Origin of the sequence: Paenibacillus sp. H1-7, from assembly GCF_022354825.1 — a bacterium.
Taxonomy (GTDB): domain Bacteria; phylum Bacillota; class Bacilli; order Paenibacillales; family NBRC-103111; genus Paenibacillus_S.
Map to the genome: position 1 here is coordinate 922,844 of NZ_CP031168.1, position 57,671 is coordinate 980,514.

At 51.2% G+C, this 57,671-nt stretch carries 53 protein-coding genes (2 of these 53 running past the window's edge); 36 read left to right on the plus strand and 17 right to left on the minus strand.

Going from position 1 to position 57,671, the window contains the following annotated elements; translation table 11 throughout:
• From DVH26_RS04370 to DVH26_RS04395, 6 genes are all read left to right on the plus strand, one after another.
• Nucleotides 1-211: the 3' portion of a TetR/AcrR family transcriptional regulator gene (locus DVH26_RS04370; protein ID WP_239631502.1), read on the plus strand. 350 nt of this gene lie to the left of the window's left edge; 211 of the gene's 561 nt are visible here — the last part of the coding sequence; the start codon falls outside the window, past its left edge; it ends in the stop codon at nt 209-211.
• 848 nt (nt 212-1,059) lie between these two features.
• Nucleotides 1,060-1,491 (plus strand): helical membrane plugin domain-containing protein, encoded by a 432-nt coding sequence (locus DVH26_RS04375; RefSeq protein ID WP_239631504.1) that lies wholly within the window; start codon nt 1,060-1,062, stop codon nt 1,489-1,491.
• A gap of 31 nt (nt 1,492-1,522) precedes the next feature.
• A complete protein-coding gene (locus DVH26_RS04380; protein WP_239631506.1) occupies nt 1,523-2,701 on the plus strand; it encodes an NAD(P)/FAD-dependent oxidoreductase in 1,179 nt (392 codons plus the stop codon).
• 147 nt (nt 2,702-2,848) lie between these two features.
• On the plus strand, nt 2,849-3,274 hold the full coding sequence (locus DVH26_RS04385) for a MarR family winged helix-turn-helix transcriptional regulator (RefSeq protein ID WP_239631508.1): 426 nt from the start codon (nt 2,849-2,851) through the stop codon (nt 3,272-3,274).
• A 70-nt stretch (nt 3,275-3,344) separates the two neighbouring features.
• Nucleotides 3,345-4,619 (plus strand): MFS transporter, encoded by a 1,275-nt coding sequence (locus DVH26_RS04390; RefSeq protein WP_239631510.1) that lies wholly within the window; start codon nt 3,345-3,347, stop codon nt 4,617-4,619.
• A gap of 173 nt (nt 4,620-4,792) precedes the next feature.
• Nucleotides 4,793-5,293, plus strand: coding sequence for a GNAT family N-acetyltransferase (locus DVH26_RS04395; protein ID WP_239631512.1), 501 nt, complete (start codon nt 4,793-4,795; stop codon nt 5,291-5,293).
• A 432-nt stretch (nt 5,294-5,725) separates the two neighbouring features.
• On the opposite strand, the gene DVH26_RS04400 is transcribed toward DVH26_RS04395, so the two are convergent.
• Together DVH26_RS04400 and DVH26_RS04405 are read right to left on the minus strand one after the other, a co-directional pair.
• Nucleotides 5,726-6,319 (minus strand): AAA family ATPase, encoded by a 594-nt coding sequence (locus DVH26_RS04400; protein ID WP_239631515.1) that lies wholly within the window; start codon nt 6,317-6,319, stop codon nt 5,726-5,728.
• A gap of 288 nt (nt 6,320-6,607) precedes the next feature.
• On the minus strand, nt 6,608-6,766 hold the full coding sequence (locus tag DVH26_RS04405; RefSeq protein ID WP_239631517.1) for a hypothetical protein: 159 nt from the start codon (nt 6,764-6,766) through the stop codon (nt 6,608-6,610).
• A gap of 641 nt (nt 6,767-7,407) precedes the next feature.
• Between DVH26_RS04405 and DVH26_RS04410 the strand changes: the two genes are divergently transcribed.
• From DVH26_RS04410 to DVH26_RS04435, 6 genes are all read left to right on the plus strand, one after another.
• Nucleotides 7,408-7,863: a DUF948 domain-containing protein gene (locus DVH26_RS04410; RefSeq protein ID WP_239631519.1), complete on the plus strand. Its 456-nt coding sequence runs from the start codon at nt 7,408-7,410 to the stop codon at nt 7,861-7,863.
• 92 nt (nt 7,864-7,955) lie between these two features.
• A complete protein-coding gene (locus DVH26_RS04415) occupies nt 7,956-8,291 on the plus strand; it encodes an STAS domain-containing protein (RefSeq protein WP_239631521.1) in 336 nt (111 codons plus the stop codon).
• A 19-nt stretch (nt 8,292-8,310) separates the two neighbouring features.
• A complete protein-coding gene (gene rsbW, locus DVH26_RS04420; protein ID WP_239631523.1) occupies nt 8,311-8,760 on the plus strand; it encodes an anti-sigma B factor RsbW in 450 nt (149 codons plus the stop codon).
• Nucleotides 8,757-9,533 carry a sigma-70 family RNA polymerase sigma factor gene (locus DVH26_RS04425; RefSeq protein WP_239631526.1) on the plus strand — a complete coding sequence of 259 codons (777 nt, stop codon included), beginning with the start codon at nt 8,757-8,759 and terminating at the stop codon, nt 9,531-9,533. Before rsbW ends, DVH26_RS04425 begins: the two co-directional genes overlap by 4 nt.
• Before the next feature lie 116 nt (nt 9,534-9,649).
• Entirely contained in the window at nt 9,650-10,603 is a 954-nt protein-coding gene (locus DVH26_RS04430; protein ID WP_239631528.1) for a magnesium transporter CorA family protein, read from the plus strand.
• Nucleotides 10,604-10,790: 187 nt separating this feature from the next.
• Entirely contained in the window at nt 10,791-11,120 is a 330-nt protein-coding gene (locus tag DVH26_RS04435; RefSeq protein WP_239631531.1) for a hypothetical protein, read from the plus strand.
• 133 nt (nt 11,121-11,253) lie between these two features.
• Here DVH26_RS04435 and DVH26_RS04440 read toward each other — a convergent pair whose 3' ends face one another.
• Nucleotides 11,254-12,210, minus strand: coding sequence for a helix-turn-helix domain-containing protein (locus DVH26_RS04440; protein WP_239631533.1), 957 nt, complete (start codon nt 12,208-12,210; stop codon nt 11,254-11,256).
• A gap of 226 nt (nt 12,211-12,436) precedes the next feature.
• On the opposite strand from DVH26_RS04440, the gene kdgD reads away from it, so the two are divergent.
• The 3 genes from kdgD (at nt 12,437) to gucD (ending at nt 16,026) form a co-directional block, all read left to right on the plus strand.
• Complete coding sequence (gene kdgD, locus DVH26_RS04445) at nt 12,437-13,375, plus strand: 5-dehydro-4-deoxyglucarate dehydratase (RefSeq protein WP_239631537.1); 939 nt, start codon at nt 12,437-12,439, stop codon at nt 13,373-13,375.
• Nucleotides 13,376-13,544: 169 nt separating this feature from the next.
• The gene (locus DVH26_RS04450) at nt 13,545-14,555 is read left to right on the plus strand and encodes a mannonate dehydratase (protein WP_239631539.1); all 1,011 of its coding nucleotides are present in this window, start codon (nt 13,545-13,547) and stop codon (nt 14,553-14,555) included.
• A 16-nt stretch (nt 14,556-14,571) separates the two neighbouring features.
• Complete coding sequence (gucD, locus tag DVH26_RS04455; RefSeq protein ID WP_239631542.1) at nt 14,572-16,026, plus strand: alpha-ketoglutaric semialdehyde dehydrogenase GucD; 1,455 nt, start codon at nt 14,572-14,574, stop codon at nt 16,024-16,026.
• 103 nt (nt 16,027-16,129) lie between these two features.
• Here the strand turns inward: gucD and DVH26_RS04460 are convergent, their stop codons facing one another.
• The 3 genes from DVH26_RS04460 to DVH26_RS04470 all read right to left on the minus strand — a co-directional run bounded on the left by DVH26_RS04460 (nt 16,130) and on the right by DVH26_RS04470 (nt 17,547).
• Entirely contained in the window at nt 16,130-16,549 is a 420-nt protein-coding gene (locus DVH26_RS04460) for a YtxH domain-containing protein (RefSeq protein ID WP_239631545.1), read from the minus strand.
• A 231-nt stretch (nt 16,550-16,780) separates the two neighbouring features.
• Nucleotides 16,781-17,041, minus strand: a complete 261-nt coding sequence (locus DVH26_RS04465) for a GlsB/YeaQ/YmgE family stress response membrane protein (protein ID WP_239631547.1) — start codon at nt 17,039-17,041, stop codon at nt 16,781-16,783.
• Nucleotides 17,042-17,166: 125 nt separating this feature from the next.
• Nucleotides 17,167-17,547 (minus strand): glyoxalase superfamily protein, encoded by a 381-nt coding sequence (locus DVH26_RS04470; protein ID WP_239631549.1) that lies wholly within the window; start codon nt 17,545-17,547, stop codon nt 17,167-17,169.
• Nucleotides 17,548-17,750: 203 nt separating this feature from the next.
• Between DVH26_RS04470 and DVH26_RS04475 the strand changes: the two genes are divergently transcribed.
• The 3 genes from DVH26_RS04475 to DVH26_RS04485 all read left to right on the plus strand — a co-directional run bounded on the left by DVH26_RS04475 (nt 17,751) and on the right by DVH26_RS04485 (nt 21,109).
• Nucleotides 17,751-18,578, plus strand: coding sequence for a GNAT family N-acetyltransferase (locus DVH26_RS04475; RefSeq protein ID WP_239631551.1), 828 nt, complete (start codon nt 17,751-17,753; stop codon nt 18,576-18,578).
• Nucleotides 18,579-18,722: 144 nt separating this feature from the next.
• Entirely contained in the window at nt 18,723-19,649 is a 927-nt protein-coding gene (locus DVH26_RS04480) for an MraY family glycosyltransferase (RefSeq protein WP_239635276.1), read from the plus strand.
• Nucleotides 19,650-19,849: 200 nt separating this feature from the next.
• A complete protein-coding gene (locus tag DVH26_RS04485) occupies nt 19,850-21,109 on the plus strand; it encodes a M16 family metallopeptidase (RefSeq protein WP_239631553.1) in 1,260 nt (419 codons plus the stop codon).
• Between the two features lie 106 nt (nt 21,110-21,215).
• Here DVH26_RS04485 and DVH26_RS04490 read toward each other — a convergent pair whose 3' ends face one another.
• On the minus strand, nt 21,216-23,279 hold the full coding sequence (locus tag DVH26_RS04490) for a peptidoglycan D,D-transpeptidase FtsI family protein (protein WP_239631555.1): 2,064 nt from the start codon (nt 23,277-23,279) through the stop codon (nt 21,216-21,218).
• 21 nt (nt 23,280-23,300) lie between these two features.
• A complete protein-coding gene (locus tag DVH26_RS04495; RefSeq protein WP_239631557.1) occupies nt 23,301-23,438 on the minus strand; it encodes a hypothetical protein in 138 nt (45 codons plus the stop codon).
• A 215-nt stretch (nt 23,439-23,653) separates the two neighbouring features.
• Between DVH26_RS04495 and DVH26_RS04500 the strand changes: the two genes are divergently transcribed.
• The 4 genes from DVH26_RS04500 (at nt 23,654) to DVH26_RS04515 (ending at nt 28,110) form a co-directional block, all read left to right on the plus strand.
• On the plus strand, nt 23,654-24,196 hold the full coding sequence (locus DVH26_RS04500) for an RNA polymerase sigma factor (RefSeq protein ID WP_239631559.1): 543 nt from the start codon (nt 23,654-23,656) through the stop codon (nt 24,194-24,196).
• Nucleotides 24,193-25,740 carry an extracellular solute-binding protein gene (locus DVH26_RS04505; RefSeq protein WP_239631561.1) on the plus strand — a complete coding sequence of 516 codons (1,548 nt, stop codon included), beginning with the start codon at nt 24,193-24,195 and terminating at the stop codon, nt 25,738-25,740. The genes DVH26_RS04500 and DVH26_RS04505 overlap by 4 nt, the downstream gene beginning before the upstream one ends.
• Before the next feature lie 25 nt (nt 25,741-25,765).
• Nucleotides 25,766-27,166, plus strand: coding sequence for an ABC transporter substrate-binding protein (locus DVH26_RS04510; protein WP_239631563.1), 1,401 nt, complete (start codon nt 25,766-25,768; stop codon nt 27,164-27,166).
• Nucleotides 27,167-27,276: 110 nt separating this feature from the next.
• Nucleotides 27,277-28,110, plus strand: a complete 834-nt coding sequence (locus tag DVH26_RS04515; RefSeq protein WP_239631565.1) for a DUF6492 family protein — start codon at nt 27,277-27,279, stop codon at nt 28,108-28,110.
• A gap of 449 nt (nt 28,111-28,559) precedes the next feature.
• On the opposite strand, the gene DVH26_RS04520 is transcribed toward DVH26_RS04515, so the two are convergent.
• The 4 genes from DVH26_RS04520 to DVH26_RS04535 all read right to left on the minus strand — a co-directional run bounded on the left by DVH26_RS04520 (nt 28,560) and on the right by DVH26_RS04535 (nt 32,655).
• Nucleotides 28,560-29,165 carry a DnaJ family domain-containing protein gene (locus DVH26_RS04520; RefSeq protein WP_239631568.1) on the minus strand — a complete coding sequence of 202 codons (606 nt, stop codon included), beginning with the start codon at nt 29,163-29,165 and terminating at the stop codon, nt 28,560-28,562.
• 265 nt (nt 29,166-29,430) lie between these two features.
• The gene (locus DVH26_RS04525; RefSeq protein ID WP_239631571.1) at nt 29,431-31,416 is read right to left on the minus strand and encodes an S-layer homology domain-containing protein; all 1,986 of its coding nucleotides are present in this window, start codon (nt 31,414-31,416) and stop codon (nt 29,431-29,433) included.
• Nucleotides 31,417-31,577: 161 nt separating this feature from the next.
• Nucleotides 31,578-32,366 (minus strand): phytanoyl-CoA dioxygenase family protein, encoded by a 789-nt coding sequence (locus DVH26_RS04530; protein ID WP_239631574.1) that lies wholly within the window; start codon nt 32,364-32,366, stop codon nt 31,578-31,580.
• Entirely contained in the window at nt 32,359-32,655 is a 297-nt protein-coding gene (locus tag DVH26_RS04535; protein ID WP_239631576.1) for a hypothetical protein, read from the minus strand. The genes DVH26_RS04530 and DVH26_RS04535 overlap by 8 nt, the downstream gene beginning before the upstream one ends.
• Nucleotides 32,656-32,780: 125 nt before the next feature.
• On the opposite strand from DVH26_RS04535, the gene DVH26_RS04540 reads away from it, so the two are divergent.
• From DVH26_RS04540 to DVH26_RS04550, 3 genes are all read left to right on the plus strand, one after another.
• Entirely contained in the window at nt 32,781-33,647 is an 867-nt protein-coding gene (locus tag DVH26_RS04540; protein ID WP_239631578.1) for an AraC family transcriptional regulator, read from the plus strand.
• A 49-nt stretch (nt 33,648-33,696) separates the two neighbouring features.
• Complete coding sequence (locus tag DVH26_RS04545) at nt 33,697-34,035, plus strand: hypothetical protein (protein ID WP_239631580.1); 339 nt, start codon at nt 33,697-33,699, stop codon at nt 34,033-34,035.
• A gap of 161 nt (nt 34,036-34,196) precedes the next feature.
• Nucleotides 34,197-34,733 (plus strand): AAA family ATPase, encoded by a 537-nt coding sequence (locus DVH26_RS04550; protein ID WP_239631583.1) that lies wholly within the window; start codon nt 34,197-34,199, stop codon nt 34,731-34,733.
• Nucleotides 34,734-35,615: 882 nt separating this feature from the next.
• On the opposite strand, the gene DVH26_RS04555 is transcribed toward DVH26_RS04550, so the two are convergent.
• Nucleotides 35,616-36,473: an AraC family transcriptional regulator gene (locus DVH26_RS04555; RefSeq protein WP_239635277.1), complete on the minus strand. Its 858-nt coding sequence runs from the start codon at nt 36,471-36,473 to the stop codon at nt 35,616-35,618.
• Between the two features lie 171 nt (nt 36,474-36,644).
• Here DVH26_RS04555 and DVH26_RS04560 point away from each other — a divergent pair, with 171 nt between their 5' ends.
• Nucleotides 36,645-39,134 (plus strand): glycoside hydrolase family 2 protein, encoded by a 2,490-nt coding sequence (locus DVH26_RS04560; protein WP_239631585.1) that lies wholly within the window; start codon nt 36,645-36,647, stop codon nt 39,132-39,134.
• Nucleotides 39,135-39,291: 157 nt separating this feature from the next.
• On the plus strand, nt 39,292-40,446 hold the full coding sequence (locus DVH26_RS04565; RefSeq protein WP_239631595.1) for a glycoside hydrolase family 88 protein: 1,155 nt from the start codon (nt 39,292-39,294) through the stop codon (nt 40,444-40,446).
• Nucleotides 40,447-41,326: 880 nt separating this feature from the next.
• On the opposite strand, the gene DVH26_RS04570 is transcribed toward DVH26_RS04565, so the two are convergent.
• The 3 genes from DVH26_RS04570 to DVH26_RS04580 form a co-directional block, all read right to left on the minus strand.
• Nucleotides 41,327-43,360, minus strand: a complete 2,034-nt coding sequence (locus tag DVH26_RS04570) for a penicillin-binding transpeptidase domain-containing protein (protein WP_239631597.1) — start codon at nt 43,358-43,360, stop codon at nt 41,327-41,329.
• 191 nt (nt 43,361-43,551) lie between these two features.
• Entirely contained in the window at nt 43,552-43,734 is a 183-nt protein-coding gene (locus DVH26_RS04575; RefSeq protein ID WP_239631599.1) for a hypothetical protein, read from the minus strand.
• Nucleotides 43,735-43,979: 245 nt separating this feature from the next.
• A complete protein-coding gene (locus DVH26_RS04580) occupies nt 43,980-44,918 on the minus strand; it encodes a helix-turn-helix domain-containing protein (RefSeq protein ID WP_239631601.1) in 939 nt (312 codons plus the stop codon).
• Between the two features lie 205 nt (nt 44,919-45,123).
• On the opposite strand from DVH26_RS04580, the gene DVH26_RS04585 reads away from it, so the two are divergent.
• On the plus strand, nt 45,124-45,867 hold the full coding sequence (locus tag DVH26_RS04585) for a ThuA domain-containing protein (RefSeq protein ID WP_239631603.1): 744 nt from the start codon (nt 45,124-45,126) through the stop codon (nt 45,865-45,867).
• Nucleotides 45,868-46,146: 279 nt separating this feature from the next.
• Nucleotides 46,147-46,482 (plus strand): Uma2 family endonuclease, encoded by a 336-nt coding sequence (locus DVH26_RS04590; RefSeq protein WP_239631605.1) that lies wholly within the window; start codon nt 46,147-46,149, stop codon nt 46,480-46,482.
• Nucleotides 46,483-46,651: 169 nt separating this feature from the next.
• On the opposite strand, the gene DVH26_RS04595 is transcribed toward DVH26_RS04590, so the two are convergent.
• Nucleotides 46,652-47,164, minus strand: a complete 513-nt coding sequence (locus DVH26_RS04595) for a hypothetical protein (protein WP_239631607.1) — start codon at nt 47,162-47,164, stop codon at nt 46,652-46,654.
• 290 nt (nt 47,165-47,454) lie between these two features.
• Between DVH26_RS04595 and DVH26_RS04600 the strand changes: the two genes are divergently transcribed.
• The 7 genes from DVH26_RS04600 to DVH26_RS04630 all read left to right on the plus strand — a co-directional run.
• Nucleotides 47,455-47,745 carry a YerC/YecD family TrpR-related protein gene (locus DVH26_RS04600; protein WP_028549983.1) on the plus strand — a complete coding sequence of 97 codons (291 nt, stop codon included), beginning with the start codon at nt 47,455-47,457 and terminating at the stop codon, nt 47,743-47,745.
• 332 nt (nt 47,746-48,077) lie between these two features.
• Nucleotides 48,078-48,899, plus strand: a complete 822-nt coding sequence (locus DVH26_RS04605; RefSeq protein WP_239631609.1) for a sirohydrochlorin chelatase — start codon at nt 48,078-48,080, stop codon at nt 48,897-48,899.
• Complete coding sequence (locus DVH26_RS04610; RefSeq protein WP_239631611.1) at nt 48,878-49,870, plus strand: diacylglycerol kinase; 993 nt, start codon at nt 48,878-48,880, stop codon at nt 49,868-49,870. The genes DVH26_RS04605 and DVH26_RS04610 overlap by 22 nt, the downstream gene beginning before the upstream one ends.
• On the plus strand, nt 49,842-51,359 hold the full coding sequence (gene rlmD / locus DVH26_RS04615) for a 23S rRNA (uracil(1939)-C(5))-methyltransferase RlmD (protein WP_239631613.1): 1,518 nt from the start codon (nt 49,842-49,844) through the stop codon (nt 51,357-51,359). Before DVH26_RS04610 ends, rlmD begins: the two co-directional genes overlap by 29 nt.
• 819 nt (nt 51,360-52,178) lie before the next feature.
• Entirely contained in the window at nt 52,179-54,530 is a 2,352-nt protein-coding gene (locus DVH26_RS04620; protein ID WP_239631616.1) for a hypothetical protein, read from the plus strand.
• A 686-nt stretch (nt 54,531-55,216) separates the two neighbouring features.
• Nucleotides 55,217-56,899 (plus strand): hypothetical protein, encoded by a 1,683-nt coding sequence (locus tag DVH26_RS04625; protein WP_239631618.1) that lies wholly within the window; start codon nt 55,217-55,219, stop codon nt 56,897-56,899.
• Nucleotides 56,900-56,915: 16 nt separating this feature from the next.
• Nucleotides 56,916-57,671: the 5' portion of a hypothetical protein gene (locus tag DVH26_RS04630; RefSeq protein WP_239631621.1), read on the plus strand. Its footprint extends 846 nt past the window's final position; 756 of the gene's 1,602 nt are visible here — the first part of the coding sequence; it begins with the start codon at nt 56,916-56,918; the stop codon falls past the right edge of the window.

Below are 57,671 nucleotides of genomic sequence, written 5' to 3' on the forward strand. Positions count from 1 at the left end.
GCAGGGGATCCGGGACGAGCCGATCCGCCAGGCGACTCGCGAAGGGCTGAGCAAAGTTCGCAACATGGTGTTGGAGCGGTTTCGGGAAGCGGGCGTTTCTGATCCGGAGGTAGAGGTTAGCACGTTTTTGGCCAACGGGATGCTCTGCCATGTCGCCGCGGTCATGGATATGCCGGAATTGAAGCCTAAGCATAAAAAGCCGTTGGGCTGATTGCGGGGCAGAAGCGCAGCGCCCTTGACATAATCGACAGCCATGCGGAGGCCTAAAGGCGCTCGATGCATAGGGCGACAGCTGAGCAGAGTGGATGCGCGCTCATGACATAGTCGACTTCCGAGCGGAGGCATATAGCGCCAGAGGCATGGCATCGACGACGGGCAAGCAGAGTCATAGGTCACCTGAAGCAGAGCGACGGCTGTGTAAAGTTGTAGAGTGCCCGAGGTGTTCGTGCGATTGCAATGGGAGCTGCTGTAGGAGCGAGGATTTTGTATGCGCCTGGCCGCGTTATTAACGCGGGCGGGAATCAATGTCACCCTGGCCGTCGGAGTTGAAAGGCCTTGATGGCGCCTTTGCCACGCTACAGGGGAGTCTCTACGATACGCTTAGCCGGATTTACGAAGAAGCCGACCGGCACAGTTTCTCCCGGTGCATAGCTCAAAAATAGAGAATATCGAACAATGATTCGGATTAGTCCGATCATTGTTTGTTTTTTTGCCTAGAAAGCCGCTTGAATTTGGAAGCAATTCGGTCCTACTCTAAGAAAAGCTGTCCTAAAAACGGTAAATCAACCAAAAACGTTCTCAGATTGTTCACAATTGTCGAAAATTGCTTTTTTCTAATTGGTGAAGGAGGAGTATAATAGAAGCTACATAGGATTCCGTTTGTCACCTGTTCTATGCGCAAGGATATGTGGGATACTCTTTCCCGCACTTGTGAAAAAAGTTACATTTGGGCTGATACCCAATGATTCATAAATCTCTTTGGGACGGAAAAGCTAAACATGGAACAGGTAAACAGACACTGGCGGTTTTCTATCTCAAAGTAAAGGAGGACGTTTTCTTATGTCAGAAGCAACACAAACGATCACTCGGGAAACACGGGAAACCATCGATGTACTCGACCAACTGATGAAGCCTGAGGTACAGCAATCGCTCACGATTCTGGTTGAAAACCTGCCTAAATTAGCGGAGCTGGTTACGATTCTTACCAAAACCTATGATGTCGTCCAAAATGTGGTGACGGACCAAGTACTGATCGACGATATCAAAGGCGGTATGGAAGAATTCGTTAAGCCGATTTCGGATAGTGCCAAAGGCATCGCTTCGGCAGCTATCGAGGCTAACGACCGTGTTCAAACGGCTCAAACGACTTCGATCGGATTGTTCGGTATTCTTAGAATGCTGAAAGACCCTCAGGTTCAAAAGATGCTTCAGGTATCCCAAGCGTTCCTGGATGTTATGGCTGAGCGTCGCGAACAAAAAGAACAGCACTAATTAGCGGATCGACATAGAACGGAGGATTACAATGTCCAAGCAAATATTAATTCTAGGCGGCGGCTACGGCGGATTGTTGACTGCTTTGACGGCGCGTAAATACATGAACGCGGAAGAAGCGACGATTACGGTTGTCAACCGCTTCCCTACGCATCAAATCATTACAGAGCTTCACCGTCTGGCTGCAGGCAATTTGGCTGAGAAAGCGGTAGCTCTTCCTTTGGAAAAGCTGCTTCGCGGCAAAGACGTGAACCTGGTTATCGATACAGTAGAAACGATTCGTCCGGACCAAAAAAACGTGCTGCTGAAAAGCGGCAAAACGTTCGAATACGACGTGCTTGTCGTTGCTCTCGGCAGCGAAACGGCATTCTTCGGCATTCCTGGCTTGCAGGAAAACAGCTTCATTCTGAAATCTGCGGATGATGCGAACCGTCTGCGCGCTCATGTAGAAGCTCGTATCGACGCGTACAGCAAAACCAAAGACAAAGCCGATGCAACCTTCGTTGTAGGCGGCGGCGGTTTGACAGGTATCGAGCTCGTGGGCGAATTCGCCGATATGCTTCCTGGCCTGTGCCGCAGCAAAGGGATCGATTTCAACGAAATTTCCCTGTACTGTGTAGAAGCAGGTCCTTCCATCCTGGCTGGCTTTGCTCCAGAATTGGTTGAGCGTGCTCAAACGAGCCTTGAAAAACGCGGCGTCAAATTCCTGACCGGCGTAGCGATTACAGAAATGTCGGAAACTACGGTTTCCTTGAAAGACGGCAGTGCCATCGATACGAACACACTGGTTTGGACAGGCGGAGTTCAAGGCAACTCGGTTGTTGCGAACTGTGGTATCGAAGTCAACCGCGGCCGTGCAACGGTTACGGAATTCATGCAATCGACATCGCATCCGGATGTGTTCCTTGCCGGCGACAGCGCGGTAGTTATGGGCAAAGAAGGCCGTCCATATCCTCCAACCGCACAATTGGCTTGGCAAATGGGCGAAACGGTCGGCTACAACATCTTCGCTTATTTCAACAACGGACCTAAGCAAGAGTTCACTCCTGTGTTCTCCGGTACGCTTGCGAGCCTTGGCCGCAAAGACGGGATCGGAACGATCGGTGCGAACCAAACCCGCTTGAAAGGCTTGCCTGCGACTTTGATGAAAGAAGCGAGCAACATGCGTTACCTGTCTCACATCAACGGTCTTTTCACATTGGCTTACTAAAAAATCCAGTCTTGCTTCGATATTCGGAGCAAGGCTTTTTTTTTCAAATTGGTGTGGAAACTTATTTTTGATAACCTGTTGACACGAGTCACTATCGTCGGATATATTAGTTGTACATACAAAATAAGAGAAAAGGAGGTTCCGGACATGAACGATAGCTTCCTTCACGATTGTTTGTTTTTCACTGCCAACCGGCTGGGGCGGGCCATTACGAAGATGGCGGAAGAGGAATTCGCACCTACCGGATTAACGCCTATGTACGGCTATCTTATCCGTCTCGTCAACGGGGCGCCGGGTATTTCGCAGAAAGAGCTGTCCAAGAAGCTGTCGATTACACCTTCAACCTTGACCCGATTTATCGACAAACTGGAAGGTAAGCAGCTCGTGGAACGGAAAGGGCAGGGGAAAACCGTGCACGTCTATCCGACGCCTAAGGGAGAACAATTGGAAGAGACAATCCGGGCGGCATCGAAACGGCTGCATCAGCGATATGAGACGATATTGGGATCGGACTTCGCCAAGCAGCTGGGGATTAACATCGAGTCGGCAAGCGAGCAGCTGGAGAAGAATTAATGCTGTTCTTCTTTCATAACTATTGTATGTACAAACAAAATATAATGGTGGAAAGTGGAGTGATCAGGTTATGAATGCACAAGGTGCAAAGTCGAAATTGTATTACGGATGGATTGTCGTCCTTATTACCTTTGTCACTCTGCTCGTTTCCGCAGGGATTCGTTCCATGCCGAGCATTTTGATGCTGCCATTTGAAAAAGAATTCGGATGGAACCGCGGAGGCATATCCGCCGTCATTTCGGTCGGTATTTTTTTATACGGGCTCACGGGGCCTTTCTCGGCGGCGCTGCTGGAGAAATTCGGGATTCGAAGGATCGTGGCCGCATCCTTGTTCGTCCTTGCTGCAAGTCTGGCACTAACTCCGATGATGACCTCTTTATGGCAGTTCGAGCTTTTGTGGGGCGTCGTTTCGGGGCTGGCCACAGGGATGATGGCGAACGTACTGGGCGTTACGGTGACGAATCACTGGTTCGTTCAGCGGAGAGGTCTGGTAGTGGGGCTGCTTACCGCCAGTGCCGCGACCGGCCAATTGCTGTTCTTGCCGCTGCTAGCCAAAATTATGGTGGAAGCGGGTTGGAGATTTTCCATTTATACCGCCGTTGCCGTCCTGCTCGTTATGTTTGTCGTGGTCTTGCTATGGATGCGGGATCATCCGTATGACGTGGGGCTGGCGCCGTACGGAACGGAGGAGATAGTGGAGCCGAAGAAGTTCCAGGGGAGCATTTTTTTGACACCTCTTCAAGCTCTGCGCAGCGCACTAAGTAACAAGACGTTTTGGCTGCTGGCGGGCACGTTCTTCTTTTGCGGCTTCTCCACCAATGGCCTGATCGGCACTCACCTGATACCGGCCTGTGGCGACTTCGGAATACCGGAAGTGATGGCAGCCGGCCTGCTGGCGCTCATGGGGCTGTTCGATCTCGTCGGCACGACCATGTCCGGCTGGCTGAGCGACCGGTTCGATAGCCGCAAGCTGCTGTTCTGGTATTACGGACTGCGCGGCGTTTCGCTGCTGTTCCTGCCGTATGCTTTGTCCGCAGGGCCGACGGAGCTGCTTGTTTTCAGCATCTTCTATGGCTTGGACTGGATTGCGACGGTGCCTCCGACCGTGAAGCTGGCTTCGCTGGAATTCGGCAAAGAGAAAGCGGGCATGATCTTCGGCTGGGTTGTCGTAGCTCACCAGATCGGAGCTTCGGCTGCGGCGTACGGTGCAGGCATGATGAGAGAATGGTTCGGCTCATACAGCATTCCGTTTATCGGAGCGGGCTTCGTCTGCTTCTTTGCCGCCCTCATGGCATTGAGCATCGTCAAAAAGACAGGTCAAGGCGCCCAGCCTGCCCAAGCTTGATGAGTGCTTTACACAGACGATGGCGTCTGCGGTTTGCAGCTGGCCGTTGATGGTGCGCGGAAGATAACCGTCCCTTTCAATGTTCGATTATAAACGAAAGTTTCCCTTAACGGCCTCGTGCTTTTCGAGTTATGATGAGTACAAATGGCTCGACTAAAAGGGAGGACGTCACAATGATTGAAATCAGGCGGATGACTTCTGACGATATCGACATGGTGTATCGAGTGTTTAACGAATTTGAAATTCGCAAACCGAGGGACTATGTGGCAAGATGCTGGGATGAAAACGAGCGCGATATTAGAACGACGCTGCTTGCTTTTTATGACGGGGCTTTTGCGGGGAGTCTGCACTTGCTTGTCACCTCGCATTACCCTCCCTTTACGGAGCAGGGCATCCCTGAAATCAACGATTTCAATGTGATCCCGCCTTTGCGGAAAAAGGGGATCGGCAGCACCCTGATGGAAGCTGTGGAGCAGCTGGCCTTGGACCGTTACGGGATCGTAGGCATAGGAGTCGGCCTGTATGACAGCTACGGCAGCGCGCAGCGAATGTATGTCAAACGGGGCTATATTCCGGACGGTCGTGGCGTGATGTACAATCAGCAGCCTGTTGTGCCGGGAAGCGAAGTGCGCGCGGACGACGATTTGAATTTATATTTTACGAAGCAATCATAAGCTTCATGATGAAAGGGCCGCAAATTCTTAATGGGATTTGCGGCTTTTTTGCGTGGATGGGGGAACGTGGCGTTGGGTGATGCATGATCAGGGGCCGCAAGTGAGTACTCAATGCTCGATAGACTATAGTTAAGCATGTTGCCGTATGAAGTAATGTGGGACGGCGTTGTCTCGTAGTTCGCCATTTGGAGGGTAAGCGGACCGTAGATCCGCTATTTTGCATTATTGTGCCCAAAATCATCGATGATCGGACACAGGATCCGTTATATGCCTCTCGGAGGGCAATTTCCTGGCGAATTTCACCAAATAGCGGATTCTCTGTCCGATGGCATCAAGAAATGAGGTTATTTTGGCAAAATAGCGGAACCAGTGTCCGATAGGCGCGTCCCCCAACCCCTTGCAGCACGGATAACCCGTGTCTCAAAAAAAGCTCTAAAAACGGATATGCCGGAGCTGCGTTTTTACGCGGTCATACGCTTTTCTCATACGGCCCCGGGTATCCGGCTGCAGCTGCACTCCTGCCAAAGAGGCGATAGCGGCGGCATTGTCTTCCACTGACAGATTCTCCGTATCGAGATGATGGCGGAACACTTCGCTGGATAAACCGTCGAGGCACCGGTCAATCTGCTGTGCAGCCCAGGATTGCGGGCCTTCTCCTCTGCTGCGGAGCCTTTTTAATATCGTCTCCTTGGAAGCGCACAGCGCAAAATGGTGCACAACGACTCCGTCATTCCTCAAGGTGCCGACGATCTCCTCGAAATAAACCGGATTGACAACGGTCATAGGAACGATGACGGTCCCTTGATATTCCCGATGAATATAGGCCAGCATGGTGTAATTGATCTCGCGCCACATCGGGTAATTTTGAAAATCATTCTGGAGCATGGCTTCTTTGGGAAGATTTTTACGAATATAGTAGCCCGCGTGCTCCGGATCAAATACATAGGAATCGGGCAATCTTCGGTGCAGCTCGTGTGCGGTTTGCGTCTTGCCGGAGCCAAACGAACCGTTAATCCATAGGATCATAACCAAACCTCCGTCCAGCGGTTTCATATTATGCCTATCTTCCGGTATTTTTCCAATGATTTCAATACTTTCCCGCTGATAAAACGCTAATGAAAGACCGCAGCTTTTCCTCCACTAATGTATTGCTTCCTTCCTGCTATGACCGCTTTCGAAATTCGTTTCTCCTTCTCTCTACGATAATGATTCTTTACGCAAAAAAAGACCCCGTCCCGGAGGCCATCCGTCTTCGGAAAGCCGAGGAACAAGGGTCTGTATCAAGCAGGACAAGTCAGCCCGCCGGTCCGGCGATTAAAATTTCGGGAACACATATTTCACAATGAAGTATAGAAAGCCGAAGAAGATAACAATATATGCCGTGTATTTGATGAAAGTCGAGGCGACGAGTCCTTGATCGTACTTTTTCTCGATATTTTTTTTCTCGATGTCCACACTCTTTAACGGTTCCATAACGCATCGCTCCTTTACATCACAGATTGGATTGGGTGAAGCGCCGATGCCAACCATTACCCCCTCTGATATCGTGCTGAAACATGGTTTCACCCCCTCGCTTCGAGGGTAATAGCCCTTCAAGGAAGCAGCAAGACGGGATTTCGAATAATAAGCTTAAGTAAATGTTGATGTCACTAAATTTTAGTAACATGTATAGCTTGCTTTGCCAATGCTTAATGGGAGTAAGTTTTTTCTTTGAAAAACTTAGCCAAGCTTACGAAGTAAGTCAGGCTGTTGAGAAACCTGATTTCTCAGAAAATACTAAGGGGGTAAGTGGGGTATCTCCTGGAAGAGTGTTAGCGACCGCCTTTGTTTTCAGAAAATGCACCACTAGAATGCGATAAATTAAAGATTTTCTGAAAAACAACAGCGGCTGAGGAAGGTACCCCACCGGGATACCCTTACAGCTTTTTCCGTTCTACGGGTTTCTCAACAAGCTCGCTTACGAAGTAAGTTTTTCTACGAAAACCAGCTAATGCTTACGAAGTAAGTTTTTCTACGAAAAACTCAGCCAATGCTTACGAAGTAAGTTTTTTCGAAAACCAGCTAATGCTTACGAAGTAAGTTTTTCTACGAAAAACTCTTAGGAGGTAAAAACTATGATCATTGAAATTAGCGTAGCGGTAATAGCCTTAGCTTTCGTCGTGTTGGTAGCCTTCCTTATCGTCACTTTGCGCTCGATGTCGGCGCTGCTTGGCCAAACGAACAATACGATCCGGGAGCTGCAGTATGATTTGAAGGATTTGTCCAAGCAAGCGACGGATTTGCTGCAGCATACGAATGAGGTGACGGTCGACGTGCTGCATAAGCTGCAGTCTCTGGAGCCGACTTTTGACTCGGTGAAGCAGGTAGGGGAAGCGGTGGAGGAAATTACCTCCTCGGTGAAGCAGGCGTCGACGACCGTGGCGCACACGATCAAGACGAAAGTAACTGAAGAAGCCCGCAAGCCGCTCAACCAAAAAATAGCCGCAGCCCTGCAGCTGACGCCGATTGTAATGGATTTATGGCAGCAGCTCAAGCAGCGGCAGCAGCATGCAGCACCAACGGTCAAATAATCAAGGGCTGTTTCAGTTGCCGGGCAGCAGGGTAATGATACAATAAGGTTGTAATTAGGACATGGGAATGGTTGAAGGAGGAGTTAGTAAGGATGAATCGTCAGCATACGTTTGAGATAGAGAAACAGGTAACTTCTGATAGCAATATATTTTATCTGAAGGGTGAGCTCGATCTTTCCAAAGCGGCGGAGTTCCGCTCTGCGGCCGACCCGCTCGTAGCGGATACGCAACGGCAATTGGTGCTCAATTTGCGCGAGCTTGGATATATTGACAGTACGGGGATCGGCGTGATTTTGTCGCTGCTCAAAGCACGGCATGTACTGAAAGCGCCTATGCTCGTCGAAGAAGTGCCGGCCAAAATTAAACGATTGTTTGATATGACGGGCCTGACGCGCTTTATTGATGAAACAAAGAATATGGTGAACTAGAAAGGAAAGAAGAGAAGATATGAACTGGGAGAATCGTACAGTAAGTATGACGTTGCCTGCAGAAGCCGAATTTATCGATTTGGTACGGTTGACCCTCTACGGGATTTGTACGAAAATCGGTTTTACTTACGAGGAGATTGAGGATATGAAGGTCGCTGTGGCGGAAGCATGCAACAACGCTGTCGTCCACGCTTACGAGCCCGGGAATACAGGCACTATGGATATCCGCTTCGACATGCTCGATAACGGAATTCGCATTACGGTGAAGGACGAAGGAGCAAGCTTCGATTACGAAGAAAAAGCACAGCAGGCGAGCTCTCTCCACCAAAAGTCGCTGGAAGAAGCGAATATCGGAGGGCTGGGCATTTATTTGATGCAAGCGCTGATGGACGAAGTGGATGTGATGAGCGGGAGGGGAACCGAGGTCGTATTGACCAAACGTTTAAGTAAAAGCGAGGAAATGGTATGAAATTAAATTCAGAGAGACCGGCGTCCAATATCCACGCACTGATAGCTGAATATCAGGAAACGGGTTGTAACGAGGTGGCTACCACTTTGCTGCTGCAATTTGAACCGATGGTCAAGATGGCTGCGGGCAAAATGTCGCGCAACCGTCCGGACCTCTATGAAGATTTATACCAAGTGGGACAAATGTCCATGCTGAGGCTGTTCAAGCAATTCGATACGGAGCAGGGCGTCCAATTCGAAGCCTATATGATGAAGAGCATTATCGGCCATATGAAAAATTATTTGCGGGACAAGTCCTGGTATGTCCAGGTGCCGCGTCGGGTCAAGGAGAAAAGCGGCCGTATTCAAGGAGCGATCGACATGCTTACGGTTAAGCTGGAGCGATCCCCCAATGTGGAGGAGATTGCCGCGGAGGTGGAGTTGTCCGTAGAAGAAACGATCGAAATATTGGCAGGCCGCGAGTATTATCATTACGTTTCTTTGGACACGCCTTTGTCCACCGAGGAGAATGGGGCTACGATAGGCGATTTGCTCAGCGAGGATAAGGATGATTTCCAGCAGCTGGAGCGCAAGCTCGATTTGGAGGATGCATTGTCTCATCTGAAAACTCAAGAACAGCAGGTGCTGCACCTTGCCTATGTCGAAGGCCAGTCCCAGCGCACGATAGCGGAGCAGCTGAACGTTTCGCAGATGAGCGTATCGAGGATTCAGAAGCGGGCTATCGATAAGCTAAAAGTATATTTCACGGAGTCCAGGGAAATTTCGGATGCCTAGATGAGTGATGCCAAATGCACGTCCGAAAGGGCGTGTTTTTGTTGTTTGGCGGCGAGTGTATGGCGGATTTCAGAGTCCGATAAATACGGAAGCGGTAGCGGTAGGGAGGGATATCCATGACGATTCGACAGATCAGCATGCCTCAAGGCTGGACATGGCACGTTTGCGGCGAGCTGACGCCGATGGAGCGGGAGGAGCTGCGCGTCGATCATCCGCATTTTGTATACTGCCTGCAGCAGGACGACCTGCAGCGTCAGCAAAGCCCGCGCATCCGATCGCAGGAGGAAGGAAACGGCGCTCTGTACGGATCGCTGCTGTACGGCGGCATCCCGAGCCGGAAGGAGACCCGGGACGACCGGTTGTTTTTCTACGTGAACGGCGGGCATTTGTTCACCTCCCGGCTGCACTACGAGAAGATGGACGGGCTGGAGGAGAGCGAGCTGATCAAGAGGCTGCAGCGGTGCAATACGGCGGTGGAAGGGCTGTTCGCTCTTCTCGGCGAGCTTGCGATCGTATGCTTGAACGGGCTGGATCTCTTTGCGGAGCAGCTGACGGGGCTGGAGCAAGAAATGCGCGAATTCAACAATTCGCAGCTGCTCGACCAGCTGATAGAGCGGCAGTACGATCTCGTTCATTGGCAGCATCGGATCGTTCCGTTGGAGGAGCTGCTGATTGCAGCCAAGGAAGCTTTTTTACGGGAGCAGCTGGAGCAAATGGATGGCTACGTCACGACCGCCTTGCGCGTAGAACGGCTGATGATGCGGCTTGACCGTTATAACGATGAGGTCAGGTCGCTCTTGGCCATGGATGAAAATATCGCGTCGTACCGCGGCAATGAGATCATGAAGACGCTAACGGTTTTTACCGTTATTTGTACGCCTGCCACTGTCTTCGCCGCCTTGTGGGGAATGAACTTCGAGAATTTGCCGGGTGTCAAAAATCCCGTCGGCTACATTGTCTTAGGGATTCTCATTATATTGCTATCGGGTCTCATGTACGGATGGCTGCGATGGAAAGGGTGGACGGGCGATTTGATCCGGGGCAAGAAGAAAAACTCCAATATTGTGTGACGGACGGCATCTCCCGCTTGTTTCAAGCCCGGCTCCCGCGGGTAATCAACAGTATCTTCACCTACACGGTGAATAAGCACATCTCGGGAGGCGGCAAACGTCCCGCTCCGGGGCGCTAAAGGGGAAATCATCCGCCTGCGCGGGCAGGCTTGTCACCGGACAATTGAACAAAAAGGCGGTGTTTATCATGACAGTTAAGCACAGCATCCCATGCGAAGGAAGCGAAGTTTCGGTAAGGGAGACCGATAAGCAAACGTATCAGGTCACCATTCAGGCTCAAGTGAACCCTCTGGGAAAGGGGAATGTTTTGGAAACGTTCCCAAGCCTGGAAGAAGCGATACAAGCTGCAGAGCTGTTCTGTAAGCTGCATGCGGCCGCCAAACTGAAGGGCTACCATCTGGAGGAAGGGCATTTCGTCAAGCCGGACCGGCCGAGGCTACATGTAGGTCTGCTGCTCTATAAGAAGACGATGCCGGAGGAGCTGGTGCTCATTATCGAGGAAGCGGCCCGGCGATGATGCTTGAGGCGGATATGCAGGGCAAGAGGGATCGCCAAATCCAGCAATTATTGTTGAACAAAAAAACATCCGGCAGGTAAGGCTCCGATCCTTCGGGGCCTCCTGCCGGATTCTTTGCGTTGATGGGCTAACGTCACGTTTTCTGATGAGGCTTGACGAGAGTGCCCATAAAGTCGTTGATAAGCTTCGTATCGAGCTCCTTGCTCGCTATGCTTTTGCGGAATTTCCCGGGGGTGCTGTGAAGCGTATCGGTAAATACGCGGTGAAAATAATGAACCGTTTCGAAGCCGGTTTCCCGGGCAATATCCTCCATGCTCATATCCGTGTAAGCGAGCAGGTAGGACGCGCGTTTCAGCCGCTCGGTCCTCACCCAGGCGGGAAACGTTTGCTGCAGCTCGGTGCTCAGCAGGCGCGACAGCTGGCGTTCCGATACATGGATCGCATCCGCTACATCCTTGATGGCAAGCTTGCCGGACAGGTGGGTCTGGATGTAGTCCTTCGCTTTTTGCAGGGAGCCCGATAGCGGTACTTGATCCTCCGCAGCGTCCAGCGATGAATAGCTGCTGCGTTCGGCAAACAAAGACAGCGCCGTGATGAGCATGGAGTGGGCAAGCTGGCTGATGACCTCGGGATACGGCGCTTTGACTTCCGAGGCTTGGATGAGGATGGATTTCCATATAAGGACAGGAGCGGTTTCCTCGGCGTCCGGTATAAACAAATGATGATATTTCGTGATCGTTTCAAACATGCGGACAATGTCCGGAGCCGATTCCCCGTGAAGAATATCGAAGGCGACGAACAGGAGCAACATGCCGTCATCGCTCTGGATTTGATGCTGGCTACCCGGCTTCGAGCAGTAGAGCGTCCCTCTTTTCAGCGGATAAGTTATGCCGTTGTTGATATAAATTCCTTCGCCGTCGGCGACATAGCAAATTTCGAGAAACGAGTGGGAATGCATATCGTTGCCCAAATGCCGGGGCTTGCCGCCCCAGTAATGAACGAGGAAGGAAGCGGGCGGAGCGGCCAGCCGGGTCGCATGCTGATTGAGATACAGGTTGCTTTTTTGACAGGTCAGTGGCGTCGGAATCATGCCTTCCCCTCCTTATGGCTCCTGGAGCCGCGAACAATGGAACTATCGGTTAAGCTCCCTCCATTATAGCATAGCGATGCGGCAGTAGGGATGAGGCGGGTTTGCGGGGGAAATGTGCAAAAAGTCGGCGGCAATTTATAAAGACAGCACCGTGCCTTATTTCATACAATCAGAAGTATAAAGCGTTTTCTTAATAATAAGCTGATGAGAGGGCAGGGTGGATGGAATGAATAAGACGATTAACAATTTGGAAGGCATACTCGGATTTCCGATAACGCCATTTGACGAGAATAACAGGTTGGACGAGCAAGCATTGGCGGCCAACATCAACTTTTTGCTCCAATCGGGTCTGGATGCGATCTTTATTTGCGCAGGGTCGGGTGAGTTTCAATCGCTCAGCCGCAGCGAATACGAGACGATGATCGATATCGCCGTCTCTGCATCCAACGGCTCCGTTCCGGTATTCGCCGGTGTCGGCGGGAATATTCAGCATGCGCTGGAGCTTACGGAGATCGCTTCGGACCGCGGAGCCGACGGCATTCTGATTCTGCCTCCTTACTTGATCGTTCCCGAGCAGGAAGGGCTGTACCGCTATTACAAAACGATTGCCGAGCACACGGAGCTTCAAGCGATTTTGTACCAGCGGGATAATGCGGTATTTACCGTGCAGACCGTGGAAAGACTCGCTTCCATTCCGCAAATCATCGGGTTTAAAGACGGACACGGCAATATGGAATTGAACATTGAGCTCGTTCATACGATCGGCGACCGGCTGAACTGGATGAACGGCATGCCTTTCGCCGAGGTGACGATGCCTGCGTACAAAGGCTTGGGCTTCCGCTCGTATTCCTCCGCGATTTCGAACTATTTGCCTCACATTTCGAGAATGTACTACAATGCATTGGCTCAGGGCGACAAGTCGCTGCTCGACGTGCTGTACCGGGAAGTGATTCTGCCTATCAATCAGGTGAGAAAGCTTCGTAAGGGCTATGCCGTTTCCTTGATCAAGGCAGGCATGGAGATCGTCGGTCTTCCGATCGGAGGCAGGGTCCGTGCACCATTGGTGGAGGTAGAGAAGGAGCATTACGCCCAGCTGGAGAAGCTCGTTACTAGAGCCAACACGCTATTCCCGCCCAAGAGCCCGATAAGCAGCGAGCTGCGTTAAGCATCGGAGTATGCCAATAGAGCGGAGAAAACAGAGATAGCGGAAAAAGGTTGCGGCAACTACTCATTCACGTGACGTCTGCATCGGTGTCGGTTGGTCATCTATGGCTAGCGGGACAAAGGTTCGATGTTCGATGCAGACGGAGCGTTCACAGGAGGCTCTTCCATAGATGAAAGTATCGATTACGGTTCAAACGTGCGATTTGTCGGATAAAGATTTGCAGCAGATGGTTCAGCTTGGCGTGGATTGCGTGGATTTCGGCAAGGGAGGCTCGTTTCCGGGCGTTCAAGAGCAGGGCTACCCCGATTTGGACAAGCTGCTTCAGCTGAAGCGTCGTATCCGCTCCTGGGGGATGGATATCAACCGGGTGACGCTTCCCGATGTGACGGAAGATTTCATGCAGAACCGGCCCGGCGCCGAAAAGCAGCTCGAGAATATCGCTCAAGCGATGAAGGTGTTTGGCGAGGCGAAAATTCCTATTGCCCGCCAGCGCCTCGCAGGCGACGTGTTCGATCAGCTGTCGGAAAGCTATAAGGCGGTGCATCGGGGAGGGATGGTGTCCCGCGGGGAAACCGTTCGCCGCAGCGTTGCGCAGGAGCCGCCGTCATTGGAGCAGCTGGACCGGTGGTGGGAGAAGTTCAACGAGGTGTATTCGTTACTCGTTCCGATCGCGGACGAGTACGACATTAAGCTCGGGATGCATCCTTCGGATACGCCGCATCCGAATACGCCGTTCGGCGGCTTGGGTCTTCATCGGCTGATCGATGCGTATCCAAGCAAAAACGTAGGGCTGATTTATTGCGTAGGAAGCCGCGGAGAAGCCGGAGGCACGCCGCTTGTGCTGGATGAGATCCATCAATTTGGGCGCAAAGGCAGGATTTTCCTATGTCATTTCCGAAATGTTAGAGGAAGCCTGGCTACGGCCGGCGCCTTCGAGGAAGCAATGCTTGACGACGGGGATATGAACATGCCGCGTATTTTGCTGGAGCTCAAGAAAGTGCGGTTCGACGGATGCATCAATCCCGACCATATTGCTTTGATGGGGGATGCGCAGGCATCGGCGTCCAGCGGCAAATGGGCTCACTCCATCGGAGGATGGAAGAGCGACAATATCGGCTGGGCATATTCGATAGGCTACGTGAAGGCGCTGCTGGCGGCTATGGATGAATTTACAGGATAAGGAGAGATGTTGGGACATGACGGGACCACAGACATATCTTAACTATATTCAAGGGCAATGGAGCGCTGCATCCAGCGGCCGTACCGATGCGAGCCGCAATCCGGCTAACCGCAATCACATCATCGGGCATGTGCAATTATCCGAAGTCGAGGATCTGAACCAGGCTGCTGCTGCGGCCCAATCGGCAATGCCTGCATGGCGGCGGTTATCCGGCGCGGCGCGGGGCGAGTTTTTGTACAAAACCGCTGACGCTATCGCGCGAAGAATCGATGAGATTGCCGAGACGATGACGCTGGAAATGGGCAAAACGTTCGCGGAGGCCAAAGGCGAAACGGCGCGGGGCATCGCTATTTTGCGCTATTATGCCGGAGAAGGCATGCGCAAGCAGGGGGATGTCATTCCTTCCACGGACAGTGAGGCGCTCATGTTCACGACGCGGGTTCCGCTTGGGGTTGTCGGCGTCATTACGCCGTGGAACTTCCCGATCGCTATTCCGGTATGGAAGATGGCTCCGGCGCTCATTTACGGCAATACGGTCGTATTCAAGCCTGCGCAGGAAACGTCCATTACGGCTGCGAAGCTGGTGGAATGCTTTGCAGAAGCGGGCCTTCCTGCCGGTGTCATTAATATGGTAACCGGAGACGGAGCCGCTCTCGGCCAAGCGCTGGTGGAGCATCCTGCGGTCAACGGGATCACGTTCACAGGCTCCAACGCAACGGGCAAAAAGGTCGGACAAGCGGCTTTGTCCCGCGGAGCGAAGTACCAGCTGGAGATGGGCGGCAAAAATCCGATTATCGTTGCGGCCGATGCCGATCTCGATCAGGCGGTTGAGGCTACAATAAGCGGCGGATTGAAGTCGACCGGACAAAAGTGTACGGCAACAAGCCGCGTTATTGTAGAGCGCCCGGTATACGAGGCGTTCCGCGAAAAGCTGCTTGCGGCCATCCGAACGATTAAGGTAGGCGACGGCATGGAGGCCGGAACGTGGATGGGGCCATGCGCGAATGAGAAGCAGCTGGAGAAAGTGTTGGGCTACATTCAAAAAGGCGTTGACGAGGGAGCCACATTGCTGTGCGGCGGTCAAAGACCGGATGCTGCGGGGCTGGCGGACGGCTATTTCGTGGAGCCGACTGTGTTCGAGGGGACCACGGGAATGGCTATCGCCCAGGAAGAAATCTTCGGCCCGGTACTCGTGCTGCTGGCCGTTGATTCAATGGAAGAGGCATTGCAGATGGCAAATGACGTCGAATTCGGCCTGAGCGCTTCCTTGTACACCCGCGATATCGGCAACGCGCTTGCTTTCATCCGCGAGATGGACGCGGGACTCGTGCGCATCAACGCCGAAACCGCAGGCGTGGAGCTGCAGGCGCCGTTCGGCGGGATGAAGGAGTCGAGCTCCCACTCGCGCGAGCAGGGGCAAGCGGCGATCGAGTTTTTCACGGCGACGAAGACGGTATTCGTCAAGGCGTAATGGATACAAAGGGGATGTCCCTAGAAGCAGTGATTCTGCTCAAGGGACATCCCCTTTTTTGGTTGTCTCGCCGAGGCTTAAGCCGCCATCGCCAAGCCGGACTTTAGTCCGCGCGAGGAAACGGCTTTACGCGGTCGAGCGTTTCATGGGCGGCATCGGCTGTCTGCTCCGCCGCCTTGTGCGTGGTATCGGCGGCGCGGTCCGCCGCACGATGCACGGAAGCCGCTACCTCGTCAGCGGCCTTATGGGCGGAGCTGACGGCCTGCTCGGCGACCTGACGGGTCTTGTCGACGAGCTCCGAGCCTTGCTCGCTTACGGCATCCACCGTATCGGCCGCTTTGGTTTTGACCATTTCCAGCCATTCCTGGCCCTTAGATTGAAGGTTCTGGGCTTTGCTGACCAAATCCTCGCGCAGCTCGCGCCCGGATTTGGGGGCAAGCAAGAGAGCGATCAGCGCCCCCGCCGCCCCTCCGATAACTGTCCCTAACAGCAGGTCATTGCGTTTGCTTTCCGTCGCTTCCATTGTCATCAGCTCCTTTGTATAGTGTCTTGCATAAGCAATGTTTGAACTTCGCCAGGCCTGCAGCGTCAGCATCATGCCGTAAGAAAGGCTGTCCTCTTTTTTGGCGATGCGTCATTGCCTGTCCTAGCAAAGAGAATCCCTTTAGACGCTGTCCTCCTCATGTCAGACGAATCGGGGCACGCCTCTCGTTGTATTGGATACGTCGCCGCATGGCGGTGGTCTCCTTCCGTCTTAAGAAGGCTTGCCGTTCAATGTCCGCGACAGCAAGGTCAGCAGCAGAACGAAAATAACCGCTCCAATAATTGCCGGTACGACTGCGAAGCCTCCGATGATAGGACCCCATGTTCCTAACAGCAGGGCGCCGAGCCAAGCTCCGACGAAGCCTGCAATCATCGACCCGATAATGCCGCCCGGCATACCGCCCGGAGCGATAGCGGAACCGATAGCCCCGATGATAATCGCCATGATGATCGTTATCAGCAAGCTGATCATGGTCATCACGCTCCTTTCCATTGGGTTGTCTTGCATGATAATTAGTACCCGCATGGCGGAGGGGTGAAACAAGAAAAGCCCCTCCGGCCCATGAAGGGAGGAGAGGCGGTGAGCTGCAGCCTTGCTTAATTGACGTTCTCGTAAATAACAATCCGGTTGCCGGAAGGGTCGGTAAGCCGGATTTCCTTGCTTCCCCAAGGCGCCGTTTCCAGTCCCGGCCGGGCATACTTATATTGCTTGGCTAGAAGCCTGGAATGCAGAGCTTCGACGTGCGTAGTTTCAATCCGGATCGCAGCGCCCGGGCTGCAATCACCGAAATGCTCCGAAAGATGAAGGACGCAGCCTCCGCATGAAATTTGCATATAAAGCGGCAGCCCCTCCTCGAACCGGTGCTCCCAATCGAGCTGGAACTCCAGAAATTCCAAGTAAAACTGCTTGGTCTTATCGATGTCGAACATGCGCAGAATCGGTACGGCCGGCTTCATGTCCGGCGTGGTATTGTTCATGCGAGTCCCTCCAGATTATAGTAAAATGAAAAGATAGCTCTATCATATACTAGCCGTGGATGACATTCAAAGCTAACGATCGTTTGCAGAAAAAGCTAGAAAATAAAGGCTAGTCAATGTATAATTATTCATAATTATTTATAAATATTAATTATTCGATTGTTTGAAAAGTTTGATGAAATCCAAACGAGGTGATTCCATCTATGGGGAAAACAAGTATCAGGCTAATGCGGTCAAACGATCTGGAGCCATTGGGGGCGATTCAGCCGGAAGGGTGGAAGGATATCCGGGCGATGTTTGCCTACTATTTGACCTACCCGGCGTGTACTTCTATAGTAGCCGAGCAGGATGGACGGATCGTCGGCTCCGCCAACGGGACGTACTGGGGAGCGACCGGCTGGGTCGGACCGATCATAGTCGATCAGCGCGCGCGCGGACAAGGGATCGGCACTCTGCTAACCGAAGCCGTGATGGAGCAGCTTCATAAGCAGGGGTGTTCTACTCTGCTGCTCATTGCTACGGAGCTCGGGCAGCCCGTTTACGAGAAGCTCGGCTTCGCCGTGCAGGGGCGCTACTGCTTCATGAAGGGCGGATCCGAGCTGCTGCAAACGGTGAGGGAAGGTCCGGTCAGACCGCTGAGCCCGTCTGACCTCCCTGCAATCGAACGGCTGGACCGGGAAGCATCCGGGGAGGACCGCTCCAGTCTGCTTCGGAAGCTGCAGGCTTCCGGAGGTCTTGTTGTAACGGACGGGAACGACGGGGCCGTTCGCGGATACTTTTTGCGGAGTCCTTGGGGACTCGGTCCGATTGTCGCGGATTCTCCCGAAGCCGGATTCACTTTGCTCCAACGGGCCATGGCTATGGAAGGCCACAAGTCGGCGGCGTTTCATGAAGATAACACGGCGGCTGCCGAATATTTACTGCAAGCGGGCTTTACGATAAACACCTATGCTTCACGAATGGTGCTAGGCGAGTCTGTGGCGTGGAAGCCGCAAAACATTTTTGCTAGAATCAGCGGATCCTTCGGGTAAGAAGCACGGCCTTCGACAAGATGTTCACCCTGTCCGGTCTGTGATATAATGGGAATTGCCGTGATATATCACGATACGAGGCAAGTCGACAATTTCCGGGGAGGGATCCTTATTTCGTACTTCTTCGCAGGCTTGATTGCATTCATGATCGTTTTACTGCTGATACCGCCGCTGCGCAAGCTGGCCTTCCGCATCGATTTCGTGGACAAGCCACGGCCCGACAATGAGCGCAAAATTCATCGCGAGCCGATACCGCTAACCGCAGGCATAGCTATTTTCGCAGGCTTCGTCATTACATACTTGCTATTCATAAGAGATAATTTCAGCGAGACTCTGGCCATTTTGGCGGGAGGGCTGCTTGTCTTGATCATCGGTCTAGTGGACGACTGGTACAAGACCCACGGCAAGGAATTGTCCGCGCTGCCCAAGCTGGTCGTACAGCTGCTGGCGGCCGTGATAGTATACAAGGCGGGGATTGTGTTCCACGGCTTTACGAACCCGTTCACCGGACAAGAAGTCGTACTGTGGGAATGGGCGCAGTTTCTGCTGACCATCACCTGGATTTTCGGTGTGACGACCGTCATTAACTTCACCGACGGGATGGACGGCTTGGCGGGCAGCTTGTCCACCATTTCCGCCGTGACCCTGTTTATCGTCGCCTTGGCCAAGAATCAGCCGGATTCCGCCATGATGGCCATTTTGCTCGTAGGCGTAGGTCTGGCGTACTTACGCTACAACAAGCCTCCGGCCAAAGTGTTTATGGGCGATGCGGGAGCGTCGTTCATCGGCTTTATGCTGGCGGTTATCGCGTTGAACGGGGCCTTCAAGCAGGCGACGGTCTTGTCGCTGTTTATCCCGATTTTGGCGCTCGGCGTACCGATCTTCGACAACCTGTTCGTCGTGGTCAAGAGGTTCCTTAACGGAAAGCCGATTTACCAGGCGGATACGAGCCAGGCGCATTACCGGCTGCTTGCGAGCGGCTTGAACCAGAAGCAGGTGCTCATGTTTCTGTGCTTGATCAACGTGTGCTTCGGCCTCACCTCCATCATTATTCTAATGTTGAACGTATAGCATCAGCCAAACCGTCTTCCGGTGCCCGAGGGGCCAGGAAAGGCGGTTTTTTTCAATTTTGGCGCGTCATTTAGTTGGAGAGAGGTCATGTTCGTAAATCCGGCAATAAACCAAGGATTGCAGGTATGTACGCTGCGAACACGAATATGTTATATAGATTCGCTAATAGCGATCAATCGAGGTTGAGAGGGGAGTCGGCAATGCGCACAACCACCCTACCTAACGGGCTTACTATCGTCAGCAAGCATAACGATCAGGCGGTTTCGACGCTGCTGTGCTATTGGGTCAGAGCGGGCGGTCATTATGAGCTGCAGTATCCGTACGGCATCGCGCATTTTTTGGAGCACATGCTGTTCAAGGGGACGAAGACGAGAACGAAGGAGCAAATTTCTTACGATACCGAAAACTACGGAAGCCGACTGAATGCGGCGACCGGCGTGGACCGGACAAGATATTTTGTTCATACGCCTTACGATAAATGGAAAGAAGGTATCGGCTTGCTGACGGATATGGTGTTCCATTCCGTCTTTCCCGAGCAGGAGCTGCAGATGGAGAAGAAGGTCGTGCTGGAGGAAATCAAGCGGGCGCAGGACAATCCGCGCGAATACGGCAGCCGGACGCTGATGCGACTCTTGCGGGGGATGCATCCGGAACGGGCGGGCAATCTTGGGACGGAGGAGACGGTATCCTCCATCACAAGAGACGATTTGCTGCGATTCCACTCCGAATATTACCGCGCGAGCAATATCGTGCTGGTGGCGACGGGATATGCTCCGCATGAGGAGCTTGTAGAGTACGTCGCCGGATTGGACATTCCGGCTTCTCCTCCGGCCGCTGTCGGATTGGAGAAGCTGCAGCCTTATCAGCTGAACGGCCATGTCGTTCATGAGGCTAGAGATATCCGTCAAGCGCAGCTGCATTGGGGGATGTACGGCCCGGACGCTTATGACGATGCCAAATATGCGGGCTATGTCGCCATGCACTTGCTGGGTAACGGCCAAGGCTCGAGGCTGTGGCGGCGTATCCGCGGGGAGATGGGGCTCGCCTACGAGGTGCGCGCTTCCTTAAGCCCGATGGTGAGCGAGGGCTTTATTACCGGCTATGTCGGTACGGATCCGCTTCGTCTGGAGGATGCCAAGGCGGTTATCTTGGAGGAGCTCGAGCGGATGCAGAAGGAGCGGATCACGCCGGAGGAGCTGGAGCGAGCTCACAACTCGATCGTCGGCAGACATCTGATCTCCCAGGATCAGTCGGAGGCCGTAAATACGAGGCTGGCGTCGCAGCAGCTGTATCAGTTGAACTCCGATCCGCGTTTCTTCGCCGAGAAGATTCGCAGCGTAACGGCCGAGGATGTGCAGGCATTCGCGCAAGCGTACTTGCTGAAGGAGCGGATGCTGTTCGTGCAAGTGAGCAAGCAGGAGCCTCAGCAGCAGGCGGCCGGCGAGGAAAAGGCTGTTTAACGTCGGCGAGTTGGCGCTCGATGAAATAAAAAAAGCCGGATTCCCTTCTCTTGGGATTCCGGCTTCTTTGTGGTTGTAAACACTTGTATGCCCGGTGCTGCTGCGGTTACGGCTGACCGTTCGCTCCTGCCACGGCTCCCGTAGGAGCTTTTCCGCTAAGCCCGCCGATGTACTGGTCATAAGCTTCGTAGATTTTGGCAGCGATAGGGGAAGCGCCGTAGCGGCCGAATTGCCCTTCGGGAACGACGACGGCAACGGCCAGAACGGGATTGTTCGCCGGCGCGAAGGAGATCAGCACGGCGTTGTCGACCGTGCCGCCCGGCACTTCCTGCGTCGACGTCCCCGTTTTACGCGCGACCGGATAAGGCAAATCCTCGATGCCGGCAGCGCCGCTCTTCATCCCGTTGATGACGGTATCCCAGTACACTTTCGGGAAGCTGACCTCGTCCAGCACGACCGGCTCGAAGCCTTTAACCAGCTCGCCCTCGGAGGATACGATCTTATCTACGAACTGCGGCTGCATCCGCTTGCCTCGGTTGGCGAGCGTTGCTGCGTATTGCGCCAGCTGCAGCGTCGTATATTTCTCGTTCTGCCCCCAGGAAGCGTAAACCATTGCCGATTGCGTACTGCTTCCCTTGGCATTTTTGAAAAACTCGTTCGAGCCCGCATACTCATTCGGCAAATTGCTTCCGGTCTTTATTCCAAGACCGAATTTTGCCATATATTCGGCCCATACGTCGAGCACCTTCGATTTCTCCCCGCCATACTTGTTGTAGAGGGGAAGTGCAACCATCGCAGACATAAACGTATTGGACGACTTCTGGATCGCGCTCGTCGGATTGAGTGTACCGTTGGCGTAGCCGTCAGAATTCCGAATCGTAGCATTGCCCCCAGCTCCGAAGGAGAAGGAGCCTGAATCGTAATAGGTACTGTTAGGGCTAATGACGCCTTCATTCATCCCGACCAAAATGGTCAACGGCTTGACGACCGAACCCATGTAAACAATGGAGGAAGGGTGCTTGCCGAGCTCCTTCGCCGGGAAATCGGGATACGATGTCGTAATCGTCCCGTTATTGACGAACTGCATGATGTTGTTATACTGCTCGGTGCTCATACCGCCGGTCCACAGATTCGTATCGTAATCCGGCAAGCTGGCCATGGCGACGACCTTGCCCGTCTTGACCTCCATGGCGACGGCATAGCCGGAACGCGCATTAGGCGCATAGGCGAATTGCCCCGCAAGCGACCGGTTGCGGATAAAAGCCAGGTGATCCGTAATGGCTTTCTCGGTGGCGAGCTGAATGTCCTTGTCGATCGTCAAATACAGGTTATGCCCTTTTTGCGGAGGAACGACGGTAGCGGGACCGACGATTTTTTGCGAGGCGTTGACGGGATAGCTCTTGCTTCCTTTTTTCCCGCGCAGCTCCTCCTGGTACATCAGCTCGATGCCGTCGAAGCCGACATCCTCTACATCCAAATATTCGTCCGTTTTGCTGCGGTAATATTCAAGACCCGATTGCGGATTTCGCGCAGCACTGAACCGCTTCATATATCCGACCAGCTGGGCGGCGATCATTTGGTTGTCGTATAATCGGACGCTATCCTCGAAAATTTCAATTCCCTTCATCTGATCGCGGCGTTCGAGCAAATAGGCGATTTCCTTTTGCGACAAATCCTCTTTGATCCGCCTTGGCACGGAATAATAGCTGGGCTCCTTCGTTTTGTTCTGCTCCAAGTCGAAGCCGACGTCCATGCGCTTCAAGATTTCGGCAGCAGACAGCGGTTTGGCATAAGGGCTGCCGTAATCCGCGAACACGCCCTCCAGCATTTTGGCCAGCTCGATAATTTCTTCCTTGTTGGCCGCGCGCCCTTCCACACGGTAGTAGAGCGACTGCATGGAGCGGGACTGCGCTATCGCATAGCCCGTACGATCATAGATCGTTCCGCGAATGGGGGCGATAGGACTTTGGCTGTTGGATACGAGGTTCTCAATTTCCTTGAAATACTTGCCCTCGACAAACTGCAGTATGGCTAATTTTACGATCAGCACGCTAAATAGTACGAACGTTACAAAGAAAAACAAGTTCAGCCGGATCGAAAAGTGCCGGCGCTTCCGGACCTCCAGCTTCTCGGTCTGATCCTCCGTGTAGCGAAAAAAGCCGCCCCCCACTATGTTCACTCCTTAATCATATTAAACAAATATTGCAGCCCACATAATAAGCAACCACAACAAGACGGCAGCCAAAAATCCTCCCATCGCATAAACGGTAGCCCGTCTCCAATCCCGCTGCTTTATGTATGTACGGTCCGGCAATGATCGCTTATTCAATGGTCTTCTCTCCTTCATCTACTGCCTAGTGTACCATGGGATTGCGCTTCTGTGGCGAGAGGTTTGACGAGGAAAATAAATTTTTTTTGCGCCTATACATTCGACGGTATAAACGGGAAAAAAGTTGCCTGAATCGGGAGGGGGATTAGAAAAATTTTCAAAAAAGGGAACCTATTCCTTTATGGATCGTCCAATTGGTTGTGAGGTGAAGGGAAGTGGCGTTTGAGTATTTAAAATCGCTCTCCGGCGGCATGGACAAGAACGCCATCCTGGAGGAGCTAATGCTTGCGTATGGCGACGATGTATGGAATTATGCTTTTTTCATGACCCGTAAAAAAGAGCTCGCGGACGATATCGCCCAGGAAGTATTCGTCAAGGTGTACGAACGGCTGTATTCGTTCCGGGGCGAAGCGTCGGTGAGAACATGGCTGCTGACGATAACCCGCAACCATGTGAAAGATCACTGGCGATCGGCCTGGATTCGCAAGGTGATTCCATTCGGGTTGCAGCGAAGGACGGAGGGAGGTCCGTCCGCAGAGGCGGAGGCGCTTGGACGTCTTGTGACGGAGGAAGTATGGCAGGCGGTGCTGGAGCTGCCGGTGAAGCTCCGCGAAGTGCTGCTGCTTCATGCACACCATCAGCTGTCGCACGCCGAAATAGCCAGGGTTCTCTCCTTGTCGGAGGGAACGGTGAAGTCGAGGCTGTACCGGGCCAGGTCCAAAGCCAGTCAGCTTTTGAACAAGGAGGAAGCGCCATGAAGCGAATCGACCCGGAACCGTGGGAGAAGCTGCTTACCGGCTCGCCGGTCCGGCAGGGGGAAGCGGGCTTTTCCAAGGAGATCATGAGAAAAATAAAGGAGCGTGTTGAAGTGCGCGAACGTCCTAGAAGCCGGCGATGGCTCATGATGGGGCCGGTACTGGCCGTCTGCTGCGCCATGCTGATCGTAGGCTTGTGGAAGCAGGAGGAGCTCGGGGGCATGCTGGCTCAGCTATCGAAGCCTATGGAGCCAGTGGCGTTGAAGCCGATGGACCGGCAAACGGAAATGACGCTGAAGGTGGCGTATTTTCATGAAAATACGTTTATGATGAATTACGGCAAAGCGTTTACGATCCGCTATCCGAACATGAGCGTGCAGGTCATCCCGACGGAGACTAACGGGAACCAAGCGTTGGATAAAGAAAAGCTGCTTGAGCTGATCGACAAGGAGAACCCGGACGTGCTCTATATGTCGTCCGAGCTGTACGGCGAGCTGGCCAAGGAAGGGCGGCTGTATCCGCTCGATGCCGTGATGAAGCAGGACCGGTACGATCTGCAGAGCCTTTACAGCGGCATGACCGGTACGCTGCGCGAGCTGGGAGGCGGCAAGCTGTACGGGCTTGCCCCTACTTACGAGATGGAGGCGCTCTATTACAATAAGGAGTTATTCGATAAATTCGGTATCCCTTATCCGAACGACAAGATGAGCTGGGAGGAAGTTCTGCTGCTCGCTGCAAGGTTCCCGGCAGGAGGGAAGCCAGAGGAGCGGATTTACGGGCTGTTGGCGAATTATTACGGCAGCCCCTCCGCTTTGGCCGCACGTATCGGAAAGACGAAGGGGATAAGTCTTCTAAGCCCCGATGGGAAACAGGCGACGGTGAACACGGAAGGCTGGAAGAACGTGTGGAGCATGGCGATCGGAGGTTTTCAACAGGGATTTGTTTATCAGCCGCAGCCGAGACCTCAGCGAAGCATGATGATGGAGGAAATGTACAAGGAAAATCCTTTTATTACGGGAAAAGCGGCTATGGCGCTTTCGAGCTTCTCACTCGCCGGCGATTTGAAGGAAGCGGTCAGCCGGTATAAGATGTCCTCGTTCCCTTGGGACATGGTAACCGAGCCTGTCGATCCGGCACGGCCGAACGAATCGTCCTCCTTCTTTATGGGAGGGGTCTATGCGGTTAGCGCCAAATCGGAGCATTTGCGGCCGGCTTGGGAGATGATCAAGCTGATCAACAGCCCGGAAATCATGAAGAAGCAGAGCAAGTCGTTCGGTGGCGGAGGGTTGACGGTCCGGCTCCAGGAGATCAAGCCGGATGAAGAACATCACTATGCGCCGTTCTACACGATGAAGCCGGCGGAGCAGCCGGATTCGGCGCTGCATCCGCGCGTCCTGCGCAAATTTAATGAGGCCTTCACGCCGCTATCGGCCCAGAAGGCGAAGGCTGTGATGGAGGGGAGCATCAAGCTGGACGAAGGGCTGAAGCAGCTGCAGGAAGATGCGCAGCGGGCGCTGTTCGAGGCGATGCTCGACAGCCGTAATTGATGATGAAGGAAGAGAGGATGTATCGATGAAAGAGGGATGTCGTAAACGTTCTTCCATAAGGTCCACAGCCATAGGGAAGATCGCGGCGTGTGCTGCAGCTGCAGCGCTTGTCCTGCTTGGGGGATGCGAGAACCGGGAAGAGACGGCGGGCGCTCAACCTAAAGGGGTTATTCGGATCGCATACGGAAGCGAAGAGCAGTTTCAATATGCATATGCGGACTATTTTGCCGCTAAGTTCCCGCAGCTGGAAGTGCAGATCGTGCCGACCGAGGATATATATGGGGCGGGCAAAGACCCTGTGAAGGAATATATGAAGATCATCGACGAGCAGAAACCGGACCTGCTGTTTACGAATACGTTCGATTATGGCAAGCTTGCAGCCGAAGGTAAGCTGTACGACTTGTCCCCGCTTATCGCCAAGGACCGGTTCGATCTGGATAACCTGCTGCCCGCCTCCCTCGATTTTTTGCGAATCAAAGGGCAGGGGAAGCTGTATGGCCTGGCGCCCAGCTTTTCCAGCTCGGTGCTGTTCTACAACAAGGATTTGTTCGACAAGCACCATGTCCCCTACCCTACGGACCATATGACCTGGGAGGACTTGATCCGGCTGGCGCAGCGTTTTCCTTCAGAGGGCGGTAAGGAGGACCGGGTATACGGGTTTCATATGGGTTACATGAAATCACCGATGGATTTGATCAATTACATCGGTCAGGCCGAAGGGCTCGCAATAGTCGATTCCACAGGCAAAAAGCTGATGGCCGATACCGATGCCTGGAAGCGGACCTACCGTCTGGTGATCGACGGGTACAAAACCGGACTGTTCCAATGGACGTACGCCCCGGACAAGCAGCGGTACGAGAAGGAGGACGTAGAAAGGGAGGATGTATTCAGCACGGGACGGGCTGCAATGACGATTAATAACATAGGGCAATTCAACGGCCTCAAGCAGCGTGGCGCCTCGTTTACATGGGATATGACGAACGTGCCCTCGGATGCCCCTGGGCGAAGCGGCAATCCGAACTTTTACCTGTACCCTATCTACAGCATTAACGCTAGGGCGGAGAACGTACTTAACGCTTGGGAAGTCGTCAAGTATTTCAACGGCGCCGAAGCGGCCAAAATCGAAGCCAAAACATCGGTGGAGCTGCCGGTCCGCAAAGCGTTCGCCCGAGAGGTCGACGGCCACAGCCTCGATGCGTTTTATAGAGTGACCTACGATGAAACGGTCCAATCCGGCTACAATGAAGCGATTCCTAGAAGCTTTGCTGAGGCGTTCGATAAGGCTTCACAGGACATCATGCAGGAGATGCTGAAGGGCGGGCTGCCCGTCGAGGAAGGGCTGAAGAGGCTGCAGGAGCAGGGACAGCAAGCATTGGATGCGGCTCATGTGGCTGAGCAAGTGAAAGGGGAAAAGAAGCAGCCGTAGCCCCTGTTCCTTTTTAGTAAAGAAATGGCAGCAACTTGGCCCACTCCTTTTGGCGTATGACGACATACCATAGTGCAGATAACATACGCACAAATGGAGATGAGTAAGCGATGGGTCAACCAGAAAGTGAGAAGGTGTTGGTAAACAGCCAGGCGAAAATGGATGTCATTATTCCGGCCATAGAGAAAGATCTGGGCACGCTTCCTTATGTTATAGACTCCGTAAGAAAATACGTCCAGCATCCTATCGGCCGCATTATGGTTGTATCGCCAGACAGCCCAAAAATCAAAGCCTTATGCAAACAGAAGGGCTGTAAGTTCGTGAACGAGACCCGCGTGCTGCCTTTCACGAAAAAGAACATTCATTACAGCTCCAAACGATGGGACCGTTCAGGTTGGTTGTACCAGCAGCTGCTCAAGTTTAACGGGGACACTCTGGCTAAAGAGCGGTACTTTCTGGTTATTGATGCGGACACGATATTAATCCGGCCTCATGTGTTCCGGACGGGGAACAAGACGGTGTTCTATTACCGCAGATGGAGTCAGAACGAGTATTTCGTCACCTACCGGAAGCTGATGGGCCAAAAGCGGTCCTCCGCGCGTTCCTTCGTCGCCCATTACATGCTGTTCGACACAACGAAGCTGGCCCGGCTGAAGCGCAAAATCGAAGCCAAACACAACACGAAATGGTATAACGCCATTATTCGCAGCATTAATAAAAAGAAGCAATTCGGCTTTTCCGAATTCGAGACTTACGGCAACTACTTGCATTCCGGCGATCCCAAGAAGCTGGTATTCCGCAGATGCCTGAACAGAAGCTTCAACATGAACGCCTCGCAGCTATCCGAGAACCAAATCCAGCATTACGCCAAAACCTACCGGTCGCTGTCTTTTCATAAGCGGAAGGTGTATTCCAAGAGATCTGCCGCAGCGCGTAAAAAGTAAGCTGTTATCGTCTGGCGTGGTGAGATTGTGGTGATCCGGCTTGGGTTACTTGGGGAGGTACAAAGTAAGGGCTTCCAGGTTGTTCTGGAAGCCCTAAGCTTGTTGCGAAACCAAACGAAATCGAATTTGGATAGTATATTCCGAGGGGATACGCCCCTCCAGCCAAACTTACGAAGATCGGACAGGAGATCCGTTATTTCCTGAAATGATGCAGCTTTTGGAGTGCGATCGGACCGAGGGTCCGTTATTTGCTATTTTTACCGGACAAAGCGGTGTATTTTTGCGAAATAAAGGATCTGTAGTCCGATCACCCTGCGAGTAGAACCATTTTTGGTAAATTAGCGGATCTACGGTCCGTATCGGCTAGGGGGGATGCTGTCCAACGAACGAGCACACTAACGAATTGGATTTGCTTTGAAACTCGTAATTGGCTGCTCATCCTCAAAGTCTTATGTCCACTTTTCATATTGGATGGTTATATTGTCACGTGTAAGCTGTACCTTTTGCAGATGAGGGATGGGGCAGATTTTATTGTATTTGCTGATTTTTTGATTAATTTCGTCCAGCTCCGCTTGTTGACGGTCCGAATCATTCGATTGCAGCTTGGTTATAGCCCGAGCGATGTCGTCTCTAATCTCATGCTGAAGCTGGATCCATGGGGGGAGGAAGTGGGCTGTTTTCAGTACGTCATTGACTATAGCTTCCATGGAGTTTTCTTTGTGCAGATGGAGAGGTTTGCCTAATCCCGGCAAATGATCGAGTGTACCTTTCTTCCTCTCCTCGGCGATGACCTCATCCATCCAGTCTCCACCGTATTTCCGCATGGGGGGACGCATTTCTGCCGGATCGGAAGCTTCGGTCGATTTGGAGTTATCTGCAGAGAGCGCGTTGTCGGTAAGAGGTGCGTTTGCCGGAGATGCTTGTGAGGAATGCAAGGGTTCTGTTACTGTGTTCGGACTTGCTTCTGGTTCCGGTTGAACAGCTAATTGTGGAGAAAGCGTTTTGTTATCTTTCGTGCCTGCAGATTCCTTATTGGATCGCCACCATCGAAACATGATAAGACTCCTCCTTTTATAGCATCGGCTAGTTCATGTATATTTTACCATATTAAGGATGCGCCTCGTTGCTGCGGTTTGAATGTTTTATGACTTTATGGTTTTTAGCCGAGAGGCGGAGGAGTGGGAGTGGGGAAGTAAGATGTAGGAGGCGTCTGGAATGTTAGGGTAACATACACCGGCGACTTCTTTCCGTTGGAATTACAGATTGTATGAAAAAGAGCAGCTGCCATAAGCAGCCGCTCCAGGAGCATTTTGTAGTAAGTTAGGAGCTCACATTTAAATAATAACCGCGACTGTTCGTCCCAGGTTTGAAGTTGATGTAGTATACACCGGATTGGTTCGGGGTGAAGGTAAGTCTGCTGTCTTTGGATTGAGCCAATTCCACGCGATTTGCGTCCAGCAAGGCGAGATCGGTGATGTATTCTTTTTTTGATGCTCCACTATCATAATTTACCTGATTAGGTGTATCATTGCTCAATACATTCTCTGACCAAAATTCATACTTTTTTCCAGCCTCTAGCTGTACCTTATAGAAAGTACCGCGATCATTTACGATCTTAGTGGATGCCCTTGTAGATTTTCCCATTCCGTTTGTTATTTTAAGCTCGATTGCCCCGCTAATAGATTTACCGTCAAGGAATGTCACTTTGACAATATTCCCGGGAGTTCCGACCAGACGTAGCACATACTTGTTAAGTGATTCAGGCGGTAATTTAGTTGCTTGATAGTCGCCAAACGAATAAATACCATGGGTGGTCGCTTCTATTCGCTCTTTTGGTTCTAATTCTTGTGAATCGACTCCCTCTACTTTAAGCTCGTAGTTTCGATCCCATGGTAAGGATAATTGCAGCCATGTCACACCACTATGGCTAATCGGCACTTCTATGTATCCGGCTTCTATGCCAATTGCGGTCTCCCTGCTAACTCCCATTTCAGCCAATTTTAAACGGACTAATGAAGGAGCGTCCTTACTGCGAAACCTAAGAGTATAGGATGCAGTCTCCAATGCATTAAGCAAAATAGGCTCGCTGCCTTTATTTTGCTCTATTACACTTCCATTTGCATCGAAAATGACGGTGTCGATAGCAGGACTTGTCGATACGTTGACCGGCTCCGATTTTATGGAATAAGTGGATCCCTTTAACACCTTAAATGTAAAGTACACATAATGCTGTTCAGGCAGTTGTATAGTGGAACTTGCCTTGGACCATACCTCATAATCAATAGCCTTCTCGCGAGTGGCGCCATTATTTGCTGTGAGCTTTGCTTTCTTGTCCGCTTTAGCCTCGACAGCGAAATAAAACGTTCCCGCGCGTGTAGGATCGAATACAAAGCTGGTCGAAGAATGGCTGGAAACATATTGGCCTTTCTCATCGTAGATCAATATTCTTTCTGCATTTTCCGTATCAAAGAGCACCGGATGCTGCGTTTCCAGGTCCAGATGATAAAACGTAGTTCTCCCCGAAGTCGGCGTCTCTGCCGTTGTATAAAGCTCATAATAAATGGCCTGCTCTCTGCTCTCGCCGTTGCCGGATGGAGGGACCGGCTTCTTGTTCTCTGCTGGTTTGTCAGCGGGTGTTCCTGGTGCTGTCGTTGCCGCAGGGGCTTGGGAAGCATTCGACTGCTGTGTTGCTGCCGCCTGCTTCATGGAAAGGGCAATGAGGGCAGCCGCATCCCCGCGAGTCATTACCTCTTGGGAGCGGTAAGGCAGGGAAGCGGTGCCTTCCGTCCGCAGGCCATAATGAACGATCCCGCGAACCGCGTCCTGCGCCCACGGATCGGCATCCGCAACGTCCGGCTGCTTGTCCGACGAAGCGCTGACCGCTCCATTTTGCTCCAGCCATCGCCATACAATAGAGGCCGCAGCCTGCCGTGTCAGCGGAGCTGCCGGTTGAAACTCGGCTGGTCCCGCGCCTTGAATCAGCTTATGTTGATAAGCGGAGGCCACATAAGGCTTGGCCCAATCATTGGTTACATCCGTAAAAGGAGCTTCGGTTCCGTTCGCCTTCAAGCTAAACGCGATAACGACCATTTTGGCGAACTGTTCCCGGGTAAGAGGCGCATCCGGAGCGAAACGATTCGTATCGACTCCGTCGAGAATTTGTTTGTTGTACAGCTCCATGATGTAGGGAGCATTCGGCAGCGTATCCGGGACATCCGTAAAGACGGAGGCTGCCGCCATGCTGCAAGGGACTAGCGATCCTAGCAGTAATAAGGTCGATAATGAAAGAGATAGAGGGCGCTTCATGTGGGTAACCAGTCCTTTGCTCGGCATATGTAAATAAATTGATGTTCCTATTTTTACATACGACCGTCTCATTCGTCATCTTAATTTTTCTTGAAATTAAAAATTTTCCCATTACCACCGCAAAAAAAGAACGCACCCCGATAGGATGCGTCCTCTCTGTTTTAGATACCCATGCGGGTAAGCACGCCTTCGAACGACGTGTCGACTTTGTTGTCGCCGCACAGATAACGCCAAAACTTGGCGGTTTGGATCTGGTTGACGCGGGCTTCGTCCCCGCACCAAGGATGGTACGCCTTACGGAACACCTCGCGCACCTCCGGGCTGTCGTATCCGTCGGTATTAAACAGGGCGCGCTGCTCTTGACCCGGACGCAGCCTCAGCTTGAATACGTAGCGGGTCTGGTCCGTGAAGTTCGGCTGCGCACAGTGCCAGATGCCGTGGTGCAGGAAGCCGATCGTGCCGGCCTTGGACACCATGCGCTTTTGACCAACGATGTTCTTGTGTCGTCCGATGCTGCCGTTGCTTACTTTGCGCAAATGCGAGCCGGGCAGTACGAGAGTAGGGCCCATTTCATCCGGTGCGTCATGGGAGAAGTAGAAGGCTTGGATATCGAAGCCAAACTCGCGGGTATCGATCACGGAGTCGGCGTGGTAGGTTTGGCCCTTCAGATGCTTGGCGCGGACAATATGCATAAACGAATGATCGTAGACCGGCGCTGTGCCGACGAAGCTTTGAATAGCTCCTTTTACTTGCGGCAGCTCAAAAATCTCACGGATCACTTTGGACTCGAACCAGTATTGGCCACCGGGTCCGGTATATTCACGCTGTTCCTTGTAAGCGGCTTCATTCAACTCCTGAGGTACGAGCTCATCGAGCTTCAGAAAGCCGTTGACAGCGAAATCAGCCATTTGCTTTGCGGTAAGGAGATGATGTTTTTCTACGCTACTCATCGATCGTCACCTTTCTTTCCAAAACGTATTCATAAGGCAGGTGTCCAAGCTCATGCTCGAATCCAGTGCGGAAAATAGGCGGCGACGGGAGTTGAATAACGTTCCAGCCGTCCCGCATGGCGTCAAGCACCGAACTGTACATAGGCTCATTGGAATCGCCCGTGTTCATTTGCAGCTGACCTTTCGGGATTGTGCTGTCATAGAGAGCCCAGGCTACGGTGCGGGATTCGAGATCGGGATCGCTTAAATGCAAAATTAAGATTTGCTGCCGGGTAACGCTCATCTTCATTTCATCCTCCTTCAATACATGGCTTACACATATAATTCTAGTATGCAAAGAGGATTAATACGATGTATGATAATAGCAAACATTTGCACAATCCTAAGGCGTTTTTGGTCGGGTGGGAGGATGACATGGATCAGGTAAAATTGCAGCAGCAGCTGATGCGCAGCTACTTGGACAATACGCAAATCACGCTGCAGATGGCGCACTATACCAAGGTCGGCGCCAATTGGCGCACAACGAACATGATGACGGACGTGAACCGCTTCTACTTCATTCGGGAAGGCGGCGGCTGGATCCATATTCGCGGCAAAGATTATTATCCGGAGCCGGGGCAGCTGTACTTGCTTCCTGCAGGAATGAAGCTGTCTTACGCTCCCGATGCCGTCAATCCGCTCGGCAAATACTGGTGCCACTTCTCCGCAACGGTGGGGGACGTCAACCTGTTTCAAATGCTGGAGCTTCCCCATTGGATTGACGTAAAGGACGAGCCGAGGCTCGAAGCCCAGTTCAAGCAGCTATTGGAGCTGCATACCAGTTCTGCGGTTACGGCGCCGCTGCGCATCAAATCGATTTTGTTCGAGATTATATCCGAATTTATCGAGCAGTCGGAATCGCAGCTGCATTTAGCCTCTACATCCAGCACCTCGAAGATCAACATCGTGCTGTCCTATATCGAACGGCATCTGGCCGAACCGATCACGGTGGAGGATTTGGCGAAGCTCGTTCATTTTCACCCGAATTATTTCATGCATTATTTCAAATCGATGATGGGCTTGTCCCCCATTGTATATATCAATAAAAAGCGTCTCGAAAAAGCGCGCCGGATGCTCGCTACAACAGAGATGTCCGTCTCGGCCGTTGCCGATGAGATCGGCTTGGAGCTGTATTATTTTTCGCGGATATTCAAAAAGCAGAGCGGTCTTTCCCCGTCGGATTACCGTAAAGCGTCGGGAAAAGCCTATATCGCTGACGAGGATGATATCACTGAATCGTGATGGGATAGCTGTGAGAATATGGTGTATTATGGAAAAATGGGGTGTTCTAGTGCACACGAATATAACCATTGCCATGGTATGCCAATTTCTCGCATGGGTTTTTGTGGTAGCCTTGCTTTCCTTCGAATCGTTGCAGTGGCTGCTCATTCCTAACGTCAACAACACGCCGGCGTTCATAACGGTTTCTAAATGGCTGCTGCAGGGACTGATCGTCTCCAATTTTTTTGGCTACCTTTTGTTGAAATTCCGGAATTACGCCAAGCGCAGCCTCCATAAGCATCATGAAGAGGAGCGGTGGAGATTTTCCGTGCATGCAGGCTTTGCGGCGGTTCATATTGTTTGTATCAGCTTGATCATTTATCTTTTTGCCGGCTTCGAGGACTTATAAGGTAGCATGCGTTATCCGTAATTGTGACGACAGGTTCTGCTGCATGATCAATCGGGAACGAACGGTTATAAGCAAACCTTCTCTTCCAAAGACTGCTCGCCTGGACTACAGTGATAGTAATAGTGGAGCTTTGGTCTAACGTATGAGGAGGAGGATAACATATGGAACGCGGAATTTTTCTTATTACCGGCATTATGGCCAGCGGGAAGTCGACGGTCGCCGAGCTGCTGTCGCGGCAGTTCGATAAATCGGTTCATTTGCGCGGAGATGTGTATAGAAAAATGATCGTCCAAGGTCGGGAGGAGATGCTTCCCGAAGCTTCGCAGGAGGCGGTCCGGCAGCTTGAGCTCCGGTACCGGCTTGCCGCATCCGCGGCCGACGCTTACTATGATGCAGGCTTCACGGTGGTCGTCCAGGACGTCGTCATTGGCCCGATGCTGCAGCAATTTGTCGACTACGTGGGCAGAGCGCCTTTGTATGTCGTTGTTCTTGCTCCCGATGAGGAGACAGTGGCTCTAAGGGAAGCGGGACGGTCGAAAAAAGGCTACGGCCCCTGGTCGGTTGCCGGGTTGAACGAGATTTTGCATATGGAGACGCCGCGGCTCGGCTTGTGGCTGGACACTTCGAAGCTGACGCCGGAGGAGACGGTGCAGGAGATCTTGCGGCTGGCTGAGACAGAGGCGCTGGTGAAGGCGTAGGACGAAGGAAGAGTCCAAAGCGGGACTGGTTGAGGAAGCATCAGAAGAGACTCAGGAGGAAAGAGTCCCAAGGTAATGCGTGCGATAGGTCAGTGTTGATGGCCGAACCATACCGATGCGGGGAGAAATTCAGCCTCGCTCATCGGGGCGTAGTCCGGGTTTAGATAAAGACCTGGCCGAAAGCCTAGCGATCCAGGAATGCTCCATAGTCAATTTGATCCCTAATGAGCGCTTTAATAACCGCTGGTTACCGTGCGGGGCCCTCCCATCTGCCAGCTTGCTCTAGAATCTTTTGGCACAAGTGTACGGGAGAGTCTCCTCCTCGGACTGGTGGGCTATCGGACAGGAGATCCGTTATTCACTGGAAATATGCTGCTTTTGGAGCGTGATCGGACATGGAGTACGTTATTTGCCAACTTTTCCAGATAAAACTGTGTATTTTGACTAAATAAAGAATCTGTTGTCCGATCACCCTGCGAATATAGCTGTTTTTGGTAAAATAACGGATCTACGGTCCGCAACAAAATCAGCAATGGTCTCTAACGTGCATCTAACCCGTTTGATTCGTTTGTGGAGAAACTCACGAAACTGAAAAAAGCTGCAGGCAGAGCCCCTAAGAGAAACATTCTTGCGGGGCCTTTTTCATGTTTCGCCTAAAAAAGGACGCTAACGCCCGCGCGGGGTTCGATCGGCCGCCGCTCAGTGCCGCAACGCACGCCCGGGCCTGGGACTCGCTAAACTCCACCTGGGACTGCCTCGCCCCACAATAATGATAAGCATAGATCTTCTAGCCGGGCTTACCGACAGCCTGTCCTCCAATAGAAGCTGCACGCCCGAAGCGCTCGGCACTACTCACTTGAACGAAACAACCAGCATACCTGGTTACTGAGCCGAAGAACGCTTGAAACGGTAAGGGCTTAACCCTACGTGCTTTTTAAACAGCTGGCAAAAATAAGGGAAATTGCTCAACCCGATAGAACGGCCGACTTCCTGGACGGTAAGGTCGGTAGTTTTCAACAGCCAGCATGCCTGGCGGATACGCCGCGCGGTCAAATATTCGGTAATGCTGGTACCGACGGTTTGCCGGAAGACAGCGGATACATGATTAGGCGACAGATGGACGGCCTTGGCCAGCTCATCGAGATGAAATTCCTCCATATAATGCTCCTCGATCCATTCCATGACCTGCTCCGCTCCGGTGGATTTTTTGCGAAGGGGGAGAACCGAATGCTCTTCTTCGGGCGCCCAATAGGCTTTTAGCTTGTGCAAGAGCGTCACCAAAAAGAACATTTGTTCTTCCAGCAAATGCTCCTCCGAGGCTTTATTGATATGCTGGCGATGATGTTCGAGTAGAGCGTGCATATCGTCCTGCGGCAGGTCGGCGAACACCTGATAGGCGATAGGCTCCTTCCACACCCAATGAAAAAAAGACTGCAAGGAACCAAACGGAGCAAGATACCGCTCCAGCTCGGCAGGCTCGAACACAAAAAAAGAACGGATGTACGATTCTCCGGGATTCAGCCTGAGCTGAATTCGGTGCAGCTGAAACGGACGAAAAAAGAAAAGGCTGCCGGGACTCAGCTTCACGATCTGCTGGTTGACGATGATGCTGCCGCTGCCTTCGTGCACGTATAGCAGCTCCATTCCTTGATGGGCATGAAAAATTTCGACGAAATCGTGCGTCCGGTTTTTGGCAAAAGATAACTGTACGGGATGCCGGTTTAGATTCATGTAGTTCATAATTTTCAAGAGGAGCACCGCCTTTGTTAGCTCAACCGTAATATAACAACATTTTATCATAAACGCACCAAACAATGGGGAAGCATTTTTTGATAAGCTTATACATGATAGGCACAGCGTGCCTCCGAGTAAAATAGCCACTAAACAAGTTTACTAATCGACTAACGGAGTGTGGATACATTGATCAAGCAAAGACTGATCGAGCAATGGGAGCACCACCGGGGAAGCCTGGGTGGACCGTGGGAAGTATGGCGTCAGGACAAGCTGCAAAATCATTACAACGTGCCGTGGCATAAGGTAGAGCTGCCGCATTCGTACAACGGGCTGGATGTATTGGACCCGGACGGCAAATATTATCAGGGCCAAGGCTGGTACCGCAACAAGCTGGAAGTGAACAACCCGTACCCGCAGGGCAGAACGCTGCTTCATTTTGAAGGAGCGGGCCAGCGTACGGACGTCTATGTATATACGAACAAAATCGGGTCGCATCTGGGCGGCTACGACGAGTTCACGGTAGATATTACGGAAGCAGCCGCGCAAGCACGCGAAATCGAGCGCTACAAAGGTCTGATTCCGGTAGCTATCGCCTGCGACAACAGCCGCGAATTGGAGACGATTCCGTCGGACGCGAGCGATTTTAACCTGTATGGCGGCATCTACCGCTATCTGAATCTCGTCTATGTGCCGGCGGTATCGCTGCAGCAGGTGCATGTCGAGCCTCAGCTGTCAGCAGATCACGCAAGCTGCCGTGTGGCCGTTCGCGCCACTCTGTACAACCCGCAAGGGCTGCAGGAGGAGCTGGCTCTGAAGGTGACGCTTCGCGACCGTGAAGGCAGCGAGCTGGCTTCGTTCCAATTGAAAGAGAAGCCGTGGACGGGGGCCAAAGAGCTTGAGGTTCACGAGCTGGCCAAACCGACATTGTGGACGACGGACGCGCCGTACTTGTACAGCTGCACGGTGGAGCTGGAAGGCGCATACGGCCGTACGGAGCAGACAGAGCGCTTCGGCGTTCGCAGCTTCGAATTCGTGAAGCACGGACCGTTCAAGCTGAACGGAGAGCGATTGCTGCTGCGCGGAACTCATCGCCATGAAGACCATGCAGGCGTAGGCCCGGCGATGACCGAAGAGATGATGCGTACAGAAATGCAGCTGATCAAGGACATGGGCGCGAACTTCATTCGTCTCGGCCATTACCAGCAGTCCCGGATCATTCTGGATCTGTGCGACGAGCTCGGCATCCTCGTGTGGGAGGAAATTCCTTGGTGCCGCGGCGGCTTGGGCGGAGAGCAGTACCGTCAACAATGCCGCGACATGCTGACCGCGATGATCGAACAGCATTACAATCATCCTTCCGTTATTTTGTGGGGGCTCGGCAACGAGAACGATTGGGAGTGCGACTTCGACTATTTCGACCAGGAAGAAATCCGTCGCTTCATGAAGGAGCTTCACGATTTGTCGCATCAGCTGGATCCAAGCCGTTTGACGGCGATTCGCCGCTGCGAATTCTGCAAAGATATTATCGATGTTTACTCGCCTTCGATTTGGGCGGGCTGGTACCGCGGTATTTATACCGATTATGAATCAAGCAGCCGTCAAGCGTTCGAGAATGTCGACTCCTTTTTCCATATGGAGTGGGGTGCGGACAACTTGGCGACGCGCCATGTAGAAAAAACGTTTACCGGCTTCGAGTTCATCAAGAGCGGCGAAGGCGATACGGACGAGCGTGACGGAGACTACCTGCTGACAGGCGGGGAGCCGCGCGTATCCCGTGACGGAGACTGGTCGGAGACGTATTTCTGCGAGATGATCGACTGGTATTTGAAATCGCAGGAAAAAATGGACTGGCTGACAGGCGCGGCACAGTGGGCGTTCAAAGATTTTGCGACGCCTGTACGTCCGGATTCGCCGATTCCGTACTTGAATATGAAAGGAATCATCGAACGCGATTTCACCAAAAAAGAAGCGTACTACGTGTACCAATCGTACTGGACAGAGAAGCCTATGGCGCGGATTTACGGCCATACTATGCCGGTTCGCTGGGGTCAAGAAGGCGAGCTTAAGAGCATTAAAGTGTATTCTAACTGCACGGAAGCCGAGCTGTTCCTGAACGGAACGAGCCTTGGCGTGAAGCAGCGCAACTCGCAAAACTTCCCGGCCGCAGGCCTTCGCTGGGAAACCGTGCTGCAAAAAGGCACGAATCATGTGAAGGTAGTAGCGACCAAGGACGGCGTTACCGTAACGGATGAGCTGTCGTTCGAGTATCAGACCGAAGCTTGGGGAGCACCGGCCGATATTAGGCTGAACGCCCAAAAGCAGAACGACGGCAACATCGTTGTCGAAGCTCTAGCGTACGACGCTAACGGAGTGCTGTGCCTTGATGCGCTGAACTTCGTACGCTTCGGCTTGACCGGCGACGGCAAGCTGATCGACCGTCAAGGTACGGTGCGCGGCTCCAGCTTGATTCAGATGACCAACGGTCGCGCTCGTATCGTGATCGATCCTGACGGAGGCGCAGCGGCAAGCGTGCCGGTTACCGGCTTCGTATCCGCAGGAGGTCCTTCATCGGGCGGCGGCGCTGGCGGTGCGTCGGTAAAACGCGAGTCGGTTTCCGTTGTCAGCGTGGCAAGTGCAGGCTTGTCGACAGCTTTTATTACGATCTAATACTGCAAGCGGAATAGGGAAAACCGGATTCATCGGATGTGCCGGGCACCGGGCGGATCGGACAAGCGAAAGTCGTCATCGAAGCTTACGCTCGGCTGCCTAAGGCGCATCCCTCACTATAAAAAACGATGGACATTTCAAAGGAGGATTTCTAACCATGACAGCAGTGGATACAAGCAAGTTGAAGCAAGCAAGCAGTTTGCAGGAAGCATTGCCTCACATTTGGGAAGCATTGCAGGAAAAAGTAGACCGCATGATTACGCAAATCGGGGACAAATCCCCTCACGTAGCTCCGGCAGCTACCGGCGTATACGACGATATGCGTCACGACTGGTGGACTTCCGGTTTCTGGCCGGGCATCCTCTGGATTATGCACGAGATGACGGGCAAAGAGCACTACAAGCAAGCAGCTTGGGTATGGGACGAGAAGCTCGAGCAAAAATCGATTCAAGCGAACAACTATCATCATGACGTAGGTTTCCAATACTTGCCTACGGCTGTTATCAAATACAAGCTGACCGGCGACGAAGACGGCAAGCGCCGCGGTTTGACGGCTGCTAACTTCCTTGCAGGCCGCTTCAACATCGCAGGCAACTTCCTGCGCGCATGGAATCAGGAAAAAATCGGCTGGTCCATCGTAGACTCCTCGATGAACCTGTCGATCTTGTTCTGGGCTGCAGAGGAGATCAAAGATCCTCGCTTCAGCCATATTGGTAAAGCTCATGCGGATACAGTAGTCAATCACTTCATCCGCGAGGACGGCTCTGTGAACCACATTGTCAGCTTCAATCCGGAGACTGGCGAATTCATCGAGTCGCTCGGCGGCCAAGGCGCAGCACCTCTCTCCTCCTGGAGCCGTGGTGCTGCATGGGCGCTGCACGGCATGGCGAACACCTATCGCTTTACGGGCGAAATGAAATATTTGCGCGCTGCACAGCGCGTTGCGCATTATTTCCTTTCCATGCTGCCGGAAGACCATGTGGCGCATTGGGATTTCCGTGCAGCCGAGTCGTTGGCTGAAGAGCCGCGCGACACATCCGCAGCATCCTGCGCTGCCTCCGGCTTGCTCGAAATCGCTGACGCGCTGCCGGGCATTGAAGGCAAGCCATACCGCGACGCGGCGGAGCGCATCCTGCTGTCGCTGACGCAAAACTATGCGACTTGGGATCGTCCTGAGCACGAGGCGATTTTGGTAGAAGGCACCGGCAACAAGCCGGCTAACCAAAACGTCAACGTCTCCCTGATCTACGGAGACTACTACTACGTTGAAGCTATCGCCAAGCTGTTGGGTTGGAAGAACCGTATTTTCTAAGATTTGGAGAAAAAGCTCCCTCTTGTTGTTTTTTGACAAGAGGGAGCTTGTTTGTTGAGAAACCCGTGAGGGGATGAAAATGCAGCAGGGTATCCCGGTGGGTACCTTCTTCCGGCCGCTGTTGTTTTCAGGAAATCTTTAATTTATCGCTATTCAGCGGTATTTTCCTGAAAACAAAGGCGGTTGCTTACGCTCCTGCAGAAGGTACCTCACCTAACCCCATTAGCATTTTTGAGTTAGACGGGTTTCTTCAAAGGCTGAGCTCCCTCTTGTTCGAGATAACAAGAGGAGCTTTTTTTTGGGGGCAGTGTAAGAGCGAGGCGGAAGACTGCGCTTGCCTCGGAGGCTGCTTGTAAAGCGGATATTCCGCTTTACAGAGAAAATCTGAGCGAGGCGAGCGGCTGTAACACTGAATTTCCGACTTACAGAGTCGGAAGAGGGGGCGCCTGCGCCTCGCAGGCCTGTTGTAAAGCGGATATTCCGCTTTACAGAGAAACCCCGGGCGAGGCGAGCGGCCGTAGCGCGGAATTTCCGACTTACAGAGTCGGAAGCGGGGCGCCTGCGCCTCGCAGGCCTGTTGTAAAGCGGATATTCCGCTTTACAGAGAAACCCCGGGCGAGGCGAGCGGCTGTAACGCGGTTTTTTCCGACTTACGAAGTCGAAAGAAGGCCGCCCGCGCCTCGCAGGCCTGTTGTAAAGCGGATATTCCGCTTTACAGTGAAACCCTGGCCGAGGCGAGCGGCTGTAACGCGGAATTTCCGACTTACAGAGTCGGAAGAAGGCCGCCCGCGTCTCGCAACACCAAAAGCCCGCACCAAACGTGCGGGCTTCCCCAACCTTGCCACCGTTGATATCAACACGGTGCACTGCTTTACCACATTCACTTCTTCACATAATACGTGAAGATCGAGCTGATCTTGCCGCTCAGGTAACGGCTGCCGCCGTGGTCCTGGACGTTTTCGACCATCAGCGCGACGAGCAGGCGCGGATTGTCGGTGTTGAAGGCGACGAACCAGCCGTTCTCCTGTCCGGCGGTGTCTTTCTTTTGCTTCAGCTCGGCGGTGCCGGTTTTACCGGCGAGCTTAATGCCGTTGATCATCGCGGAGTGCCCCGTCCCGGCCGGGTTTTCGATGACCTCGACCATCTTGTCGGTCACCGTCTGGACGACGTCGGGCCGGAGCAGGCCGCTTTTCCAAGGCTCGGGCTTCGAGCCTTCGCTTAGAATCAAAGTCGGCTTGAGCATCGTGCCGCCGTTCGTGAATACGGTGTAGGTCGTCGCGACATGGAGCGCGTTCATTACGACCTCACCCTGGCCGTAGCCGGAGTCCGCGAGCTGGACGTCATTTTTCATCTTCGGCGTGTTGGACAGCGACGAAGTATCGAATGCGAGCGGCAGAGACAGCTTTTCTCCGAAGCCGAACTGTCCCGCGTCCTTCATGAACTTCTGCTCGCCCATGTCCAGAGCGACCTGTGCGAAATAAATATTGTCCGAATACATCATCGCCTTGGACAGATTGACCGCGCTTTGCGACGACGACACCCGGGTCACATAGTAATTCCCCCAGGAGGAGTCTTTTTTCCACTGCTTGCCTTCAATCGTTTTCTCCGCATTGGGGTCGAGCAGGTTCTCCTGCAGTGCAATGGCGGCGGTAATAGGCTTAAAGGCAGAACCCGGCGCATAAGCGCGGGCGAACCGGTTCAACAACGGCTTGTTCGGGTCTTCGTTCCACTGCTTCCACTGCTCGGCGGTCACGCCGCTGATAAAAAAGTTCGGGTTATACGAAGGGGCACTGACCAATGCCAGCACTTCGCCCGTCATCGGATGGATGGCGCTCGCCGCGCCAGAGTCCTGAGCCAGCTGCTGATACATCATCGATTGCAGATGCGAGTCGATGGTTAGCTTGACCGTTTCACCGTTGACCGCATCGCGTTTGGCGAGGGTCGCCTTCTCCTTGCCGTCGGCATCGACGATGTAGATACGCCCTCCGGCGGTTCCGCGCAGCTTCGATTCGAGTGACAGCTCAAGTCCGGCTTTACCGATCCAGTCGTCGGTCCCGTAGCCTTTGTCCTTGTATTTCGTGAGCTCTTCCTGATTGATTTTGCCTATGTAGCCGACCATATGCGCTGCCGCCTCCTCCAGCGGGTAGGAGCGGACCTTTTTCTTGCGGTAGGTAACGCCTGGAATGGCAGCGAGCGCTTCGAGCCGGTTATCGCCTTCCGGAACAATGGTCACGGGTACGAAGTAATCCGGTTTCACCCAAGTCGCTTTCAGCTGGGCTTGGATATCCTTCGGATTCAGCTTCAACAGCTCGGCGAGCTTGGCGATGGCTTCATCGGACTGCTCAGGCAGCTTTTTCGGGATGATGCCGACCTCCAGCTTTTCCGCGTTAACGGCAAGGCCGAAGCCTTCGCGATCGAGGATTTCCCCACGTTCCGGACGCGTTTCCTCCACCCGCACTTTATCCTTGTCCCCAAGCTTCGGGTGAATATAGGTCGAATCCCACTGGATGCGCCAATTTCCTTCTTCTTTCATGACGAGAGCCGTCTGATCGTAAGCGACCGGACCGTAGGTGGTATCCATTTTGACGTGCAGCGTATACGATTTGCGGTCCTTCAATTCTCTGCTGTTCGGGTCCTGCTCGACAGGCTGCCAATCCAGGGCGAATCCGCTCATCCCGATGCCTTCATAAATTGCCTTGTGCCGGGTGACGAACGCCTCTTGGGCGATCTTTTGCTTCGTTTCGGCTGTGAGCCAGTCGTACATCGCTTCGTACCGTTTTTGCTGCCAGGCGTCCGTGAACGCCCGCATCGCTTCCTCTGGAACAGGTTCGTTATGTTTGCAGCCGGCAAGTGCTGTCAAAACGCATACTAAAGCAAACAAGCGGCTCCACGCCGCTATAGGGTTCTTTTTCATCCATACACCATCCCTTACGTTTCCTTCGCAATTCATTGTATAGATAATTATGGAAAGGAAACATGGCTGTACTCTGATATTCCCCTTATAAAACGCTGATGACGCGTACAGGCATGCCGATACGAGATACAGGATAAGGCATTTTTTCGTGAAAATGGTTGAGGCATTGGATTCACTGCTAGTTGAATCGATCAAGATAGCTCCATAAGGACTAACATGATGCAGAACAAGAGGAGGAAGGTAACGACCGATCCGAGCAGGACCGGCCTCAACGTGTCACGATTATGCTTGAGCTTGGTCAGAAAGCTGGTCAAACAGGCGAACCACACGACTCCAAGCGCTGGAATGACCAGCAGCATGAATAAGGCCATCATACCCACTCCTTCGAAATGATTGATAAAAGGATTCGGCTTTCCGTTCATTTCGGGTATACGGCAACTGGAGGTAAGAGGCACCCTGTTTTCAATTCTTATAGTCTAGCTAAGAGGGCGGGGGAGGAGCCGCAAAAAAAGGAGAACATAGCATTGCCGGCAGACAGGATCTGCCCGTACAAAAATAATGCTTGCTGAAGCAATTACCTGATTATATTAAGTCTATTAAGCAAATTAGAGCTGCTTCTTCATACATCGCTTACCGCAGAGACGGTATTCAAACTGACCTCTCCTCGCATCCGATGCTTGAACTCCTTCGGAGAGCACTGGTTATGGCGCTTAAACAACTTGTAAAATTGCGCCATATTCGGAATCCCGACCGCTTCTCCGACTTCCATTATGGAGACATCCTGGGTTAGCAGCAGCCGCTCGGCTTTTTTAATCCGTTTATAATTCACGTAGTCAATGAAGGAGAGCCCCATAACCTTTTTGAAATACTTGATAAAATAATGATAGCTCAAATTGAGTACCGCGCAGGCCTGCTCAATGCTAATTTTCTGGGCCAGGTGGGCGTCCACGTAGTCCAAAGCAGGCTGCAGCCGCATCAGCTCGGCATTATCCGCCCCATGCAGCATATCTCTGCTGTCGTTGCGCAGCAACAGAAGGAGAAGACGACGGATCGCAGCGGTGATCGCCAGCTCGTAGCCTTTGGATTTGTGTTGCGTTTCGTGATAAATGTCCATAATAAGGTCGTAGGCTTGCCGCTGCACGTCCGGCTTCTCGCGAAATATGTAATTCAACTGTCCAAGCGGCGTGCGGGCCTCGCTGAAATAATGCAAATAAGGCATCGTGCTCTCGTCAAAATGCTGAGACAAATCGAACTGGCACACAATGTAGCTGAGCGGTATAGGAAGCGCCTTCCATGTCCGGTGCAGCTGGGAAGAGCCGAACAAATACACGTCCCCGGCCTGCATCAGGCGCGTATCGTGCTTCGTCTGGATGTTAAGACCGCCTTCCTGCATGATGAGGAATTCCACTTCCTTATGATAATGCCAGCGGTGCACCTTGTAGACGGGAATCGTGGTGCCGGCACCTTGAATTTGCCATATTTTCAAGCGTAGCAAAGGATTCTGGTAATCGACGAGCTCGTTGTGCACGTCCGTTTCGTCATGCTCGAGTAGCGTCATTGTCGTGGCGAACCTCCATTTCCATAAAAAGGGAGACAGTATTGCATAACTATAGCGATTGCTCTTGGTAAGACCAGTATAGCATGTTTGGACAGGTCATGACATTTTTGCATACAGATCCGGCAGTTTTGAGAATATATTTTGCAAGCGGTGTCTTATATAATCAAGGAAACGAACGCCATACCAATATGGAGGGATTAAACTCATGAGTCAAAAACTGCGAGTTACTGTCTGGAACGAATTCCGTCATGAAAAAGAAAGCGAAAAGGTTCGTTCCGTTTATCCGAACGGCATCCATCAAGCGATCGGCGAAGGATTGGGCGCTGACGTAGAAGTATCCTACGCTACCCTCGATGAGCCTGAGCACGGCTTGACCGAAGAAAAATTGAACAACACCGACGTATTGATCTGGTGGGGACATAAAGCGCATGGCGTGGTAGAGGATGCTATCGTGGATCGCGTTCAACAGCGCGTACTCCGCGGCATGGGCTTGATCGTGCTGCATTCCGGCCACTTCTCCAAAATTTTCAAAAAGCTGATGGGCACCTCCTGCGATCTCAAATGGCGCGAAGCCGACGAGAAAGAGCGCATCTGGGTTGTCGCTCCCAACCACCCGATCGTGGAAGGCATTGGCCAGTACATCGAGCTGGAAGCCGAAGAAATGTACGGCGAGCACTTCGACATTCCGCAGCCGGATGAGCTGATTATGGTAAGCTGGTTCGAAGGCGGAGAAGTATTCCGCAGCGGCTGCACGTTCCATCGCGGTCAAGGCAAAATCTTCTACTTCCGTCCGGGCCACGAAACGTACCCGACTTATTACAACGAGCAAGTGCGCCGCGTCATCCGCAACGCCGCTCAATGGGCGGCTCCGTCGACCCGCGAGTATCCGGTATACGGCAATCACAAACCGCTGGAGCCGATCAAGGCGAAGCAAGCTCAGCAAGGGTAAGGCATCTTTAGAGCCAATACCCGTTCATGGATAAAAAAAAGTCCGGCCGGAGCGGTCAATCCGTTTCTGCCGGGCTTTTTTGCGTTACAGTGGAAGAACGAGGTGATGAACATGTTCGAGCTGGATACGGATGAACGTTACGAATTATGGAGCGGGGAAAAGATCGTGCTGCCCTTGTGCGGCACAGATCATGAATCTATCTTGAGTAACTTAACGGGGTTAATGGTTTAGCATGTTCGCAAGAATAAGCTTGGGAAAGTGTTTGGGTCCAATACCGCTGTGTTCCTTCATGGCGATGTAACCCGTAAAGAGTTCCGGTTGCCGGATGTATCCTTTGTCGCAACGGAACGTTTGGATAGGGTTCAACACAAGGGGATATTCGGAGCACCTGATTTGTTGGTTGAGATCGTATCGTCAGGTAAAAAGTATGCGGATAGGGATCTAATCGAGAAATTTGCTATTTATGAGCCGTTTGGTGTGACCGAATACTGGATCGTAAAACCTTATGTAGAAGAAGTAGAGTTATATCATCTCCAGGACTCCAAGTATGTTCGTATCGAACAATCGATCGTCCTTTCGGGAATAGAGCTCGCACATGAGGAGATTTTCGAATAAAGCCGTTTAATGTACGGCATAAATGGTTAAACAGATAAAAGAGCCGCCCGAAACCGTTCGGTGCAGCTCTTTTTTTGTCTTACTAAGCTATTTCCCATTAAAATGGTTACGACCCATCCCGTTCGAAACGTTCGGTCAAGGCGGTCCGCAAGCTTTGCGAGGAGCCGAATTATTCGGCTGCGCGCTTCTTCACTCTGGTTTTGCCGGCAGGGGCCGCTGCTTTGCGCTTACGCTTTCTGCGGCGTTTGGGAGCCGCATCCGAATCGTCCTTGGATTTGCTTTTGCCGAACGATCCCAACAGCACCTTGACGAGCGGAGCTACTTGTTGTACAGTTTGCACCATGCGCTGTACTTTGGTTACTGTGTCAACAATGCCTTCGATACCGCCGAGACGGTCGATGACCTGCTTGATTTGAGCAATGTTGAAGCCGGAGCCTGCAGCTCCCGCATCAGCAGCACCGCCGCCGCCGCCAAATCCGCTAAACAGCGAGGCCAAGCCGCCACCACCACCGCCGCCGGAAGGAACTGCGGGTGATTGAGGTTGCGCGAAGCCGCCCATATTCATATCCATTCCTTGATATGGGACGGGGAATTGTCCTGGTGCACCGGAAAACGGATTCGCTTGCTGGAAGCTGCGTGTCGGTACCCCTTGGTTGCCTATCGTTGGTCTTTGATAACTCACGGGTTTCACGATCCTTTGTTATGGATTTGAAGCTGCAACAGCCGAGTTTGGCCGGTATACAATGCGGGCCGGAAAAAATGGTCATAGACATTTTACCTAATTTAGTCTATGTGATAGGCGAATGTAGTGATTGGACTCCTGTCACGGTTTTGGCATCATTTCAAGGTTTTAGTCCGTCACCGCATAAAAATAGTACAGAATTGCTAATCTTAACGGGAGGATTTCCCCTGTTAATGTCGAATAGTTTGAACTAAGGAAATGCAGCAGACCATCAAGGGGTTGAATGAACGATGCAATTGAAAAAGTTAAACGACAAAGCGATCGACCAGCTGTTCGAGGCGGTTTTGACGCTTAAAGATATTGAAGAGTGCTATGTATTTTTTGACGATTTGTGCACGGTAAACGAGATTCAATCGTTGTCCCAGCGTCTGGAGGTAGCCCGGATGCTGCGCAAAGGCAACACCTATAACCAGATCGAGGCGGAGACCGGAGCCAGCACGGCTACGATTTCCCGCGTGAAGCGGTGCCTGAATTATGGGAACGACGGTTATAAAATGACGCTGGAGCGTCTCGGACGCTAGCGCCCGGAGTGAGCATAAGCAGCGAGATCATCCTTCTCGATCGAATGACGGGAGGGATTTTCTTCGTGTGTTCATTTTGCTGTTGTTTGCCGGGGACCGCATCTGCGTGGGGTGGGGAGTCATGATCGGCCGAAACGGCAGTCGATCTGTGCCGCAACAGATAGTCATTTTATGCTATAATAGGACATAGTTGTGTCCGTACGGAACGGGAGGCACCGGAGCGCCTTCTTTTTTGTTGCATGGCGGATGATGCATGAACGCTGTTCTCAAGCAAACAGGGCAGTACCGTGCTTTCCATTGCAAGGATTTCTGATCGGAGGAGGGGATACTGAGTGGAAAAATACGGCATATTAGTCATAAGCCACGGTTCGCGCAGCGAGGAGTGGGTTCGGCTGGTCGACGAGGCCGTCGGTGCGATGCGGGTGCCCGAAGGGGTCCCGGTGTTTTCCTCCTTTCTCGAAATAGTGGAGGGCCGGCTTATCCAGGACGGGATAACGACGCTGGAATCGCTTGGAGTCACGGATATCGTGGTCATCCCGCTATTCGTATCTTCGGGCAGTACGCACATCGATGAGATCAGCTACGCGCTTGGGGTGAAGCCTGAGCCGCTGCTGCCGACGGACATGGAGCCTTTTGCCATTCGTGCACGAATTCATTGCACTTCTCCGATCGATGATGATCCGGATATTGCCGCCATTTTATATGAAAAAATGAAGCCGCTGTCAACCGACCCGTCGCGGGAAATCGTAATGCTTGTCGGGCACGGCAGTGTAGAGCATGGGTTTCATGAGCAGTGGCAGGACGGACTGAGCAAGCTTGCAACACGTATTCAACAGGTCGGAGGCTTCGATGCCGTCGATACGGCGATGCTGCTTCCGGATCAAATCCGCAGTAAAATGGGGCTGTGGAAACAGTGTAAGCCGCAGCATACGGTGCTGGTGGCTCCGGTATTTTTAAGCGAAGGCTACTTTACGAATGAAGTGATTCCTTCCCGATTGGAAGGGTATACGTATACATACAATGGAAAGGCGCTGCTGCCGCATCCTTTGATCGCAAGGTGGATGGAACGGCAGGCGGCTGACCACTTGAGCGGGAACAACGCAGTAAATCGAGGCGAACGGGTGATTAATGAATGTCCAAACGTGCACGACTGATCTATAATCCGACTTCCGGCCGGGAAGAAATGAAGCGACGGCTGCCGGAAATTTTGCAGCGTCTGGAACGCGGCGGCTTAGAGACGTCCACGCACGCCACTATAGGCGAGGGGGATGCTACGCTGGCTGCGGCCGAAGCGGTCGAGCGCGGCTTCGACGTTGTTATCGCGGCGGGCGGGGACGGTACGCTGTATGAAGTCATCAACGGTTTGGCTGAGAAAAGCTACCGCCCGCCGCTCGGCATCCTGCCTCTCGGCACGACGAACGATTTTGCCAGAGCGCTTAACATTCCGCGCAGCTGGGATGCGGCGGTCGATGTGATTCTACAGCAGCATACGCGCGAGATCGACGTGGGCAAGATGAACCAGCGGTATTTCATCAATATTGCCGGCGGCGGCTCTTTGACCGAGCTGACCTACGAAGTGCCGAGCAAGCTGAAGACTATGATCGGCCAGATGGCCTACTATATGAAAGGGCTCGAGAAGCTGCCGCGGCTGCGGCCTATCGAGCTGTACATCCGCACGGACGAAGGAGATCTGCACGAGGAGGTCATGCTGTTCCTCATCTCGAACAGCAATTCCGTCGGCGGCTTCGAGCGCCTCGCGCCAGACGCGTCGCTGAACGACGGCCTGTTCGACGTACTGATCCTCAAGAAATGCAACCTCGCCGAATTCATCCGCGTCGTGTCGTTGGCGCTGCGCGGGGAGCATCTGGGCGATCCGAATATTATTTATTTGCAGACGCGCAACATTCAAGTCACGTCTCCGGACTATGTGCAGATCAACCTCGACGGCGAATTCGGCGGTACGCTGCCCTGCGTATTCACCAATTTGCCTTCGCACCTGCATATTTTCGTAGACGAGAGCGGACAATCGGTATACAAGACCAATCCTTTGCAGCAGATCAAGCTGCCTTGGAAAATCAAACCTGGAGTGGACGGACATGAGCAAGAAGATCAGCAATCAGAGTAAGAATGGGAGTGGGGGAGTTTCTAGAAAAGGCAATAACCGGCCAAGCGCGGATTTGAGCGGCCTGCCGGTGGCGAAAAACGAAGAATACGAGGCCGAGATCGTCGGTATCGGCCACGAGGGCGAAGGGGTAGGCCGTGTGAACGGCTTTACCCTTTTTATTCAAGGTGCGCTGCCCGGCGAGCGGGTGCTCGTCAAGGTGCTGAAGCTGAAGAAGCAGTACGGCTACGCCAAGCTGCTCAAAATCCTTCGGCCGAGCCCCGACCGCATCGCGGCTCCCTGTCCCATCTACAGCCAATGTGGCGGCTGCCAGCTGCAGCATCTGAGCTACGAGGCGCAGCTTCGCTTCAAGCGCCAGCTCGTGGTGGACAACCTGGAGCGGATCGGGAAGTTGAAGGTGGCGGAAAGTGAAGCGGATGCTTCCGAGAAGGGAATCCTCGTACATCCGACACTCGGGATGGATGATCCTTGGCGCTATCGGAACAAGGCGCAGGTGCCTATCGGCTTTGAAGCTGCTAACGCCGACAGAGAGGGCGGTTTGATCGGAGGCTTCTACGCTCAAGGCAGCCATCGCATAATCGATATGGATGAGTGCCTCATCCAGCAGGAAAACAACGACCTCGTCGTCGCCGAGGTCAAGCGCATTGCCCGCGAGCTGGGCATCCGCGCCTACAACGAAGAAACCCACAAAGGCCTGCTGCGCCATGTCGTAGCGCGGTATGGATTTAATACAGGAGACATCATGGTCGTCCTGATCACGAACGGCGAGAGCATGCCACACAAGGACGAGCTGGTCGGGCTGCTTCGCCAGGCGATTCCTGGCCTCAAGAGCATCTGCCAGAACGTCAATAAAGAACGGACGAACGTCATCTTCGGCGACAAGACGAATGTGCTGTGGGGCGACGATGTGATCTACGATACCATCGGCGACATCCGATTCGCGATCTCCGCGCGATCGTTCTATCAAGTGAACCCCGTACAGACCGAGGTACTGTACAGCAAAGCCCTCGACTTCGCCGGCTTGAGCGGCGAAGAGACCGTGATCGATGCCTACTGCGGCATCGGCACGATCTCTCTCTTCTTGGCGCAGCGTGCTCGCCAAGTGTATGGCGTCGAGATCGTCGGCGAAGCGATCGACGATGCTCGACGCAATGCGCTGCTGAACGGCATCCGCAACGTTCAGTTCGAGGTCGGCGCGGCGGAGGTGGTCATCCCCGAGTGGCGTCGTCAGGGCATCGCCCCTGACGTCATCGTGGTTGACCCGCCCCGCAAGGGCTGCGACGCTGCGCTGCTCGCCACCATCCTCGAGATGCGCCCCGCTCGCGTGGTTTATGTGTCGTGTAATCCGTCGACACTGGCCCGCGATCTTCGGGTGCTCGAGGATGGCGGCTACTCCACCGTCGAAGTTCAGCCGGTGGATATGTTTCCGCTTACCGTTCACGTGGAGTCAGTGGCATCCTTGATCTACAAGGGCATTGTAAGGATTAATTAAAGTTTGCATCCATCCCACAAAGTCTGTCGATGAGCAAAATAAATTTACCGCAGAGCCGACCGAAATCAGGCACTTGTCCTGATATTCGCTCGGCTTATTTCTTTTGTCCAAGCAATTTCTTAGGCTCATAATTCAATCAACTGCCAACGAAAATAGATCCCCGGTACATCCTCAATTGTCTCGTTCCGTAGAAGGCATATCCAAGTCTATCCTAATCGGAAAAACTTCCCAAGCCTGCTGTTTTTCCTCTGAATCCTCTCGTCAGGCGTTTAATTATCTCCAATTACTCTTTCAAGTTGTTTAAATGCCTCTATTTCTAAATATTTTAATTTAGTGAATTTACCTTCCCAAACATGGTTTTTCCCCCCTCTTCTTCTGCCCTCCACATCAAACTTATTTTACTTTTTTACCTTTTCCTAATTTACGAATTGTTTTAGCCTATCATTTTACTTGGTTCTTACTGCCTTCTCTCTAATCTCAATTCCCTGGCTCTATCAAGATATTATTATGAAACTGAATATAGTTGTGCTATGAAAGATTGATGGGGAAATGTGTAAAAAGAGCGATTGGAAACTAATTATTCATTAAATGGTGGAAGGCGGAGTTATAGGGGGTAACGGATCTTAATAGGATTAGGTAAATGTTCAGGTTTGTCATTACCCTGAGATAGTTATTTATTAGGTATTCGGTCACGATTTCTGTGTAATTTTTGGATGGTGTTTGATATAGTTGGTACTATAGATCTATTTGTCGAACTACAATGCGCATCAATGTATGGCTTGAAGTGCAAAAAGTGTGTATAAGTCGGAGGAAAACAATATGGATGTTACTAAAGTTATTTGGGAGAATATTATAATTTTTTCTGTTGTATTACTTGCTTTTGTTTTAGTCCATATATTTATAAAGCCCGTATATTGGAGTCTTAAGAATAGGCTTCATTATAGCAATGCTGGGAAGTCTCTATTCAGGACAAATATTCCACATGTTATCACTAATTTAATTCTACCTATACTGCTGATTGCTCTATTAACAGCACTTCAGCAACAATATGGATTTATTCAGCTTGGTAATAAAGATAATTATATAGCATTGGTTATTAGTATCGTAACTTTGTATGGTATATTATACACTTTTTTGCAGTTTACAATTGGTTACGCTCTCCAAAATAAAAATGATAAGTACTGGGGTAGAAGCATAACAAAGGATTTTTTTCTTAAGCGCTTAGGGTTTGAAATTTTCAAATCTAGTATGTTTAAACTACTCTTACTATATGCTGTTACTTACCCAATCCTAAGTAAAGTGATTCTCATAGGAATCAATGATCTTAAAATTTCTAAAGATTTCCCTCTCGCTTTTTGGGAGGTTAGCGTTGTAACTATTTACATCTTATATGCATATCTATTTTTACATAGTCTGAATAGCATGAAGACTTTATATGATCTTCAGGAAAGACGAAGTTTAGGGCTAGAGTATAAAATAAAAGAGGCAGTGGCTGATGAATATAAGCGGAGTTTTGAGTACTCGTATGAGGGGAATAGCGATTTTTTTATAGATAAACTTTTTGTTGAGTTAGAGTCATTAAATCAGAAAGAACAAGCGGACATGTTAATGTATGTTATAAGAGAAGTTTTCAGTCAAGTGGAGTTTCCACTAAGTCGACGCAGTGTACTACACAAACTTTTCAATCAAGGAGAGCGTGAATTTAATTATAGACCTTTTTATGTAAATAATTTGTTTATTAGCCTTTACGAAAAGATCGAAAAGCATAATATTCAGTTGAATTTGCACGAACTATTGGTGATCTATAGATGGCATGATAATGCTGTTAATATCAGCATTGGAAGTCTGAATGATGAACTAAAAGAATCATTCATTGATAAACTCACTAAGGTCTACTCTAATAAAAAAAATTGGGATAGTAGTGGTGAATGTACCTATTTTAAATTACCATCTGTTATCGAAAAACGTATTTCATCCTATGTAGACATTGAGAAAATTAATCACCACATTACCCAAAGACTAGGATTCAAAGCTATCCAAGAATCTGGCAATGTCGATTTCTCTGAATTTAAAAATTCTTCTAAAATGCTGATTAAAAGTTACGATATGTATCTGTGTAATCTGTTGGATAATTATAAAAAATATCTAGATGATCTAAAGCACAGACAGCATTCCGTTTTTTTGGGATCGCATCGTTCATATGATAGGACAGACTTCATAGATGGACGGATAAACGATGCTATTTATGAATATATAATTTATATGGAATATACCGAACAAAACAAAGAGTACGCCTTTTATTTAGCAAATCATTTAGACTATAAGTACAAGGTGTCCTTGATTTTCTATCATATGTTATATACTGGAACCCCGTGGGAATGGAAGAAGGACGTTCTATTCTTTAAGCGTATCGTAAATGCTTTTTGGGTGAATGAATCTGTCACCGATGAACATGTACTAGAATTTGTTTGCCATAAAATTGAAGACAGTAACATTGGACACAAAATAGGTAGCGCCCTTATCACATGGATCTGTCAGCAGATTAATATAACGCGACTTAACGAGGAAATTGTTGATAGGTGTTTATTAGAGCGGTATATTTCATATGCAAAGCTTCTTAAAATTATTTATATTTTCACAGATAACCGTCGCTACCCTATGGATTTTTATGAATTTGATTTCGACAAGGTAACAACATCAACGCATTGGGATTGGCAAGTTGCATTTTTGAAAGAAATGCTGAAAACCCCCAAGCTATTAACTGAGGAGTTCTTTGTTCAACATTTGTTATACTATTGCAAAAAAATTTCTTATACAATTGATCATTTTATTTTAGAAAATGATTTTAGAGTGTTCTTTATCAATCGTTTCTTTAAGTTCTCTGAAAGTCAGTTCATTGAATTACATGAAAGTCATTACTTAGGAAAAGGTATCATTGAGTTTTTGATACTATGTTTATGTGAAATAGAGTACGAATACCTAATAGGAGGGAAAGTTTCTAAATCTTTCTCATCGGAGGTAATAACGATTATTAATAGAGAAAATAAGCCAGTTGAGATTTATGTACAAGATCTAGTTCGTCAAGCTAATGAATGCAGGAATGTAGTGTCCATTGTTAAAGAGAATGAAATTATGAAGAGATTACGGCGCATACTTGAACCGCAGTTTTGATTATGGGCTGATTAAAAGAGATGTGAAAGTGTATTTGGCTAAATGAAAATTAAGAAACGCAGAAGATGCCAAGTGTTTGTAGAATTACTGAGGAATTTTCAAATGAGTTACCTTAAAGCACAAAGCTATGTGAAAAACTGAAATAACAAAAATAAAAAGAAAAGACGCTGAGAGGAATACTATCTCAACGTCTTTTCTTTGATTGCTTAGCATCGACTGTGATCATATGTTTGAATAAATTGGAAAATAATATAAAGCGACTTTGCACTAACGCATTTTAATTATGTAGGTGAACGGTCAACCAACATGTTTCATTTTCAGCATATCGATCATTTCATGCAAGGTAACCATATTGATAACTTTTTAGTTTAGATGATACTAATGAATGTAATTTTATAGAAAACGGTATGACAAACTGAACGCAATGCAAAAAACTTTCAAAACAGCTTACAAAAACAAACTTTTTGAGTAAAATTTGTCGATTATATTGAAAAATAAGTTAAATATAGGTACATTAGAACTAGTTTCTATTAGGTCAATTATATCATTCTGCTCTATAAAGCTGGATTTTACAAGTGCCTATTAATCTCAGGTGCTTAACACTTTACACTTATATAATTAGGGGATACCGTTGCAGCTACGCAAAATGAAATTCTAATAGATTCATATTTTACAAGGAGGAACAGATGAACACATTCATTGATTACCTTGATCAGTTCAATGTGCTGTCGCCAAACCATGCAAAAATATATGACGAGTACACTCAGAAATCGGATACTTATTTATTCTCCATCCCAACCCGAGTCGAGCAGTACTTGGCTGATGTGTTCGTAAAACAACCGCGCAGCATCATCATGACTGGTAATGCTGGGGATGGAAAAACGAGGTTGTGTCGTTCACTTTATGAGATGTTAACCAATAAGCAGTTAGAAGGCTGGCCGAAAGAAGGTATCATAGACGTCACCTATGAAGGCGGCACTGTTCGTATTGTCAAAGATTTGTCGGAGCTGACAGAGTCAGTCATCTATACGGAGTTGTTACGTTTACAAAGTAGCGTAGCCAACGCACACGCCGATCGTGTTTACTATCTCATCGCCGCCAACGAAGGGAAACTGACGAAGTTCCTATCGCAGTATCCCGAACTGAAGCCACTTGCGGATGCTGTCGGTGCCCGTTTCATTGACCACCTCAATAATAACGATCGGCTACATTTGGTGAATCTGCAGGACGTTACATCATCCATTTATGCAGACCGAATTTTCGAGGAGTGGAATCAAGAGAAGTACTGGGGCGCGTGCGACGAATGTCCTGCACAAAAGAAATGTATCATTTCTTTTAATCATCGCAAAATGGTTCAACCGGGCGTTCGTGACAAGTTAATTGAGCAATACCGCCTACTGGACTGTCTTGGGATTCATGTGACAATGCGAGAAATTTTAATTCATGCCAGTTATACAATTACAGGCGGGCTCACATGCAGCACTGTACTCCAGGCAGACTACAGCGCTATTGAGCAACAGGCGGAACGGGCTTACTATAACAATTTCTATGGAGTTCAAATGCCGGATGTAAGCACCGGAGAGATGGGAGCGGTTCGGTATTTAACACGGCTTGATCCTGGGCAATTGTCTATCTCCTCTATTGACGATTTTTTGCTGAATGGAGACATAAGTGGCGATCCGGCCATCGTAGAACAGCATAGCAACCTCTTTGAGGAAGACATCGACTTGTTATTTGGTTACTTCCGTAAGAGGATTGAGCAGTACAGAACACTCGATCCTGAGCAAGATCACGCACAATTGTTCGATCAGATGCCACGATTCCGACGTAAGTTTTTCTTTGAATGCGGTGAACAGGGCAACGAGATGAGGCAGAGTCAACTTCCATACAATTACTACTATCGGTTTGCCGAGTGTTTAATGAAACCGCAAGTACATGCCATTATAAGACGGGATTTAATGCACGGGTTAAATCAAGCATTTGCAAAGAAGTTAATTATCCGCCCAAATGCCCCAGTGCTGTATGCTGTTAATGAGAACTTACTCATACACGGAGTGTATTTAGGCCCCGCGGTAAAGCTCGCGGTGGAGTCACAAAGAGACGATATCGATCATATGCCGTCAAGACTAATTCTATCGGTTCAAAATAGCATTAAACTGGAAGTTCGTTTGCCTGTGTTCGAGTACTTGCTACGACTCTCAGGTGGCGGGCTATTTATGACGTTACGCCAAGAGGTAGAAATCTTACTAAGCACGTTTAAGAACGACCTTATTAACAATAGTGAGCTAGACGAGTTTGCATTAAGCGTCCTCGCGCTTGATGCCGATAAAGGTGTCTATGACATGCATAACATTAATATCGAGATATAAGGGGGAAGACTAGCAGATGGCGAAGGTACAAGTAGAACAAGATTTGGATAAAGTCACGTCGCAACTATCCGCGCATATCTGGGGTCATCGGTTCAAGGATGGACAGCGAGGTGCGGAGTACGTGTTAGAATTCCTCAACATACTATTCGGTACTGGCTACTCCTTTAACAACAAGCACTATGTTCGCAAGCGCTCAAGGGGGTTGCGTCGTTTCATATTCGAGGGTGTCAAGGAAGGTGCTGGTACTAAGGGAAGCATCCTCATCTTGAAGGAGGAGGAACGGGCATGTCTGCAGCAAGCGGTGCAGGAAAATGATCTACCTGTTCTTAAACAATTTCTACGTAATTTGGAAGTTGTACTATATGACATGACAGGCAAAGAGGCGGACAGGTCATGGTATGCGCGTTCGTTGTACCCACTTCATGAGTCATTGCTGTACTTCGAACTGAGAAAGAAGACTGCTGATAATGGCGAAGCATTCGAGCGCAACTTCTTTGCTCGCGGTGGCGAGTTGTACTTCCTTATGCTCGCCCATGGGACAGAAGCATACCCTGAGCGTCGTGCTTTTATCGAGGAGCGATTCCGAAGCTTGCTGACGAAGAACAAAATAATTGAGAACGTTGTGGGAAAGATCTTATCAGCATTCAATGAGAGTCACGATAGGGGTGACCAGGGGGAAAGTCGGAATCAACCGGTCGATGCCATTCTGCCTGATGGAGCCTGCGTTGACAACATCAGCCTCTTTGAAGCTTTTGCAGTGGAGCTTGAGCAA

Excerpts from the sequence above, each read along its gene's own strand:
- DVH26_RS04375 (WP_239631504.1), top strand. The coding sequence starts at position 1,060 with ATGTCAGAAGCAACACAAACGATCACTCGGGAAACACGGGAAACCATC.
- DVH26_RS04380 (WP_239631506.1), top strand. The coding sequence starts at position 1,523 with ATGTCCAAGCAAATATTAATTCTAGGCGGCGGCTACGGCGGATTGTTG.
- DVH26_RS04385 (WP_239631508.1), top strand. The coding sequence starts at position 2,849 with ATGAACGATAGCTTCCTTCACGATTGTTTGTTTTTCACTGCCAACCGG.
- DVH26_RS04390 (WP_239631510.1), top strand. The coding sequence starts at position 3,345 with ATGAATGCACAAGGTGCAAAGTCGAAATTGTATTACGGATGGATTGTC.
- DVH26_RS04395 (WP_239631512.1), top strand. The coding sequence starts at position 4,793 with ATGATTGAAATCAGGCGGATGACTTCTGACGATATCGACATGGTGTAT.
- DVH26_RS04400 (WP_239631515.1), bottom strand. The coding sequence starts at position 6,319 with ATGATCCTATGGATTAACGGTTCGTTTGGCTCCGGCAAGACGCAAACC.
- DVH26_RS04405 (WP_239631517.1), bottom strand. The coding sequence starts at position 6,766 with ATGGAACCGTTAAAGAGTGTGGACATCGAGAAAAAAAATATCGAGAAA.
- DVH26_RS04410 (WP_239631519.1), top strand. The coding sequence starts at position 7,408 with ATGATCATTGAAATTAGCGTAGCGGTAATAGCCTTAGCTTTCGTCGTG.
- DVH26_RS04415 (WP_239631521.1), top strand. The coding sequence starts at position 7,956 with ATGAATCGTCAGCATACGTTTGAGATAGAGAAACAGGTAACTTCTGAT.
- rsbW (WP_239631523.1), top strand. The coding sequence starts at position 8,311 with ATGAACTGGGAGAATCGTACAGTAAGTATGACGTTGCCTGCAGAAGCC.
- DVH26_RS04425 (WP_239631526.1), top strand. The coding sequence starts at position 8,757 with ATGAAATTAAATTCAGAGAGACCGGCGTCCAATATCCACGCACTGATA.
- DVH26_RS04430 (WP_239631528.1), top strand. The coding sequence starts at position 9,650 with ATGACGATTCGACAGATCAGCATGCCTCAAGGCTGGACATGGCACGTT.
- DVH26_RS04435 (WP_239631531.1), top strand. The coding sequence starts at position 10,791 with ATGACAGTTAAGCACAGCATCCCATGCGAAGGAAGCGAAGTTTCGGTA.
- DVH26_RS04440 (WP_239631533.1), bottom strand. The coding sequence starts at position 12,210 with ATGATTCCGACGCCACTGACCTGTCAAAAAAGCAACCTGTATCTCAAT.
- kdgD (WP_239631537.1), top strand. The coding sequence starts at position 12,437 with ATGAATAAGACGATTAACAATTTGGAAGGCATACTCGGATTTCCGATA.
- DVH26_RS04450 (WP_239631539.1), top strand. The coding sequence starts at position 13,545 with ATGAAAGTATCGATTACGGTTCAAACGTGCGATTTGTCGGATAAAGAT.
- gucD (WP_239631542.1), top strand. The coding sequence starts at position 14,572 with ATGACGGGACCACAGACATATCTTAACTATATTCAAGGGCAATGGAGC.
- DVH26_RS04460 (WP_239631545.1), bottom strand. The coding sequence starts at position 16,549 with ATGGAAGCGACGGAAAGCAAACGCAATGACCTGCTGTTAGGGACAGTT.
- DVH26_RS04465 (WP_239631547.1), bottom strand. The coding sequence starts at position 17,041 with ATGATCAGCTTGCTGATAACGATCATCATGGCGATTATCATCGGGGCT.
- DVH26_RS04470 (WP_239631549.1), bottom strand. The coding sequence starts at position 17,547 with ATGAACAATACCACGCCGGACATGAAGCCGGCCGTACCGATTCTGCGC.
- DVH26_RS04475 (WP_239631551.1), top strand. The coding sequence starts at position 17,751 with ATGGGGAAAACAAGTATCAGGCTAATGCGGTCAAACGATCTGGAGCCA.
- DVH26_RS04480 (WP_239635276.1), top strand. The coding sequence starts at position 18,723 with ATGATCGTTTTACTGCTGATACCGCCGCTGCGCAAGCTGGCCTTCCGC.
- DVH26_RS04485 (WP_239631553.1), top strand. The coding sequence starts at position 19,850 with ATGCGCACAACCACCCTACCTAACGGGCTTACTATCGTCAGCAAGCAT.
- DVH26_RS04505 (WP_239631561.1), top strand. The coding sequence starts at position 24,193 with ATGAAGCGAATCGACCCGGAACCGTGGGAGAAGCTGCTTACCGGCTCG.
- DVH26_RS04510 (WP_239631563.1), top strand. The coding sequence starts at position 25,766 with ATGAAAGAGGGATGTCGTAAACGTTCTTCCATAAGGTCCACAGCCATA.
- DVH26_RS04515 (WP_239631565.1), top strand. The coding sequence starts at position 27,277 with ATGGGTCAACCAGAAAGTGAGAAGGTGTTGGTAAACAGCCAGGCGAAA.
- DVH26_RS04520 (WP_239631568.1), bottom strand. The coding sequence starts at position 29,165 with ATGTTTCGATGGTGGCGATCCAATAAGGAATCTGCAGGCACGAAAGAT.
- DVH26_RS04525 (WP_239631571.1), bottom strand. The coding sequence starts at position 31,416 with ATGAAGCGCCCTCTATCTCTTTCATTATCGACCTTATTACTGCTAGGA.
- DVH26_RS04530 (WP_239631574.1), bottom strand. The coding sequence starts at position 32,366 with ATGAGTAGCGTAGAAAAACATCATCTCCTTACCGCAAAGCAAATGGCT.
- DVH26_RS04535 (WP_239631576.1), bottom strand. The coding sequence starts at position 32,655 with ATGAAGATGAGCGTTACCCGGCAGCAAATCTTAATTTTGCATTTAAGC.
- DVH26_RS04540 (WP_239631578.1), top strand. The coding sequence starts at position 32,781 with ATGGATCAGGTAAAATTGCAGCAGCAGCTGATGCGCAGCTACTTGGAC.
- DVH26_RS04550 (WP_239631583.1), top strand. The coding sequence starts at position 34,197 with ATGGAACGCGGAATTTTTCTTATTACCGGCATTATGGCCAGCGGGAAG.
- DVH26_RS04555 (WP_239635277.1), bottom strand. The coding sequence starts at position 36,473 with ATGAACTACATGAATCTAAACCGGCATCCCGTACAGTTATCTTTTGCC.
- DVH26_RS04565 (WP_239631595.1), top strand. The coding sequence starts at position 39,292 with ATGACAGCAGTGGATACAAGCAAGTTGAAGCAAGCAAGCAGTTTGCAG.
- DVH26_RS04570 (WP_239631597.1), bottom strand. The coding sequence starts at position 43,360 with ATGAAAAAGAACCCTATAGCGGCGTGGAGCCGCTTGTTTGCTTTAGTA.
- DVH26_RS04575 (WP_239631599.1), bottom strand. The coding sequence starts at position 43,734 with ATGATGGCCTTATTCATGCTGCTGGTCATTCCAGCGCTTGGAGTCGTG.
- DVH26_RS04580 (WP_239631601.1), bottom strand. The coding sequence starts at position 44,918 with ATGACGCTACTCGAGCATGACGAAACGGACGTGCACAACGAGCTCGTC.
- DVH26_RS04585 (WP_239631603.1), top strand. The coding sequence starts at position 45,124 with ATGAGTCAAAAACTGCGAGTTACTGTCTGGAACGAATTCCGTCATGAA.
- DVH26_RS04600 (WP_028549983.1), top strand. The coding sequence starts at position 47,455 with ATGCAATTGAAAAAGTTAAACGACAAAGCGATCGACCAGCTGTTCGAG.
- DVH26_RS04610 (WP_239631611.1), top strand. The coding sequence starts at position 48,878 with ATGTCCAAACGTGCACGACTGATCTATAATCCGACTTCCGGCCGGGAA.
- rlmD (WP_239631613.1), top strand. The coding sequence starts at position 49,842 with ATGAGCAAGAAGATCAGCAATCAGAGTAAGAATGGGAGTGGGGGAGTT.
- DVH26_RS04620 (WP_239631616.1), top strand. The coding sequence starts at position 52,179 with ATGGATGTTACTAAAGTTATTTGGGAGAATATTATAATTTTTTCTGTT.
- DVH26_RS04625 (WP_239631618.1), top strand. The coding sequence starts at position 55,217 with ATGAACACATTCATTGATTACCTTGATCAGTTCAATGTGCTGTCGCCA.